The organism is Kribbia dieselivorans NBRC 106261, from assembly GCF_001552435.1.
GTDB classification, from domain to species: domain Bacteria; phylum Actinomycetota; class Actinomycetes; order Actinomycetales; family Dermatophilaceae; genus Kribbia; species Kribbia dieselivorans.
The window spans coordinates 1-55,624 of record NZ_BCRE01000051.1; the positions used below are offsets into that span (position 1 = coordinate 1).

The 55,624-nt window shown below is 69.6% G+C and carries 51 protein-coding genes, 4 tRNA genes and 1 other RNA gene; 24 read left to right on the forward strand and 32 right to left on the reverse strand.

Annotated elements, in window-relative coordinates; genetic code table 11:
* The first annotated feature begins 127 nt into the window (after positions 1-127).
* The 3 genes from KD1_RS05050 to KD1_RS05060 are packed head-to-tail and all read left to right on the forward strand — an operon-like array spanning position 128 to position 5,246.
* Positions 128-2,260 carry a RecQ family ATP-dependent DNA helicase gene (locus KD1_RS05050; RefSeq protein WP_068398434.1) on the forward strand — a complete coding sequence of 711 codons (2,133 nt, stop codon included), beginning with the start codon at positions 128-130 and terminating at the stop codon, positions 2,258-2,260.
* A gap of 59 nt (positions 2,261-2,319) precedes the next feature.
* The gene (locus KD1_RS05055) at positions 2,320-3,303 is read left to right on the forward strand and encodes an acyl-CoA thioesterase (RefSeq protein ID WP_068398546.1); all 984 of its coding nucleotides are present in this window, start codon (positions 2,320-2,322) and stop codon (positions 3,301-3,303) included.
* Positions 3,300-5,246, forward strand: a complete 1,947-nt coding sequence (locus KD1_RS05060; protein WP_157073183.1) for an MFS transporter — start codon at positions 3,300-3,302, stop codon at positions 5,244-5,246. Before KD1_RS05055 ends, KD1_RS05060 begins: the two co-directional genes overlap by 4 nt.
* Positions 5,247-5,270: 24 nt before the next feature.
* On the opposite strand, the gene treZ is transcribed toward KD1_RS05060, so the two are convergent.
* The 3 genes from treZ to glgX are packed head-to-tail and all read right to left on the reverse strand — an operon-like array spanning position 5,271 to position 11,840.
* On the reverse strand, positions 5,271-7,094 hold the full coding sequence (gene treZ, locus KD1_RS05065; RefSeq protein ID WP_068398437.1) for a malto-oligosyltrehalose trehalohydrolase: 1,824 nt from the start codon (positions 7,092-7,094) through the stop codon (positions 5,271-5,273).
* A gap of 1 nt (position 7,095) precedes the next feature.
* Positions 7,096-9,543, reverse strand: coding sequence for a malto-oligosyltrehalose synthase (gene treY / locus KD1_RS05070; protein WP_068398440.1), 2,448 nt, complete (start codon positions 9,541-9,543; stop codon positions 7,096-7,098).
* Positions 9,540-11,840 (reverse strand): glycogen debranching protein GlgX, encoded by a 2,301-nt coding sequence (gene glgX, locus KD1_RS05075; RefSeq protein WP_217995800.1) that lies wholly within the window; start codon positions 11,838-11,840, stop codon positions 9,540-9,542. Before glgX ends, treY begins: the two co-directional genes overlap by 4 nt.
* Positions 11,841-12,057: 217 nt before the next feature.
* Here glgX and mobA point away from each other — a divergent pair, with 217 nt between their 5' ends.
* Entirely contained in the window at positions 12,058-12,705 is a 648-nt protein-coding gene (gene mobA / locus KD1_RS05080) for a molybdenum cofactor guanylyltransferase (RefSeq protein ID WP_068398443.1), read from the forward strand.
* Positions 12,706-12,775: 70 nt separating this feature from the next.
* A complete protein-coding gene (locus tag KD1_RS05085; RefSeq protein WP_083542116.1) occupies positions 12,776-13,420 on the forward strand; it encodes a TetR/AcrR family transcriptional regulator in 645 nt (214 codons plus the stop codon).
* Here the strand turns inward: KD1_RS05085 and ettA are convergent.
* The 4 genes from ettA to KD1_RS05105 form a co-directional block, all read right to left on the reverse strand.
* A complete protein-coding gene (gene ettA / locus KD1_RS05090; RefSeq protein WP_068398447.1) occupies positions 13,407-15,089 on the reverse strand; it encodes an energy-dependent translational throttle protein EttA in 1,683 nt (560 codons plus the stop codon). The two genes, KD1_RS05085 and ettA, sit on opposite strands and share 14 nt — an antisense overlap.
* 54 nt (positions 15,090-15,143) lie before the next feature.
* Entirely contained in the window at positions 15,144-15,665 is a 522-nt protein-coding gene (locus tag KD1_RS05095; protein WP_068398450.1) for a single-stranded DNA-binding protein, read from the reverse strand.
* Between the two features lie 133 nt (positions 15,666-15,798).
* On the reverse strand, positions 15,799-17,490 hold the full coding sequence (locus KD1_RS05100) for a GTPase (RefSeq protein WP_083542118.1): 1,692 nt from the start codon (positions 17,488-17,490) through the stop codon (positions 15,799-15,801).
* Entirely contained in the window at positions 17,487-19,196 is a 1,710-nt protein-coding gene (locus KD1_RS05105; protein ID WP_068398453.1) for a dynamin family protein, read from the reverse strand. Before KD1_RS05105 ends, KD1_RS05100 begins: the two co-directional genes overlap by 4 nt.
* 135 nt (positions 19,197-19,331) lie before the next feature.
* Here KD1_RS05105 and KD1_RS05110 point away from each other — a divergent pair.
* Positions 19,332-19,405 (forward strand) — tRNA-Arg (locus KD1_RS05110).
* A gap of 22 nt (positions 19,406-19,427) precedes the next feature.
* On the opposite strand, the gene KD1_RS05115 is transcribed toward KD1_RS05110, so the two are convergent.
* Positions 19,428-20,555: a PrsW family intramembrane metalloprotease gene (locus KD1_RS05115; protein ID WP_068398456.1), complete on the reverse strand. Its 1,128-nt coding sequence runs from the start codon at positions 20,553-20,555 to the stop codon at positions 19,428-19,430.
* A 52-nt stretch (positions 20,556-20,607) separates the two neighbouring features.
* Here KD1_RS05115 and orn point away from each other — a divergent pair, with 52 nt between their 5' ends.
* Entirely contained in the window at positions 20,608-21,240 is a 633-nt protein-coding gene (orn, locus tag KD1_RS05120) for an oligoribonuclease (RefSeq protein WP_068398460.1), read from the forward strand.
* Positions 21,241-21,291: 51 nt separating this feature from the next.
* Positions 21,292-21,367 (forward strand) — tRNA-Lys (locus KD1_RS05125).
* 75 nt (positions 21,368-21,442) lie between these two features.
* Here KD1_RS05125 and KD1_RS05130 read toward each other — a convergent pair.
* On the reverse strand, positions 21,443-22,303 hold the full coding sequence (locus KD1_RS05130) for a copper resistance CopC family protein (protein ID WP_068398463.1): 861 nt from the start codon (positions 22,301-22,303) through the stop codon (positions 21,443-21,445).
* Positions 22,304-22,483: 180 nt separating this feature from the next.
* On the opposite strand from KD1_RS05130, the gene KD1_RS05135 reads away from it, so the two are divergent.
* Both KD1_RS05135 and KD1_RS05140 read left to right on the forward strand, forming a co-directional pair.
* Positions 22,484-22,559 (forward strand) — tRNA-His (locus tag KD1_RS05135).
* 69 nt (positions 22,560-22,628) lie between these two features.
* Positions 22,629-23,042 carry a VOC family protein gene (locus tag KD1_RS05140; protein ID WP_068398466.1) on the forward strand — a complete coding sequence of 138 codons (414 nt, stop codon included), beginning with the start codon at positions 22,629-22,631 and terminating at the stop codon, positions 23,040-23,042.
* An 89-nt stretch (positions 23,043-23,131) separates the two neighbouring features.
* On the opposite strand, the gene KD1_RS05145 is transcribed toward KD1_RS05140, so the two are convergent.
* Entirely contained in the window at positions 23,132-23,425 is a 294-nt protein-coding gene (locus tag KD1_RS05145) for a DUF3618 domain-containing protein (RefSeq protein WP_068398469.1), read from the reverse strand.
* A gap of 22 nt (positions 23,426-23,447) precedes the next feature.
* Positions 23,448-23,918 (reverse strand): thioredoxin-dependent thiol peroxidase, encoded by a 471-nt coding sequence (gene bcp, locus KD1_RS05150; protein WP_068398473.1) that lies wholly within the window; start codon positions 23,916-23,918, stop codon positions 23,448-23,450.
* A gap of 141 nt (positions 23,919-24,059) precedes the next feature.
* Here bcp and KD1_RS05155 point away from each other — a divergent pair, with 141 nt between their 5' ends.
* The 6 genes from KD1_RS05155 to KD1_RS05180 all read left to right on the forward strand — a co-directional run bounded on the left by KD1_RS05155 (position 24,060) and on the right by KD1_RS05180 (position 27,321).
* Positions 24,060-24,755 (forward strand): energy-coupling factor ABC transporter permease, encoded by a 696-nt coding sequence (locus tag KD1_RS05155; RefSeq protein WP_068398476.1) that lies wholly within the window; start codon positions 24,060-24,062, stop codon positions 24,753-24,755.
* Entirely contained in the window at positions 24,752-25,120 is a 369-nt protein-coding gene (locus KD1_RS16510; protein WP_157073184.1) for a PDGLE domain-containing protein, read from the forward strand. The genes KD1_RS05155 and KD1_RS16510 overlap by 4 nt, the downstream gene beginning before the upstream one ends.
* Positions 25,121-25,123: 3 nt before the next feature.
* On the forward strand, positions 25,124-25,888 hold the full coding sequence (gene cbiQ, locus KD1_RS05165) for a cobalt ECF transporter T component CbiQ (RefSeq protein WP_068398480.1): 765 nt from the start codon (positions 25,124-25,126) through the stop codon (positions 25,886-25,888).
* On the forward strand, positions 25,885-26,622 hold the full coding sequence (locus tag KD1_RS05170) for an energy-coupling factor ABC transporter ATP-binding protein (RefSeq protein ID WP_068398482.1): 738 nt from the start codon (positions 25,885-25,887) through the stop codon (positions 26,620-26,622). Before cbiQ ends, KD1_RS05170 begins: the two co-directional genes overlap by 4 nt.
* A gap of 119 nt (positions 26,623-26,741) precedes the next feature.
* Positions 26,742-27,161 (forward strand): SRPBCC family protein, encoded by a 420-nt coding sequence (locus KD1_RS05175; protein ID WP_068398483.1) that lies wholly within the window; start codon positions 26,742-26,744, stop codon positions 27,159-27,161.
* A 75-nt stretch (positions 27,162-27,236) separates the two neighbouring features.
* Positions 27,237-27,321 (forward strand) — tRNA-Leu (locus KD1_RS05180).
* Positions 27,322-27,351: 30 nt separating this feature from the next.
* On the opposite strand, the gene rdgB is transcribed toward KD1_RS05180, so the two are convergent.
* Entirely contained in the window at positions 27,352-27,990 is a 639-nt protein-coding gene (gene rdgB, locus KD1_RS05185) for an RdgB/HAM1 family non-canonical purine NTP pyrophosphatase (protein ID WP_068398486.1), read from the reverse strand.
* On the reverse strand, positions 27,987-28,739 hold the full coding sequence (gene rph, locus KD1_RS05190; protein ID WP_068398489.1) for a ribonuclease PH: 753 nt from the start codon (positions 28,737-28,739) through the stop codon (positions 27,987-27,989). The genes rdgB and rph overlap by 4 nt, the downstream gene beginning before the upstream one ends.
* A 91-nt stretch (positions 28,740-28,830) precedes the next feature.
* Between rph and KD1_RS05195 the strand changes: the two genes are divergently transcribed.
* The gene (locus KD1_RS05195; RefSeq protein ID WP_068398492.1) at positions 28,831-29,715 is read left to right on the forward strand and encodes a DUF559 domain-containing protein; all 885 of its coding nucleotides are present in this window, start codon (positions 28,831-28,833) and stop codon (positions 29,713-29,715) included.
* An 80-nt stretch (positions 29,716-29,795) separates the two neighbouring features.
* Here KD1_RS05195 and KD1_RS05200 read toward each other — a convergent pair whose 3' ends face one another.
* From KD1_RS05200 to clpS, 4 genes are all read right to left on the reverse strand, one after another.
* Positions 29,796-30,563, reverse strand: a complete 768-nt coding sequence (locus KD1_RS05200; RefSeq protein WP_068398495.1) for an MBL fold metallo-hydrolase — start codon at positions 30,561-30,563, stop codon at positions 29,796-29,798.
* The gene (murI, locus tag KD1_RS05205; protein WP_370670749.1) at positions 30,560-31,393 is read right to left on the reverse strand and encodes a glutamate racemase; all 834 of its coding nucleotides are present in this window, start codon (positions 31,391-31,393) and stop codon (positions 30,560-30,562) included. Before murI ends, KD1_RS05200 begins: the two co-directional genes overlap by 4 nt.
* A 74-nt stretch (positions 31,394-31,467) precedes the next feature.
* Positions 31,468-32,115 carry a DUF2017 domain-containing protein gene (locus KD1_RS05210; protein ID WP_068398498.1) on the reverse strand — a complete coding sequence of 216 codons (648 nt, stop codon included), beginning with the start codon at positions 32,113-32,115 and terminating at the stop codon, positions 31,468-31,470.
* Entirely contained in the window at positions 32,115-32,405 is a 291-nt protein-coding gene (gene clpS, locus KD1_RS05215; protein ID WP_068398501.1) for an ATP-dependent Clp protease adapter ClpS, read from the reverse strand. The genes KD1_RS05210 and clpS overlap by 1 nt, the downstream gene beginning before the upstream one ends.
* Before the next feature lie 42 nt (positions 32,406-32,447).
* Here clpS and KD1_RS05220 point away from each other — a divergent pair, with 42 nt between their 5' ends.
* From KD1_RS05220 to KD1_RS05230, 3 genes are read left to right on the forward strand one after another with little or no spacing between them, the layout of a single operon-like run.
* A complete protein-coding gene (locus tag KD1_RS05220) occupies positions 32,448-33,752 on the forward strand; it encodes a nicotinate phosphoribosyltransferase (RefSeq protein ID WP_068398504.1) in 1,305 nt (434 codons plus the stop codon).
* Between the two features lie 30 nt (positions 33,753-33,782).
* Complete coding sequence (locus tag KD1_RS05225; RefSeq protein WP_068398507.1) at positions 33,783-34,811, forward strand: TIGR03560 family F420-dependent LLM class oxidoreductase; 1,029 nt, start codon at positions 33,783-33,785, stop codon at positions 34,809-34,811.
* Positions 34,812-34,839: 28 nt separating this feature from the next.
* Complete coding sequence (locus tag KD1_RS05230) at positions 34,840-35,724, forward strand: hypothetical protein (protein WP_157073186.1); 885 nt, start codon at positions 34,840-34,842, stop codon at positions 35,722-35,724.
* 60 nt (positions 35,725-35,784) lie between these two features.
* Here the strand turns inward: KD1_RS05230 and KD1_RS05235 are convergent, their stop codons facing one another.
* From KD1_RS05235 to KD1_RS05255, 5 genes are read right to left on the reverse strand one after another with little or no spacing between them, the layout of a single operon-like run.
* Complete coding sequence (locus KD1_RS05235; RefSeq protein ID WP_068398510.1) at positions 35,785-36,765, reverse strand: RDD family protein; 981 nt, start codon at positions 36,763-36,765, stop codon at positions 35,785-35,787.
* A gap of 34 nt (positions 36,766-36,799) precedes the next feature.
* Positions 36,800-38,563: a DEAD/DEAH box helicase gene (locus KD1_RS05240; protein ID WP_068398513.1), complete on the reverse strand. Its 1,764-nt coding sequence runs from the start codon at positions 38,561-38,563 to the stop codon at positions 36,800-36,802.
* A gap of 43 nt (positions 38,564-38,606) precedes the next feature.
* Positions 38,607-38,927 carry a DUF3039 domain-containing protein gene (locus tag KD1_RS05245; protein ID WP_083542121.1) on the reverse strand — a complete coding sequence of 107 codons (321 nt, stop codon included), beginning with the start codon at positions 38,925-38,927 and terminating at the stop codon, positions 38,607-38,609.
* A gap of 41 nt (positions 38,928-38,968) precedes the next feature.
* Entirely contained in the window at positions 38,969-39,556 is a 588-nt protein-coding gene (locus tag KD1_RS05250; RefSeq protein ID WP_068398514.1) for a YqgE/AlgH family protein, read from the reverse strand.
* 4 nt (positions 39,557-39,560) lie between these two features.
* Positions 39,561-41,003, reverse strand: a complete 1,443-nt coding sequence (locus KD1_RS05255) for a DEAD/DEAH box helicase (protein ID WP_306307009.1) — start codon at positions 41,001-41,003, stop codon at positions 39,561-39,563.
* 18 nt (positions 41,004-41,021) lie between these two features.
* On the opposite strand from KD1_RS05255, the gene KD1_RS17570 reads away from it, so the two are divergent.
* Positions 41,022-41,648 carry a hypothetical protein gene (locus tag KD1_RS17570; RefSeq protein WP_306307010.1) on the forward strand — a complete coding sequence of 209 codons (627 nt, stop codon included), beginning with the start codon at positions 41,022-41,024 and terminating at the stop codon, positions 41,646-41,648.
* Between the two features lie 161 nt (positions 41,649-41,809).
* Here KD1_RS17570 and ssrA read toward each other — a convergent pair.
* Positions 41,810-42,175: a transfer-messenger RNA gene (gene ssrA / locus KD1_RS05260) on the reverse strand.
* 149 nt (positions 42,176-42,324) lie between these two features.
* On the opposite strand from ssrA, the gene KD1_RS05265 reads away from it, so the two are divergent.
* The 3 genes from KD1_RS05265 to KD1_RS16155 all read left to right on the forward strand — a co-directional run bounded on the left by KD1_RS05265 (position 42,325) and on the right by KD1_RS16155 (position 47,150).
* Positions 42,325-43,347 (forward strand): NADP-dependent oxidoreductase, encoded by a 1,023-nt coding sequence (locus KD1_RS05265; RefSeq protein ID WP_068398525.1) that lies wholly within the window; start codon positions 42,325-42,327, stop codon positions 43,345-43,347.
* A gap of 120 nt (positions 43,348-43,467) precedes the next feature.
* Positions 43,468-46,845 carry a pyruvate carboxylase gene (locus KD1_RS05270; protein WP_068398568.1) on the forward strand — a complete coding sequence of 1,126 codons (3,378 nt, stop codon included), beginning with the start codon at positions 43,468-43,470 and terminating at the stop codon, positions 46,843-46,845.
* 134 nt (positions 46,846-46,979) lie between these two features.
* Positions 46,980-47,150, forward strand: coding sequence for a CsbD family protein (locus KD1_RS16155; RefSeq protein ID WP_083542123.1), 171 nt, complete (start codon positions 46,980-46,982; stop codon positions 47,148-47,150).
* Positions 47,151-47,231: 81 nt separating this feature from the next.
* Here the strand turns inward: KD1_RS16155 and smpB are convergent, their stop codons facing one another.
* From smpB to KD1_RS05315, 9 genes are all read right to left on the reverse strand, one after another.
* Positions 47,232-47,705: an SsrA-binding protein SmpB gene (gene smpB, locus KD1_RS05275; RefSeq protein ID WP_068398571.1), complete on the reverse strand. Its 474-nt coding sequence runs from the start codon at positions 47,703-47,705 to the stop codon at positions 47,232-47,234.
* A gap of 120 nt (positions 47,706-47,825) precedes the next feature.
* Positions 47,826-49,310, reverse strand: a complete 1,485-nt coding sequence (locus KD1_RS05280; RefSeq protein ID WP_068398528.1) for a M23 family metallopeptidase — start codon at positions 49,308-49,310, stop codon at positions 47,826-47,828.
* 150 nt (positions 49,311-49,460) lie between these two features.
* The gene (ftsX, locus tag KD1_RS05285) at positions 49,461-50,369 is read right to left on the reverse strand and encodes a permease-like cell division protein FtsX (protein ID WP_068398531.1); all 909 of its coding nucleotides are present in this window, start codon (positions 50,367-50,369) and stop codon (positions 49,461-49,463) included.
* Positions 50,369-51,229, reverse strand: a complete 861-nt coding sequence (gene ftsE, locus KD1_RS05290; RefSeq protein WP_083542124.1) for a cell division ATP-binding protein FtsE — start codon at positions 51,227-51,229, stop codon at positions 50,369-50,371. The genes ftsX and ftsE overlap by 1 nt, the downstream gene beginning before the upstream one ends.
* A 159-nt stretch (positions 51,230-51,388) precedes the next feature.
* A complete protein-coding gene (locus KD1_RS05295; protein ID WP_281177591.1) occupies positions 51,389-51,940 on the reverse strand; it encodes a DUF1349 domain-containing protein in 552 nt (183 codons plus the stop codon).
* Between the two features lie 42 nt (positions 51,941-51,982).
* Positions 51,983-53,101 (reverse strand): peptide chain release factor 2, encoded by a 1,119-nt coding sequence (prfB, locus tag KD1_RS05300; RefSeq protein ID WP_068398537.1) that lies wholly within the window; start codon positions 53,099-53,101, stop codon positions 51,983-51,985.
* An 11-nt stretch (positions 53,102-53,112) separates the two neighbouring features.
* Positions 53,113-54,315: an AI-2E family transporter gene (locus tag KD1_RS05305; RefSeq protein WP_068398540.1), complete on the reverse strand. Its 1,203-nt coding sequence runs from the start codon at positions 54,313-54,315 to the stop codon at positions 53,113-53,115.
* A 123-nt stretch (positions 54,316-54,438) separates the two neighbouring features.
* Positions 54,439-55,011 carry a GtrA family protein gene (locus KD1_RS05310; protein ID WP_083542125.1) on the reverse strand — a complete coding sequence of 191 codons (573 nt, stop codon included), beginning with the start codon at positions 55,009-55,011 and terminating at the stop codon, positions 54,439-54,441.
* Positions 55,012-55,079: 68 nt separating this feature from the next.
* Positions 55,080-55,493 (reverse strand): helix-turn-helix transcriptional regulator, encoded by a 414-nt coding sequence (locus KD1_RS05315; RefSeq protein ID WP_169795343.1) that lies wholly within the window; start codon positions 55,491-55,493, stop codon positions 55,080-55,082.
* Between the last annotated feature and the right edge of the window lie 131 nt (positions 55,494-55,624).

The following is a 55,624-nucleotide window of genomic DNA, read 5'->3' on the forward strand; positions in this document are numbered from 1 at the left end:
CGGTGGGGCCGACGGGGTCGGTGCCGGGGTCCTCGGTGCTGGTCGTCACCCGGACACGATAGTCCGGGGCGTTTCCCTGTGGATGACCGCACTGCGGTGTCGGGGCTGTCGCCTAGCGTGGAGGACCATGACGACACCCCACGCCGACGCCGGGCCCTCCGCCGACCTCGAGCAGGCCGCGGTCGCGACCCTGCGGCAGCTCGTCGGCCGTGACGACGCGCAGTTCCGCGACGGTCAGCTCGAGGCCATCACCGCGCTCGTGCAGCACCACCGTCGGGTGTTGGTCGTGCAGCGCACCGGGTGGGGCAAGTCGGCCGTCTACTTCGTCGCGGCGGCGCTGCAGCGGGCGGCCGGTTACGGTCCGGCGCTGATCGTCTCGCCATTGCTCGCCCTGATGCGTGACCAGATCGCCGCCGCGCAGCGCGCCGGGGTGCGGGCGGTGTCGATCAACTCGGCGAATGCCACCGAATGGGGCGAGGTGCGCGATCGTCTGGCCGCCGACGATGTCGATGTCCTGCTCGTCTCCCCCGAACGCCTGTCCAATCCGGTCTTCCGCGCCGAGCAATTGCCCGACCTCGCCGCGCGCGCCGGCCTGGTGGTCGTCGATGAGGCCCACTGCATCAGCGATTGGGGGCATGACTTCCGGCCCGACTACCGGCGGATCCGCGAATTGCTCTCCGACCTGTCCTCCGACACGCCGGTCCTGGCGACGACCGCGACGGCCAACCAACGCGTCGTCGACGACGTGGTCGAGCAGTTGGGCGTCGGTGGACGTGAGGTCCTGACCATTCGCGGCCCCCTGGCTCGCGCGTCGCTGCGGTTGGGGGTGCTGCCCCCGACCAACGCCGAGCGCCGCCTGGCCTGGCTGCTGGCCCACCTGAACGACCTGCCCGGCAGCGGCATCATCTACGCCCTGACCGTGTCGGCGGCGGAGGACGTCGCGACCGCGCTGCGCTCCGCCGGCCATGAGGTGCGCAGTTACACCGGCCGCACCGACACCGAGGATCGCGCGCGGCTCGAGGAGGACCTTCGACACAACCGGGTCAAGGCCCTCGTGGCCACCTCCGCGCTCGGTATGGGCTTCGACAAGCCGGATCTCGGTTTCGTCGTCCACCTGGGTGCGCCCGCCTCGCCCGTGGCGTACTACCAGCAGGTCGGCCGCGCCGGTCGAGCGACCGACAACGCCGATGTCCTGCTCCTGCCCGGCACCGACGACCGCGAGATCTGGGCCTACTTCGCCTCCGCCGCCATGCCGGACCCGGCCCAGGCCGCCGCCGTGATCGACACGCTGGCGACGGCGTCCGGCCCGCTCTCGGTGCCGGCCCTCGAGTCGCGCGTCGACATCCGCCGCACCCGTCTCGACCTGCTGCTCAAGGTGCTCGACGTCGAGGGGGCGGTGACCCGGGTCAAGGGCGGCTGGATCGCGACGGGGCAGCCCTGGCACTACGACGCTCCGCGCTACGAGCGGGTCGCGCAGGCGCGGCGCGCCGAGCAGGAGCACATGCTCGACTACGAGCGCTCCACTGAATGCCGCATGGCGATGCTCCAACGCTTTCTCGACGATCCCTCGGCCACGCCGTGCGGCCGGTGTGACACCTGCGCCGGAGCGTGGTTCCCCACCGATCTGCCTGACGCCGCTCTGCGCACCGCCACCGCCGGCCTGGCCCGCGTCGGCACGCCGATCGAACCGCGTTCGCAGTGGCCCTCCGGCATGGCTGCGCTCGGCGTCGAGGTCAAGGGGCGCCTCGCCCCCGGCGAGCTCCTCGCCGAAGGTCAAGCCCTCTCCCGGCTCACCGACCTCGGTTGGGGCCCGCGCCTGCGTGCCCTGCTCAGCGAGCCGGACGCCCCGGTGCCCCCGGACGTCGTCAGGGCCTGCGTGCAGGTGCTCGCCCAGTGGGGGTGGTCGACCCGACCGACCGGGGTCGTGGCCATGCCCAGCCGCGGCCGGCCCGTCCTCGTCGGGAGCCTGGCGGCCCAGTTGGCACAGATCGGGCGGCTGCCCCTGCTCGGCACGCTCGATCTCGTCGACGGTGGCCCCACCGCGGGCCCGGGCGGGAACAGCGCCTTCCGGCTCGCCTCGACGTGGCAGCGTTTTGCGGTCGGCGCCGACCTCGGCGCTGCCCTAGCCGCCCATCCCGGCCCGGTCCTGCTCGTCGACGACCTCGTCTCCTCCAGGTGGTCGCTCACCGTGGCGGGGCGGGAGCTGCGTCGGGCCAGCGCCGAAGCGGTATTGCCCTTCGCCCTTGCCATCGACGGGTAGCGGCCGTCAAGGGAGGGGTGCCCGCCACCGCGAAACTGCGCGTCGCTATCGTCAGCACCATGACCGGGGACAACACCGACACCTCGCTCGAGCCGACCGACCTCGACCTCCAGGAGGCACTGGCCGACCTGCTGGCCGTGCTCGATCTGACCCGAGTGGGTGAGACCCGCAGCAAGGTGGCGATGCACGAGGGCGGTGACGCCCTCGCCGACATCGGCGCCGAGGTCTTCATCGCCCGCAGCCTGCGCACGAGCCACCACCGGGTGTTCGGCGGACAGGTGCTGGCGCAGTCGATCATGGCCGCCGGCCAGACCGTTCGCAGCATCCACCCCGACCGGCCGATCCACTCGCTGCACGCCTACTTCCTGCGCACCGGTGACGATTCGCAGCCGATTCGCTTCGCGGTCGAGCACCTGCGTGACGGCCACTCGTTCTCCGCGCGGCGGGTCTACGCCCTGCAGGACGGCGAGACGATTCTGACGATGACCGCCTCGTTCCAGGACCCGGCTCCGGGTATCGAGCACCAGCGGCCGATGCCGGTGGTCCCCCGGCCCGAGGAGCTCGATTCGCTGGGCGAGTACTACACGGGCATGGACCTGCCGGGGACGAAGCAGATCATTCCCCGGCCGATCGAGCACCGTCACGTCCAGGGCAACCTCTACAACGCCCAGGCCACGCACCGCTCCTACAAGCAGAGCGTGTGGTTGCGCGCCGTCGGTGCCCTGCCCGACGACCCACTGCTGCATGCCGCGGTGCTCGCGTTCGCCTCCGACTACACGATCCTCGAGACGATCATCCGCGAGCACCAGCTCGTGTGGTCCGAACCACGTCTGCGCGCGGCCAGCCTTGACCACTCGATGTGGTTCCATCGACCCGTGAAGTTCGACGACTGGGTGCTTTACGACCAGCACTCGCCGTCCGCACAGGGTGGTCGCGGTCTGGGCATCGGACACATCTACTCCCCCGACGGGCTCCTGCTCGCCTCCGTGGCGCAGGAGGGGATGCTCCGGATCAAGGAGTCACTTCGCGCCGAGGCCGAATGACCTCGACCGGGCGCCGCGACACGATCCTGCTCGCGGTCCTGGCCATCACCGGCGCCATCGTCTCGCTCCAGCAGACGCTGGTCATCCCCCTGCTTCTCGAGATCCAGGTCTCCCTGGGCACGAGCACCGAGGACACCTCTTGGTTGGTGACCGCCACGCTGCTCAGCGGGGCGGTCTCGACGCCGATCGTCTCGCGCGCGGCGGACATGTACGGCAAACGGCGCATGATTCTGCTGTCGCTGGCCGTCCTCACCGTCGGATCGGTGATCGGGGCCCTGGGCACAACGCTGCCGGTCATCGTTCTCGGGCGCGTGCTGCAGGGATTCGCCGCGGCCCTCATCCCGGTCGGGATCAGCGTGTTGCGCGACGAGCTGCCCCGCGAGCGGGTCACCGGCGCCGTGGCACTCATGAGTTCGTCGATGGGTGTCGGAGCCGCGATCGGCCCGGTCGTCGCCGGCCTGATCGCCGGCAACTTCAGCTGGCACTGGGTGTTCTGGTTCTCGGCCATCTTCGGGCTGATCATGTTCGTGGCCGTCTTCATCGTCGTGCCGGAGTCGACGGTGCGAACCCCCGGCCGATTCGACATCGTCGGAGCCCTGCTGCTCAGCCTCGCCCTCGTCGCCCTGCTGCTCGTCATCACCAAGGGCGGACACTGGGGGTGGACGCATGAACGCACGCTGCTGCTGGCCCTGCTCGCGGTGGTCCTGATCGCCGCGTGGGTGCCCTGGGAACTGCGCGCCACCCACCCGATGGTCGACCTGCGCACCGCCGCACGCCGCCCCATCCTGCTGACCAACATCGCCGCGCTGCTCGCCGGGTTTGCCCTGCTGGGCAACAACCTCTCGACCAGCCAGCTGCTGCAGTTGCCGTCGGGCACCGGGTACGGCTTCGGCCTCACCGCCCTGATCGCCGGCCTGTGGATGCTCCCCGGCGGCCTGGCGATGATCGCCGCCGCGCCGCTGGCCGCCCGTTGGATCCGCCGCTTCGGCGGCCGAGTCACGCTGATGATCGGTCTCCTCACCCTCGCCGTCGGGTACGTCTCGCGCGTCTTCCTCAGTCACGAGGCGTGGATGGTCGCCGTCGGGGCGATGGTCGTGGCCGGCGGCGCGGGCATCGCCTACGCCGCCATGCCGAACCTCATCATGACCGCGACGCCGATCACCGAGACCGCCGCCGCGAACGGCCTCAACGTCCTGTTCCGCTCGGTCGGCACGTCCGTGGCGAGCGCGGTCGTCGCGTCCCTGCTGTCGACGACCACGGTGGTCGTCGACGGCGAGAGCCTGCCGGCGTTCGCGGCCTTCCAGCACGTGTTCTGGATCGCGGCCGGAGGAGCCCTGCTCGGTGCCGTCGTCACCGCGCTCATCCCGCGCCTCGAACCGGTTCCCGCGGCCGGCCCGGAGGTCGCCAAGTCGGCCGAGCTCGTGGTCACCGGCACGGTGCACAACGACGCCGGCCGGCCCCTGCGCACCGCCGTCGTGACGGTGTTCACCGAAGCCGGCTCGCAGGTCGACTGGTCACGGGTCGAGAGCGACGGCACGTGGTCGCTGGTCGTCCCCTCCCCCGGACGCTACCTGCGGGTCGTCGCCGCCGACGGCTACGACCCGGCCGGGGCGTTGCTCGACCTGGCGCCGGGCAGTCACGACGACATCGACCTGGGTCACCGCCTCGACCTGTCCGGGCGTGTGGTCAGCGGTGGTCGGCCCGTCGGCGGGGCGCTGGTCGCGGTGACCCAATTGACCGGTCAGTCCGCGGGCACGACCCGCACGGACGTGACCGGTCACTGGTCCTTGCCGCTCCCCCGCCACGGTCGCCACGTCGTCACGGTGGTCGACCCGGTCACGGGGGCGACGTCGACGACGACGCTGACGACCATCGGCGTGTCCCGCGAGGTCGACACCGACTTGGCGGCGCCGCCCCCGCCGTCCCCCGCCGGTTCGAGGTGATAGCGACCGCTCCAGCGGTCGCTATCACCTCGAACCGTGGAGGACGATCACGCCAGGACCGGAGAACCGTACGGTCGCCTCATCGATCGTTCCACCCTCGGGCTGCACGTCCCCGTCGGCATACGTACCGTCCATCGCGAACAGCACCTCCGCACCCGCCGGCGCCGGGACCGACACCGCGGTCTCACCGAACGCCGCGATGACGTGCACGTCACCGCGCCGCATCGACACCCATCGCCCACTCTCGTCGAAGTCCGTGGCGATCTCATCGATCCGGCCCGAAGCCAGATCCGGCACGGTCCGGCGCAGGGCGATCAGGGTCCGGTAGGCCTCCCAGACGCGCGCGTGATCGGCGCTCCCGCGTTCCTCCCAGCGCAGCACGCTGGCATCGCGAGTGGATTCGGCCTGCGGGTCGGGGATGTCGGCCTCGCGCCATCCGTGGGTGGCGAACTCACGGCGGCGGCCCTGCCGCACCGACTCGGCCAGCGCCACATCGTCGAACGACGTGAAGTATGCGAACGGGGTCGAGGCAGCCCACTCCTCGCCCATGAACACCATGGCCGTGTACGGCGAGAGCAGGTAGAGCGCCGCGGCGGCGACCTGCCGCGTCGGACCGGCCGTCACGCCGATCCGATCACCGGTGGCCCGGTTGCCGACCTGGTCGTGGGTCTGGAGGTAGGCGACGAATCGGTCGGCCCGGCCGGCCGGCTCCACCGGGTGACCCCAGACCTTGCCGCGGAACGTCGACATCCGCCCGTTGTGGAGGAACACCTCCTGCAGCACCGTCGCCAGCACCGCCACGGGCCCGCCGTCGGGGAACGCCGCAGTGCCCCCGCCGAAGTCGGCGTAGTACCCCTGGTTCTCCCCCGTCGCGGTGACGTGGAGGGCGTGGTGGATGTCGTCGTCCCACTGCGCGTCCATCCCGCGACCACCGCGATCGGTCGGGGTGACCATGATCTCGTCGTTGAGGTCGGATTCGGCGATGAGGTGCACCGGTCGGCCCAGGTCGGCGGCCAACGCGTGAACGGTGTCGGCCAACTCGGCGAGCAGGTGCCGAGGCGAGTCGTCCTGAAGGGCGTGGACCGCGTCGAGCCGGAAGGCGTCGACGTGGAAGTCGCGCACCCACTGCACGGCGTGGTCGAGCACCCACTGCCGCACCTCGGCGTTGTCGTGACCGTCGAGGTTGAGGCCCTTGCCCCAGGGAGTCTGGTGGTCGTCGGTGAAGTACGGACCGAAGGCCCACAGGTGGTTGCCGGAGGGACCGAGGTGGTTGTACACGAGGTCCAGACAGACCCCGAGTCCTCGCGCGTGGGCCGCGTCGACGAAGCGCTGCAGCGCCTCCGGCCCGCCGTACCCGTCGTGCACCGCGTACGTCGCCACGCCGTCGTAACCCCACCCCCACCGGCCCGGGAACGGCGCCAGCGGCATGAGTTCGACGACGTCGATGCCGAGGTCGACGAGATGGTCCAGTCGATCGATCGCCGCGTCGAGGGTGCCGGCCCGGGTGAACGTCCCGACGTGCAGTTCGTAGAGCACTCCCCCCAGGGCGCCGACGCCGTCGCGGGGCCCGCGCCAGGCGGCGTCGGTCCAGCCGAACCGGGACGGGTCGAACCACCGGCTGGGCCCGTCCACGCCGTGCGGCAACGCCAGACCGCGCGGGTCGGGGTGGGCCTGCCCGTCGATGACGAAGGCATAGTCGAACGGGATCTGGGCGCTCGGATCTCCGTCCCACCGCCACCACCCCCCGCCGACCGGGGTGAGGGGTTCGCGTCGCTGCGCCGGGTACCCGATCTCGATCTCGACGGCGGGCGCGGTCGGCGCCCAGACCCGGACGTCTCCAGACGCCATGTCAGGCCTCCATCCGCACGAGCAGCGCGACCGGCCCGGCCTCGAGCAGGTGGCCCACCGGTTGGGTGCCGCCGGCGGTTTCGCGCCCGGTCAGGGTGTCGCGCCACGCCCCCGGCGGCAGGGTGATCGTCGCGTCGCCCCACCCACCGGCAGCCGCGACCGACTCGGTCAGGCGAGCGGCGAGCGCGACGACGTGCACGCCGGAGTGGTCCCCGCGCCCCACGGCGAACACGTGCTCGGTGCTCGCCTCGAGCGGGACCCACGTCGCGGCCTCGCCGATGAACCACTCGGGGTGGTCTCGGCGGACCCGCAGCGCCTGGGCGGTCACGGCCAACTTCTCGTCGTCGAGGTCTCGCGGGGACGCGCCGGAGTCGAGTTCAGCCAGCCGAGCGGCGATCCGCGAGTGATCGACCGGTGCGCGGTTGTCGGGGTCCACGAGCACGAGCGAGGTGACTTGAGTGCCTTGGTAGATGTCCGGCACGCCCGGGTGGATGAGCTGAACGAGCTTCTGCCCGAGGATGTTCGCCCGCGTCGCGGCGGCCGTGCGAGCCAGCCACGCCGCGACGTGATCGGTGACCGCCGCGTCGCCGAGAACCGTGTCGACGAACGCGTGCACCTGCTCCTCGTAATCGGCGTCGACCTCGGTCCACGTCGTCTGTTCCTTCGCCTCGCGCATCGACTTCTCGACGTAGGTGTGCAGGCGATCGGCGGCCACGGTGCCGTCATCGGCGGCGATCCCGACGAGGGTCTGCCAGATGAGGTACTCGACGCGCCCGTCGACCCGGGCCCCACGGCGCTCCGCCACGCTGGCGCGCGCGGACTCGAGCCATCGGCCCCACTCATCGGGCAGTTCGCTCAGCACCGCCAGCCGGGCGCGCACGTCCTCGCTGCGCTTGGTGTCATGCGTCGAGAGGGTCGTCATCGTCGTCGGCCAGTCGGTCAGGCGCCGGGCGGCGAAGGCGTGCAGGTCGGTCGGCGACACCCCGAAGCGCGCGAGGTCACCGCCGACCTCGTTGAGCGCGGCCAGCCGCAGATGCCGGTAGAAGGCGGTGTCCTCGACGCCCTTGGCCATGACCGGTCCGCAGGTCTGCTGGAATCGGGTGACGAAATCTGCGGTCGCGCGCTCGTTCTGACCGCCGTCGCCGACCGCGAGCGCGGCGATCGCGTCCAGGGTGTCGTGGACCTGCGGCGGCAGCACGCCCCGCGATCCGGCGACGGCCTCGTCGAGGGCTTCCCGGGCACCGACGGTCATCTCACGCCCGGGGTGGGCGTAGGCGCGATACCGCGGCATCGCCACGAGCAGGGCCTCGAGAACATCGGTGACGGCCTGGCCCTCGAGGTCGGGGCGGGCCCGCGCCACGAGGCGTTCGAGACGCGCCACTTCGGCGGCCTGCCCGGTCCGCACGATGAGGGCCTTCGACTCGGCCACGACCTCATTGACGGAGCGCGGATCGGCCGAGATCTCGTGCCACAGCGCGGTGAGCGATGCCTCACCGGCCGGATCGACGAACAGCCCGCCGATACGCAGGAGTGCGTCGTAACCGGTCGTGCCGGCACAGCGCCACGCCTCCTCCACCTCCTCCTCGCCCTCAAGGATCTTCTCGACGACGACCCACGCGTCGCCGGTGGCCTCGGCGAGGCGGTCGAGGTAGCCCTGCGGGTCGGCCAGGCCGTCGGGGTGGTCGATCCGCAGTCCATCGACCGTCCCGGTGTGGATCAAGTCGCGGAAGAGGGCGTGTGTGGCCCGGAAGACGGACGGATCCTCGACCCGCACGGCCACGAGCGAGGAGACGTCGAAGAATCGCCGGTAGTTCAGCCGGCCGGCGCCGGCGCGCCAGAAGGCCAGCCGATAGTGCTGGGCCTCGAGAAGTTCGGGCAGCGGGAGGCCGGCCGTCCCGCGGCGCACCGGGAACTCGTGGTCGAAGTACCGCACGACGGTTTCGTTGCCGTGTTCGCCGCCGTCGGGGGCGAGGACCAGGTCACCGGCGGCCAACACGGACTCGAGTCGGTCGCCGAGCACCGGAACCAGGATGTCGCCCTGCTCGGAGACCCAGTCGACGTCGAACCACGACGCGTACGGGGAATCCGGTCCCTCACGCAACAGGGACCACCACTGGGTGTTGAGCCACGCCGGGGTGGGCGTGGTCATGTGGTTGGGCACCACGTCGACGATCAGCCCCAGACCGTGGGCCTTCGCCTCGCGGGCGAGTTCCTCGAGACCGTCACGCCCACCGATCTCCTGGTTGACCTCGCCGTGTTCGACGACGTCATAGCCGTGCGTCGAACCGGGCGAGGCCTGGAGGATCGGGCTCAGGTATAGGTGGCTGACGCCGAGCGCGGCCAGGTGGGGCAGGACCTGCTGCGCGTCACGAAAGGTGAACTCCGGCTGCAACTGCACCCGGTACGTGCTCAGCGGGGTCGTGCGGCCCTGGCCGGCTCGGTGCGTCATGGTGCCGGGTCCTCCTGCGCGTGCTCGCCCTCGGCGGGTGCCTCCTGGGGGGCCTCCGACGTCGACTCGCCGTTCGTGGCACCGTCCTCACGAGCCTGCGGGATCGCCTGCTTGGTGCCGGCGGCGCTCTCGGAGGCGGCGGCCGGCGCCGCGGCACCCGGCGGCGGACCGCTCGGGGCCACCAGTGGGCTGCGCAACACGACGACGCTCCGGCCCTGGACGTTGATCGTGCTCGAGGCCGACACCGGGTCGGTGCCGACCGTCTCGGCGGCGGTGTCGATCTCGATGAACCACTGCTCGCCGTAGTCCGCGTCGGGCAGGGTGAACTCGATCGGCTCGTAGTGCGCGTTGAGCATGAGGAGGAAGTGGTCGTCGACGATCGGCTGGCCGCGCGGGTCCGGCTCCTGAATGGCCTGACCGTTGAGGAAGACCATGATGGAACGGGCCAGCCCGTTGGACCAGTCCTCGCTGCTCATGTGCCCGAACTCGGGCTTGAACCACTCGATGTCGTGCAGATCCGATTCACCGCCGTGCTCCGCCTCTCCGGCGAAGAACCGGCGACGCCGGAAGACCGGGTGGGTCTGGCGCAACTGGATCAGGCGGCGGGTTAAGTCCAGGAGGTCCCGCTGCGAATCCGCCAGGTCCCAATGCACCCAAGAGATCTCATTGTCCTGGCAGTAGCCGTTGTTGTTGCCCTTCTGGGTGCGACCCAGTTCGTCGCCGTGCAGAAGCATCGGCACGCCCTGGGACAGCAACAGCGTGGTGAGGATGTTGCGCTGCTGCTGGGCGCGCAGCGCCAGCACGCCCGCGTCGTCGGTGTCACCCTCCACCCCACAGTTCCAGGAGCGGTTGTGTGACTCACCGTCACGGTTCTCCTCGCCATTGGCCTCGTTGTGCTTGTCGTTGTACGACACGAGATCGCGCAGGGTGAACCCGTCGTGCGCGGTGACGAAGTTGATGGAGGCGACCGGTCGACGACCCGAGTGGGCATACAGATCCGACGATCCGGAGATCCGGGAGGCGAACTCACCCAGGGTCGAGGGTTCCCCGCGCCAGAAGTCGCGGATCGTGTCGCGGTACTTGCCGTTCCACTCCGTCCACAGCGGCGGGAAGTTGCCGACCTGATAGCCGCCGTCGCCGATGTCCCACGGTTCGGCGATGAGCTTGACCTGGCTGACCACCGGGTCCTGCTGGATCAGGTCGAAGAACGCGGACAGCTTGTCGACCTCGTGGAACTGGCGGGCCAGCGTGGCGGCCAGGTCGAAGCGGAACCCGTCGACGTGCATCTCGAGGACCCAGTACCGCAGCGAGTCCATGATCATCTGCAGCACGTGGGGGCTGCGCATGAGCAGGGAGTTCCCGGTACCGGTCGTGTCGTAGTAGTGGGCCTGGTTGTCCCCGACGAGACGGTAGTACGAGTTGTTGTCGATACCGCGGAAACACAGGGTCGGGCCCATGTGATTGCCCTCGGCGGTGTGGTTGTAGACCACGTCGAGGATGACCTCGATGTTCGCCGCGTGCAGCGCCTTGACCATGGTCTTGAACTCGAGCACCTGCTGGCCACGCGTGCCGTAGGCGGCGTACTCGTTGTGCGGGGCGAAGAAGCCGATGGTGTTGTAGCCCCAGTAGTTGCGCAGCCCCTGCTCCTGCAGGTGGAAGTCCTGCACGAACTGGTGGACGGGCATGAGTTCGATGGCGGTGACGCCCAGGGCCTTGAGGTGGTCGATGATCGCCGGGTGGGCCACGGCGGCGTAGGTGCCCCGGATCTCCTCGGGGACCTCCGGGTGGGTCATCGTCAGACCGCGCACGTGCGCCTCGTAGATCACCGACTCGTGATACTCGTGGGCGGGGTGGCGGTCCTGGCCCCACTCGAAGAAGGGGTTGGTCACCACCGACAGCATCGTGTGACCGAGGCTGTCCTTGGGCTCGGGCGCCAACTGCGCCGGGTCGCCGGCCGGGTCATAGGAGAAGAGCGAGGCGTCGTACTGCATGGTTCCGTCGATCGCCTTGGCGTACGGGTCGAGCAACAGCTTGGACGGGTCGCAGCGGGCACCCGTGGCCGGGTCGAAGTCGCCGTGGACCCGGAACCCGTAGCGCTGGCCGGGCTGGATGCCGACGATGTAGCCGTGCCAGACGAAGGCGTCAACCTCTGGAAGCGTGTGCCGGACCTCGGTGCCGTCGTCGTCGATCAGGCAGAGCTCCACCTTTGTCGCGATGTCGGAAAACAGCGCGAAGTTGACGCCGGTGCCGTCGTAGGTCGCACCCAGCGGGTACGGTTTTCCTGGCCACATGTCCACGTTTCCATCCGATCTGCGCCGACTGTCGGAGTCCCGGACGGACCCCTGCGGACCCGGAGGTCGGTGAACAGTCCAGCCCGTTCATCCTTATGGATCGCTGCGCGCGTCGCAAACAGACCCGGAGTCACGGCGTGTCCGCCAGAAGTGCCCCAGACTCGGTTGGGTCTGCAATGATCCGGGCTATGCGTACCGTGTCTCGACTGCTCGTGGGCGGCTGATGTCGACGACGCCGCGGGGGCCGGTGACCCACGACGCGCTCGTCCTGGCAGGCGGGCGCGGTCATCGCCTGGGCAGCGTCGACAAGGCCGCCCTGGTCGTCGGCGGGGTCCGCTTGCTCGACCGGGCGATGTCCGCCACCCTGGCCGCGCGGGCCACCGTCGTCGTCGGCCCACCCCGGCAATTGCCCCCGCGCGTGCTCCAGACCTGCGAGGAGCCACCCCACTCGGGGACCGTGGCCGCGGTGAGCGCCGGGCTGCGCCGTCTGGCGCTGGGTCGCACCCCCAGCCCGTGGACCCTGGTGCTGGCCTGCGACCTACCCCGGGCCGATCAGGCGGTGGTGCGACTGCTCAAGAAGTCACGCACACCGGAGCCGAGTGTGGACGCCTTCGCGTTGATCGGCACCGACGGTCGCCCCATGCCCCTTTTCGCCCTGTACCGGACCCCCTCGCTCGCGGCGGCCATGGGTGCACTCGACGCCACGACCGCGACGTCCGCGGGCGACGCTCCGACGATGGAACAGGTGCTCGCCCACCTCGAGGTGACCTCGATCAGGATCGACCCTGCCCTGGTCGAGGGCGTGGACACGTGGGAGCAGGCCCGGGACTGGGATCGACAACTCACGGCGCCGCAACCCGAGACCGACTGACGGGCTCCTCGCCCACGACCGCGAGGTAAGCGATTGCTTACCTCGCGGTGATTGAGGCATCCTGACGGACATGACTCCCGACTCCGTGGGCGCGCCCGTCCGTCCGACCGCCTCGACCCACGCACAGGCGTTGGCCGAGGAGACGGTGCCTCCGGGGATCCTCCGGCTGTTCACCGCCGCCGCAGATGCCTTCTCACAGAAGGGGTTCCACGCGACGACGACGCGGGACATCGCCTCACGCGCCGGTCTGAGCCCGGCCGGCGTGTACGTCCACTTCTCCTCGAAGGAGGACCTGCTCTATCGCCTGTCGCGCGAAGGTCACGTGGTCGCCCGCGACGCCCTGCGCGAGGCCGCCGCGGCCGCGTCGGATCCCGAGGACGCCCTGCGCGCCCTCGTCACGTCCTTCGCCCAGTGGCACGCCGAGAACTACCAACTGGCCCACATCGTGCAGTACGAGTTCCGCCACCTCTCCGACGAGCACCGCACCGAGGTGCTGCGGCTGCGCAAGGAGATCGACTCGACGTTCGCCACCGTGTTGCGCGACGGCGTCGAGCAGGGCGTCTTCGAGGTGACCGACCTGCGGCTGACGACGCTGGCGATCACGTCGATGATCGTCGACGTCGCCCGGTGGTACCACACGGGCGTCAGCGAGACGCCCGACCACATCGCGACGACGTACGCGGACCTCGCGCTGCGGCTGGTCAGTCGCGGGTGAGCTTGCGGTAGGTGACCCGGTGGGGGCGGGCGGCCTCCTCGCCGAGCCGGTCGACCTTGTTCTTCTCGTAGGCCTCGAAGTTGCCCTCGAACCAGTACCACCGTGCCGGGTTCTCCTCGGTGCCCTCGTACGCGAGGATGTGCGTGGCCACCCGGTCGAGGAACCACCGGTCGTGGCTGATGACCACGGCACAGCCGGGGAACTCCAGCAACGCGTTCTCCAGCGAGCCGAGGGTCTCGACGTCGAGGTCGTTGGTCGGCTCGTCGAGGAGCAGCAGGTTGCCGCCCTGTTTGAGGGTCAGCGCCAGGTTGAGGCGGTTGCGCTCACCACCGGAGAGCACGCCGGCCTTCTTCTGCTGGTCCGGACCCTTGAACCCGAACTGGCTGACGTAGGCGCGCGAGGGGATCTCGACCTGACCGACCTGGATGTGGTCGAGCCCTTCGGAGACGACCTCCCAGAGCGTCTTCTCCGGGTCGATGCCGGCACGAGACTGGTCGACGTAGGAGATCTTCACCGTCTCACCGATGTCGACGGTGCCGGCGTCGGCCGGCTCGAGCCCGACGATGGTCTTGAACAGCGTCGTCTTGCCGACGCCGTTGGGGCCGATGACGCCGACGATGCCGTTGCGTGGGAGCGAGAACGACAGGCCGTCGATGAGCACGCGGTCGCCGAAGCCCTTGGTGAGGTTGGTGACCTCGATGACCTTCGATCCCAGGCGCGGGCCCGGCGGGATCTGGATCTCCTCGAAGTCGAGCTTGCGGGTGCGCTCGGCCTCGGCCGCCATCTCCTCGTAGCGGGCCAGGCGGGCCTTGGACTTGGTCTGGCGAGCCTTGGCGTTGGACCGGACCCACTCCAGCTCGGAGGCCAGCCGCTTGGCCAGCTTGGCGTCCTTCTTGCCCTGGATCTGCAGACGCTCCTGCTTCTTCTCCAGGTAGGTCGAGTAGTTGCCCTCGTAGGGGTAGAGGCGGCCGCGGTCGACCTCGGCGATCCACTGCGCGACGTTGTCCATGAAGTACCGGTCGTGCGTGACGGCGACGACGGCGCCGGGGTACTCGGCCAGGTGCTGCTCGAGCCAGAGGACCGACTCGGCGTCGAGGTGGTTGGTCGGCTCGTCGAGGAGCAGCAGGTCGGGCTTCTGGAGCAGCAGCTTGCACAGCGCGACACGGCGACGCTCACCACCGGAGAGGACGGTGACGTCGGCGTCCGGCGGCGGGCACCGCAGCGCGTCCATGGCCTGCTCGAGCTGGTTGTCGAGATCCCACGCGTCGGCGTGGTCGATCTCCTCCTGAAGCTTGCCCATCTCTTCCATGAGGGCGTCGAAGTCGGCGTCCGGGTCGGCCATCTGCTCGGAGATCTCGTTGTACCGGTCGAGCTTGGCCTTGATCTCGCCGGCACCCTCCTGCACGTTCTCCAGGACGGTCTTGTCCTCGGTCAGCGGGGGCTCCTGCAGCAGGATGCCCACGGTGGCTCCCTTCGCCAACTGGGCCTCGCCGTTGGACGGCTTGTCCAGGCCGGCCATGATCTTGAGGATCGTCGACTTGCCGGCGCCGTTGGGACCGACCATGCCGATCTTGGCGCCCGGGTAGAACGACATCGTCACGTCGTCGAGGATGACCTTCTCGTTGTGCGCCTTGCGCGCCTTGACCATGGTGTAGATGAACTCGGGCATGAGGGAAGGTTAGCCAGTCCGCTCCCCCAGCCCGAATCCACCGCTCGATCCGGGTCAGGGCACCGGGACCAACTCACCGTCGGGCACGACGTCGAAGTCACGTTCGGCGTGCTCCCGCTCCGCCTGCTCGCGCTCCGCCTGCTCCCGGGCCTCGTCGTCCATCGACTGGTGGGCGGCCGCGACGACCGGGTCGCGCTCGGCCTCCGGGCCGCGCCCCCGCACGCCCTTGGTGAACTCGGTGGTGCCGCGGCTGAGGTCGTGCCCGACCGCGGAGGCGTCGATCTCCAACCCGTACCAGGTGGTGCCGTCACCGCGCTCGTAGCTCGTGGTCTTGAGTCGACCGCGCACCATCACCGCCTCCCCCTTCTTGATCGATCGGGCGCAGTTGCTCGCCAGTGAGCGCCAGGTCTTGACGTCGAACCAGTTCGTGTAGGCGTCCTCCCACAACCCATCCTTGTTCTGCCGCCGGACCGTCACGGCGAGACGGAAGAAGGTGAAGGCATCACCGGCCTGGCTGATGCCGGTCACCGGCTCCGTGCTGACATTGCCGCAGACGTTGACGTAGGTCTCGTTCACACCGCACTCCTTGAAGTGTGCGCCCCGCGGGGCGCTCGATCGCTCCGGCGGGTCCGCCGGGCACGACCACTCTCAGGGCTGCGACTCGCCCCCGTCATGGGGCGAATCCGCGGCTGTGGATGACGAAGGCCGGTCAGGCCGACCTGTGGACAACTGGACGCGACGGTTGTCCCGCCGCCGCCTGCAGGTGCTCGCGGGTCTCCCGGTGACGGGCCAGCACGTCCGCCACCGGCGCGACGAGCTCGTTCTGGGCCACCCCGGAGATTCGTTCCCGCAGGTCCGCGGCAACCTGGGCGGTGCGACGACGCGCACCGGCCGAGGCGAGCGGCTTGGCGAGGAGGGCGAGGAGCCCGCCCAAAAGCAAACCGCCGGCCAGGAGCACGAACGGCGTGCCGAAGGGGCCGGTCTGCGGGGTCGGGATGTCGACCTGCAGCCACGCGGCCACCCCGAGGACCGCCAGCCAGACGAACCCGACGATGGCGGTCAGGGCGAAGAGCACCTGCAGCGCACCCAAGATGCTCCACCACAGCGGCGCCCGGCCCCGCAGCGGAGCCGCGATCACGGCCTGATCGAGGGCATCGGCCAGATTGTCGTCGCCCGGGCTCGCCGCGTCGGTCACGGCCTCGCCCCACCGCACCGGCAAACCGGTCGCGGCGCGATCGGCCATGCCCGCCGTGGCCAAATCGACCGCGGCTCGTGCGGCCGGGGTCGGCGGCGGGATCGACGAGCGGCCCAGCACCTGACGGACATCCGCCTCGGTGATCTTGCCGCTGCGACCGGAGCCGTTGACCCGCAACCGCTTGAGCGGATCCGGGCGCAGGGCCTGCACCCACCGGGTGAACGGCCACCCGGTGCGCGCCAGGGACTCCTGCCGGAAGTCCCGGCCCACCGCGTCGAGCACCGTCGGCACACCTGCGGCGCGCGAGAGCGCATCGACCAACCCCGGCGTGGCGAGGGTGGTGGGGTCGGTTTCCGAGTCGGCGACATCGGAGCGCAGCGCGCGGGCGTTGGTCGTCAGGTCGGTCGCCAACCGGACGCGAGCCGCGGTCGAACCGCTGACCGCCTGCTCCAACTCGGCGCGCAACTGGGGCAGACCATCACCGGTAGTGGCGGAGGTGGCGAAGACGTGCGGGGCGGTGATCCCGTCCCGCACGAGGATCTGGCGCAGGTCATCGAGGCACTGTTGCACCTGCGGCGGCGTCAGCCGGTCGGACTGGTTGAGCACGACGAGCATGAGCGTGTCGTAATCGGCCAAGGCCGCGACGAAGTCGTCGTGGAGCCTCGCATCGGCGTACTTCTGGGGGTCGGTGACCCACACGAAGACGTCGACGAGGGCCAGCAGTCGCTCGGTCTCGTCCCGGTGTGCGGTCTCGAACGAGTCGACGTCCGGCAGGTCGAGCAGCACCAGGCCGTCGAGCGAGGTGTCGTCGCCGCTGACGGTGTGCCGGGCTCCGACCTTGAGCCAGTCGAGCAGGTCCCCGGCCGGTTCGTCACCGAAGATGGCCGCGGTGGCCTTCGACGTCGTGGGGCGCAGCACCCCGACACGGGAGACGTCCTCGCCGACGAGCGCGTTGAACAGGCTGGACTTGCCCGACCCCGTGGCCCCGGCGAGCGCGACGACGGTCCGGCCCCCGGTCAGCCGGATGCGTTCGTGCACCTTCGCGGTGACCTGCTCGGCCGCATCGACCTTGACCGGGTCGAGTTGGGAACCACCGCTGATGAGCGCCGATTCCAGGGACTGCAGACGGTCGGCGAGGGTGTCGGCGGAAATCTGCGGCGCGGCCTCCGCGCTCCGACGTCGTGTGGTGTTGAACACGGGCGTCACGATGCTGCCTCCACTTCGGCTGCGGCCAGTTCGAGTCGGGCCACCTGGCGATCGGTCACCGAGACCGCACCGACGGCGGTCTCGAAGCGGGCACGTTCGGTGTCGAGCAGGGCGGAGACGCGTGCCGACAGCAGGTCACGTGCCTTGGCGGCCATGGTGCGCACGGCCTGGTCGCCGAAGATCGCCTCGAGGATCTTCTGCGCGAGCACCGTGGTCCCGCCGGCGATGCCGATCTCGGCGCCGACGAGTCCGCCGGTGTGGGAGAAGGCCACGAGCATGAGGAGCAGGCCCACGCCGTTGACGCCGTAGGCGGCGATCCGGGCGCTGGTCCGCCGGTCGGCACCCTCGGCGCGCACGAGGTCGAGCACTTCGCCCTGCCAGTCGCGCACCATCCGGTCGACGGTGTCGTGAAAGCCGCGGCTACCGCGCTCCAGTTCGGGGTGGTCGGCCAGAAGCGCCCGGCCTGCCTCGGTGCCGCGCCAGGTGCGCACCACCCGTTGCGCGGCCGTGTTCGACTGGGCGACCACGAGATCGGCCACGCCGGTGTGCAGTGCCTCGCCGAGGTTCTGCTGCGGCGAGGGCTGGCCGCGCAGGGCGGCGGTCAGACGATCGCGCCAACGCCCCACGGTGGACTCGACCTTCTTGAAGAACTCACCCGTCCCGACGAACTCCTGCCACCTGGCGAGGACCTCGCCGCGCAGCAACTGGCCGTCACTGACCCACTGGGCCACACCGTGCTCCGCCTCGGCGTAGGCGAGGTCGACCTCGGTCATCAGTGCCGCTGTCTGCGACTGCTGGGCCCGCGCGGCCTCGATCAGCGTGCCGGTGCGCGCGTCGATCGAGTGCAGCGCCCCCTCCAACGTCTGACGGATGACGACGCGCCGCGCATGCGGGTCGCCGCCGAGGGCCGTCAGCCAGGCCAGCAGACGCTCGGTCGTGGCCTGGGGCAGCAGCCCAGCGTCGTCGAGAGTCGACTCGGGGATGACGAAGACCGGCGAGGTGCCCAGACCGTGCTCCCGCAGGCGGCCGATGAGGTGGTCACGCACCTTCACCGCGTCTTCCTGACCGACCCGGTTGAGGACGATGGCCACCGCCGTGCCGCGTTGGGCGGCCTGCTCCAGCAACTCCCAGGGCACCGCGTCGGCGTACCGGGCGGCGGTCGTGACGAACAGCCACAGGTCCGCGGCGGCGAGCAATTGCCACGACAGAGCGCGGTTGGCCTGCACGACCGAGTCGATGTCGGGGGTGTCGAGCAGCGCGATCCCGGCCGGCAACAGCTCCGCGCCGACGAGGTGGACGCTGTTCGACTGACCGGTACCGGGGCGGTCACCGGTCACGCGGGAGAGGCTGGGCAGGATGCGGTGCCCGTGGAACCAGCGAGCGTCTTCGGGGTGGTGGACGAGGACCGGTGAGGTCGTCGTCGGGCGGATCACGCCAGTGGCGCTGACCTTGCGGCCGAGGAGGGAGTTGACCAAGGTCGACTTGCCGGCGCCGGTCGACCCGCCGATGACCGCGAGCAACGGAGCGTCGATCGACTGCAGACGCGGGATGACGTAGTCGTCGAGTTGGTGCAGCAGCGCGGCGCGCTCCTCCTCGGCGGCAGTGGTGCTCGGCAGATCCAAGGGCAAGCGGGTGCGTTCCACCTCGTCGCGGAGGGTCTGTACCGCGCCGAGCAGTCGGTCGGACTCATCGACGGCGGTGCTCATGTGGCCAACCTTATCCAGTGGGGGCAGATCACGCGGGCCACCGCCACGGGCCGTGGTTCGCTCACCCCAAGGACGCTCTGGGTGCGCCGAACCGCTGCCCCTACACTGGTCGAGGTCCGCTGCGGCGGACCGCATGCCCCCGTAGCTCAGCTGGATAGAGCAAGGGCCTTCTAATCCCGAGGTCGCAGGTTCGAGTCCTGCCGGGGGCGCATCGTGTCGCCGGCGCTGCGCTCAGCGGGCCGGCGCGAGCATCTGGGCCCGTGACCGCGACAGCGCGTCGAGGAGACGACGCTCCGTCTGTGGCGCCGTGCTGGTGGCGTGCCCGTTGGCCATGCGGGCGCGCAGCAGCGCCAGTTCGGAAGCGTTGTCCTGGAAGGCCCGCATCGCCGTGAACCGTTGACTGCCACCGGAGTGTCGTGCCCAGCCCAGCGCCTGACGTCGCCCACGCATGCTGGAGAGCATCTCGACCTCCCCGGGGCTCAGCCAGCCGTACGCGGCGTAGTCGGAGAGGTATCGGCCGATGAGACGGCCCTCGCGACGGCGCACCCAGATGACGAACACGGTGTAGGCGACAAACACCGGCACGCCGATGAACAGGTAGCCCGCGAGAATCCCCGAGCCGGAGAAGGCGAGCAGGTTCCACCCACCGTGCGCGATCACGGCCAGGACCCACCCGATGACCGGCGCGACGACCCGCACGAGCGAGGAACGAGACTCCGCTGCAATGCCGATGCCCAGGCCGGTCAACGACGTGAACATCGGGTGCGCGAACGGGCTGAGCAGACCGCGGCCGAAGAAGACACCGGTGAGCATCTGGGCTCCCCCATCGGTCCAGGCGACGGCCATGTACTGGATGTTCTCGGTGAACGCGAAACCCGCGGCGACGATGCCGGCGTACACCAGTCCGTCGACGATGCCGTCGAACTCCTGACGCCGGAACCACCACATGAGCAGGACGATGGAGCCCTTGAGCGACTCCTCCACGATCGGAGCGACGAAGATCGCCGTCGTCGCCTGCGCCGAGTTCTCGTCCGTGACGGCCAGGAACACCGCCATCGCCCCGGTGTTGGCCACCATCGCCAGCGCGGTCGCGACCAGGGCTCCGGCGAGGAACGCGAAGATGAGATACCGGGCGGGCTCGGCCTCGAACCGGTCCAGCCACAGGAACGAGGGCACGACGATCCCCACGGGGATCAGGGCTGCGAGGATGCCCACGACGATGGCCACGGTGCTGAAGGTCGCCCCGAAGTAGATGGTCAGGGCGGCCAGGCAGAGCAGCAGCCCGGCGCCGATCAGGCCGGCGACGAGCCACCGGCGTAGCGTCGGCCGCGAGGTGGGGTTCATGACCGAACTCGACATGGGCGAAACCCTAGTGCAGTGGGATGTCGCGGCCCCCGGCTAGAGTCGATGCGTGACAACGGAGCCCAACGACCGCGCACACACCGACCGAATCATCTGGATCGACTGTGAGATGACCGGTCTTTCGCTGACCTCCGACGCCCTGATCGAGGTGGCCGCGCTGGTCACGGATTATGAGTTGACGGTGCTCGGCGAGGGTGTCGACGTCGTCATCCGCCCGCCCGAGGCAGCGCTGGCCCAGATGGGCGACTTCGTGCGGCAGATGCACACCGACTCCGGGCTGCTCGACGAACTGGCCGAGGGAGTCTCGGTGCGGGAGGCCGAGGAGATGGTCCTGGCGTACGTGCGGTCCCAGGCACCCGAGCCGGGGAAATCGCCGCTGGGTGGCAACACGGTCTCGACCGACCGGGCGTTCCTGGCCCGCGACATGGCCGAGCTCGACGCGCACATGCACTACCGGATCATCGACGTGTCCTCGATCAAGGAGCTCAGCCGCCGCTGGTACCCCCGGGCCTACTTCCAGGCTCCGGCCAAGAACGGTGGGCACCGGGCGCTGGCCGACATCCAGGAGTCGATCGCGGAGCTGCGCTACTACCGGGAGGCGGTCTTCCTGCCCGCGCCCGGCCTCGACACGACCACGTTGAAGGCACTGTCGGCCAAGTACACGCTGGCGCCGAACGCCTGATCTGGGGCCGATTTGGTCCTGGGCGTGGAGTCCAGTAATGTTCTTCCTCGCGCGCCATTAGCTCAATTGGCAGAGCAGCTGACTCTTAATCAGCGGGTTCGGGGTTCGAGTCCCTGATGGCGCACCAGTGTGAATGGGTATGACGAAGGCCGGCGGACCATGTGGTCCGCCGGCCTTCGTCATGGCCGGATCGCCGTGAGGCTCAGTTGCGGTAGCGCCCGCCCTGACCGTCGTCGCCGGGTTCGTCGGGCTGGCCGTAGCCGTCGGGGTCCTGGAACGACGAGTCGAACTCCGCGTCCGCCTGACGGTTGCGCAATGCGACGATGACACCGCCGATCAGCGCGAGGACGAGCACCCCGAGACCGGCCAGGAGCCACGGGTTCGGGCCGCCCGAGTCACCGGAACTCGGTTCGACGACGGCCGTGGTCGGCGACGTCGTGCTCGTCGTGGTGCTGGGCGTGGTGGTGCTGGTGGTCGTGGACGGGGTTGTCGTCGTGCTCGTGCTGCTCGACGTCGTCGTGGACGGAGTGGTCGAGGTCGTCGAGGTCGTCGTCGTGCTCGTCGTGGTCGTGGACGTCGAGGTCGACGACGATCCGCCCGTCGACGACGATCCGCCCGTCGACGACGAGGAGCGCGGTGAGGTCGAGGAGGAGGACCGCGCTCCGCCCGTGCTGCCGGGAGCCTTGTAGGTGAAGCCCAGGGTCCCGCTGATCGGGTGCCCGTCGGCGGAGATCACGCGGTAGTTGACGCGGTAGGTGCCCTCTTCGATGTTCGAGTCGATCTTCTGGATGACCCGGTCCCCGGACACCTCGGGCGCGCCGGATGTGGCGCTCGAGCCGTCCTCCCCGACGACGGTCACCGTGACGAACTGCGCGCCGATCTTCTCGCTGAACCGCAGCATGACCTCCGGCGGCACCGCGGAGAGGGTCGCGCCGTCACTCGGGCTCGACCCGATGAACTGCGCGTGCGCCGAGGCCGCCGGCGCACCGACCACCCCGCCGACGAACAGGGCGGACATCAGCCCGAGCACAGCCCACAGACGCGGCATGGACGAGGCGGACACGGACCGGGAGCGCAGTAGGGACAGCACCCCACCATGGTGCCCCACCTGGCCTGAACGCCGGCTGGGACCCGCCGCGGCCCGTACTGCGGCCACCCTGGTCACGGCCGCTCCAAAGTCGTTGTACTATTGACGACGCGCGTTCACGCGGCCGGCTTCGCCCGGTCGCGTTCGTACGCCATGGTGGGTGTAGCTCAGCTGGTAGAGCACCGCGTTGTGGTCGCGGTGGTCGCGGGTTCAAGTCCCGTCACTCACCCCACTGGTCAAGGGGGCTCACTGCGGTGGGCCCCCTTGACGTGACCCCGGTCACTCCCCTTTGCTGGATGGCATGACTTCTGTCGCGACGTACATCGCCTTCCCCGGCAACGCCAAGGAGGCCTTCGAGCACTACAAGGACGTCCTGGGTGGAGAACTCCACCTGATGACCTACGGCACGACCCAGATGGAGGGCATGCCCTTCACCCCGCCCGCTGACGCCGTCGCCCATGCCGAACTGCACACCCCCGGCGGCATCATCGCCGGGGCCGACGCCATGGAGGAGGTGCCCGTCAAGGACACCGCCTATTCGATGCTCCTCACCGTCGACACGGTCGAGGAGGGCCGCGCGCTGATCGAGAAGTTCCTCGCCGGCGGCGGCTCGATGAACCTGCCGTTCGAGCTGGCCCCGTGGGGTCAGTACTACGGCCAGGTCTTCGACCGCTTCGGCGTCATGTGGTCGCTGTCGGTGCCGCCGACCGCCTGAGCGGCCCCACCGCGCTCCGAGGGGCAGCGCAGAGCCCCACTGCCGAACCGTTCGGCAGTGGGGCTCTGTGCTGTGCAGCCGCGGACCGGTCAGCGCCGGCGCCGCACCGCCAGCCCAATGACGAGCAGACCCACGCCGGCGGCCGCCAGTTGGATGATGCGGTCCTGGCGGTACTCACCGCGCTCGTCGGTCAGGAAGGCGTTGACCTGAGCCTTGGTGGAGGTCGCGCGCTCGACGAACGCGGCCTTGGCCGAGGCCTTCTGCCGATCCATGATCGCCTTCGGCGTCGCCCGCTGCGACAGTTCGTCGATCGTGCCGGCCAATCGGGTGCGACTGGCCTCGATCTCGGCCTGCAACTGGTCGATGGATGGGGTGCCGCTCATGTCGGTCCTCTCAGGTCTGGGGTCAGTCGATGCCGAGATCGCGCCGGAGCTTGGCCACGTGGCCGCTCGCCCGCACGTTGTACCACGCGTGGGTGACCACACCGGACTCATCGAGCACGATGGTGGATCGAATCACGCCGGTGACCGTCTTGCCGTAGAGCTTCTTCTCTCCGAAGGCACCCCACTGGCTCAAGGTCTCCTTCTCCGGGTCGGACAGGAGCGTGATGGTCAGGTTCTCCTTGGCCCGGAAGCGGGCGAGCTTCTCCGGTTTGTCCGGGGAGATGCCGACAACCTCGTAGCCCAGGCCCTGCAGATCCTCGAGGTTGTCGGAGAAGTCGCAGGCCTGCTTGGTGCACCCCGGCGTCATCGCGGCCGGGTAGAAGTAGACGATCACCTTGCGGCCCCGTAGGTCACTGAGGGAGCGCGGTGTGCCCGCGTCGTCGGGGAGGGCGAACTCGGGCGCCACGTCACCCGGCTGCAACCTGCCGGTCATCGGTTCGTCACCTTGCGTTTCCTCCTACTGCACTCAAGTAGCAATATGCTCCGGAGGGTTGTCCACTGGACAACGGACCGAAGGCGTCTTGCAGCAACCTATCCCGAAGGCGGCCCGGTCCACAGGTCAGGAGAGCAGAACATGCACGTTCCAGATGGTTTTCTCGACGCCCCAACCTCTGTGGGTACCGCTGTGGTGGCGGCCGCGGGCGTGGCGATCGCCCTGCGTGGTTCGCGCCGCGAGCTCGACGACCGGACGGCGCCACTGGCCGGCCTCGTCGCGATGTTCGTCTTCGCGGCCCAGATGCTCAACTTCCCCGTCGGGCTGGGCACCTCGGGGCATCTGCTCGGCGGTGCCCTCGCGGCCATCCTCGTCGGCCCGTACACGGCGACCCTGATCCTGACGGTCGTGCTGCTGGTGCAGGCCCTCCTGTTCGCCGACGGCGGCATCACCGCGCTGGGCACCAACATCACGCTCATGGGCCTGGTGGGCGTGTGGGTGGCCTGGGCCGTCTTCGTCGGGGTGCGGGCGATCCTCCCGAAGCGACTGTCGTCGCTCACCCCGGCCTCCTTCGTCGCCGGTCTGGTCTCCGTACCGGCCGCGGCCCTGGCGTTCGTCGCGTTCTACGCCATCGGTGGCCAGGCCCCGATCGACCTGACCGCCCTCACCGGCGCGATGCTGGCATGGCACACCGTCATCGGAGTGGGTGAAGGTCTGATCACCGCGCTCGTCGTGGCCAGCGTGGTCGCCACGCGGCCCGACCTCGTGCACGGCGCCCAGCCGTTGCTCAAACAGCGCTCCCTCACCGTCCGCTCCCCCGAAGGGATCTCCGCATGAGCACCGAGACCGCCACCGAGCCGAAGACTCGGCGTATCTCGACCCGAACCCTGATCATCAGCGGCGTCATCGTCGCGATCGTGCTCGCGGGGCTGATCTCCGGCTTCGCCTCGTCGCACCCGGACGGACTGGAGTACGTCGCCGAGCAACTCGGCTTCCACTCGACCGCTCAGGACAGTGCCGCGGCCACCGGCCCCCTGGCCGACTACGGCGTCAGCGGAGTCGAGAATGCCCGCCTTTCCGGTGGCCTCGCCGGGATCATCGGTGTGGCCGTCGTGGCCGTCGTCATGGGTGGGTTGGTTTGGCTGCTGCGTCGCTCGGGATCGCGTCAGACCGCCACCCGCGCCACCGACCCGGAGGCCTGAGCTGTGGGCGGAGCCCACGGCCACAGCCTGCACTTCCACGGCCACTCGGTCGTCCATCGTCTCCCGGCCCACCTCAAGCTCGTCGCGCTGGTGGTCTACGTCATTGCCGTGGTGGCCACGCCGGCGGGCCAGTGGTGGGCCTTCGGACTGCACGCGGTGGTGCTCGTCGGCGTCATGGCGGCCACCCGGATCCCGGCCGGCTACATCGGCCGGCGGATGCTCATCGAGGTGCCGTTCGTCGTGTTCGCGCTGATCATGCCCTTTGTGGCGCAGGGTCCACGCGTCCAGGTGGGCCCGTTCTCCCTGTCCGAGGCCGGGCTGCTGGCCGCGGCCACGCTCCTGCTCAAGGGCACTCTGGGTGTCGGCGCGTCGGTGGTGTTCGCCGCCACGACGGAGGCGGCCGACATCGTCACGGGGTTGCGACGGGTCGGTCTCCCCCGCCAACTCGTGGAGATCATCGCATTCATGGTCCGCTACCTGGACGTCGTCACCGGACAGCTCATCCGGATGAAGGTGGCGCGGGCGTCACGCGGGTTCAGCGCCCGCTCGGTGCGGCAGTGGCCGGTCCTCGGGTCGACGGCCGGCGCACTCTTCATCCGCTCCTACGAGCGCGGTGAACGGGTGCATCTGGCGATGCTCTCGCGGGGCTACTCTGGCGCCATGCCGGATCTCGCTCCCGTCTCCACCAGCACGGGCCCGTGGGTCGCTGCGTTGGTGGCCCCGGCCGTCTCGGTCGTCATCGCCGTCACCGCGCTGGTCCTGCGATGACCCCGGTTCTCGAACTCAAGGGCGTCGCGCACGCGTATCCGGACGGCCACCAGGCCCTGTTCGGCGTCGACCTGCACGTCCACCGGGGCGAGCGCGTCGCGCTGCTCGGCCCGAACGGTGCCGGCAAGACGACGTTGGTCCTGCACCTCAACGGCATCCTCACCGCCGGGGCGGGCACGGTCACCGTCTCGGGTCTGCCGGTCGCTCCGGAGAATCTCCTGGAGATCCGCCGCCGGGTGGGCATCGTCTTCCAAGACCCGGACGACCAGTTGTTCATGCCGACGGTGCGTCAGGACGTCGCCTTCGGCCCGGCCAACATGGGTGTGCGCGGAGCGGAGCTCGACGCCGTGGTGGATTCGGCGCTGGCCCGCGTCGGCATGTCGGCGTTCGCGGACCGTCCTCCGCATCACCTCAGTTTCGGTCAGAAGCGGCGAGTGGCCGTGGCGACCGTGCTCGCGATGGAGCCGGAGATCCTCGTCCTGGACGAACCGAGCTCCAACCTCGACCCGGCCTCGCGGCGGGAGTTGGCCGACATCCTGCGTTCGCTGGACGTCACGTTGCTCATGGTCACCCACGACCTCCCCTACGCCCTCGAACTCTGTGAGCGATCGGTGCTCCTCTCGGACGGCGTCGTCGTCGGGGATGGCCCGACGGTGAGCATCCTGGGCGACGACGACCTCATGCGCGCCCACCGGCTGGAACTGCCCGCCGGCTTCGATCCCCACCGGGTCTGAGATCGATCTGGCGACTTTCTCCATAACCCCCCATCCGGGCCCAGATGGTGATGGGCTTGTGGGCACCGGTTACAGCCCTCGGGCGGCCGAGCCCAGGGCGGCAGGTGAAGGAGAGTCGAATGACGATTTCAGGAGACACCCAGCTCGACCCACACGCCAACGCGGCGCCGGATGAGCACGCCATCGAAGTGGTGCAGCACGTCCCGCGGCCGCTGAGCGAAGTGTGGGTGCGGCTGACCCAACCCGAGGGCATCCAGGCGTGGCTCGGCGAGGGCGCGACGCTCGGCGGCAAGGGCGATCCGTGGAAGGCCAGCGACGGCACGTGCGGCGTGACGCGCAGCTACCACCCCGAGGAGCAGGTCCGGGTCTCGTGGCATGCCGAGGAGACCGCGCCCCCGACCGTCGTCGACCTGCAGATGACCACCGAGGGCGAGGGCACGCTGCTGACCCTGCGCCACGAGCACCTCCCCCAGGATGCCGACCGCGACGCGCTCAGCGCCCGGTGGGACGCGGCGATGCATCGCCTGACCCAGGTCTGAGACCGGACTCCCCCGCGGCGGGGGCGGTGGGCCCAACGGGGATCCGCCCCCGCCCGCGTACACTGGCGGTCGCTCGCCAGAGTGGTGGAATTGGCAGACACGCGAGATTTAGGTTCTCGTGCCTTCGGGTGTGCGGGTTCAAGTCCCGCCTCTGGCACCAGAGGTCAACCTCGCCATGTGGTCAACAGCGCTACGGGGCCAGCAGGTCGCGCAGCTGTGGAGCCAGCGTGCGGAACGCCCGGCCACGGTGGCTGATGGCGTTCTTCTCCTCATCGGTCAGTTGCGCCGTGGTGACCTCGAGTCCGTCCGGGCGGAAGATCGGGTCGTAGCCGAAACCGTTCTCCCCCACCGGTTCTCGTGTGATGACACCATCGAGGCTGCCGTGGGCAGCCACCACGCGGCCGTCGGGGAGCGCCAGCACGGCAGCGCACTGGAACGCGGCGCGGCGGTGCCGATCGGGCACGTCGGCGATCTGGTCGAGCACCAGTTGCAGATTGCGACGGTCGATCTCGTGGCGGGTCAGGTCGGCGCCGTCGTGGCGGCCGGACCAGCGGGCGGAGAACACCCCGGGGCACCCGCCGAGCACGTCGATCGCGAGCCCGGAGTCGTCGGCGAGGGCCGGCAGACCGGTGGCGTACGCGAGCGCGACAGCCTTGAGGCGGGCGTTGCCCTCGAACGTCACCTCGGTCTCGGCGACGTCGGGCACGTCGGGGTACTCGCGGGCGGAGACCAGTTCGAGGTCGAGGTCGGCCACGACGTCGGCGAGGATCTGGCGCAGTTCGTGGACCTTGTGCTCGTTGCGCGTGGCGAGCACCACCCGGCGGGTCATCCGCGCACCCGCTCACGGGCGGGATCTGCGAGCGCCGCCTGCTGCAGTTCGGTCAGGGTGGCGCAGCCGGTCTCGGCCAGGTCGAGGAGGGTGCTCAGTTCGGCCCGGTCGAACGGGACTCCCTCGGCCGTGCCCTGCACCTCGACGAACTCGCCGGTGCCGGTCATAACGACGTTCATGTCGGTGCCGGCCGTCGAATCCTCGACATAGTCGAGGTCGCAGACGGGGCGGCCATCGACGATGCCCACGGAGACCGCCGCCACGGAGCCGGTCAGGGGCTGCGCGTCGCGCGCGATCAGGCCGCGGTCGCGGGCGTCGTCGATGGCGTCCTGAAGCGCAACCCAAGCACCGGTGATCGCGGCCGTGCGAGTGCCCCCGTCGGCCTGCAGGACGTCACAGTCGAGGACGATCGTGTTCTCCCCCAACGCCTGGGTGTCGATGACCGCGCGCAGGGCGCGGCCGATCAGGCGGGAGATCTCGTGGGTGCGACCACCGACGCGGCCCTTGCGCGCTTCGCGGTCCGATCGGGTGTTGGTCGAACGCGGAAGCATCTCGTACTCGGCGGTGACCCAACCGGTGCCCTGACCCTTGAGCCAGCGCGGCACCCCTTCGGTGAACGAGGCGGCGCACAGCACGCGGGTGCGGCCGAACTCGACGAGCACCGAACCCTCGGCGTGGTCGAGCCAGTTGCGGGTGATCTTCACATCGCGCAGTTGGTCAGGGGCGCGTCCGTCGTGGCGAGCAGTCATGGCGGCAAGGCTAGTCGGCCACGAGCCTGTGGATGACGGAGCACGGGGTACGGGGGAGCTTTGCCACAGTGTGAGCTGTGGGGCGGGAACGGTGAAGGGCAGCGCGAGCGGCGAGGTCGACGTCGCTGCGCTGGTCGCGCAACTTGGCGGTACCGCTGCGTACTCCGACCTGTCTGGGGTGACCCAACGCCAGGTACGCAAAGCGGTCGAAAACGGCACGCTCTGCCGGGTCGGCCGTGGCGCGTACGCCTTGCCTGGTCTGACGACCGCGGAGTTGGCCGCTGCGGGGCTAACCGGCACCGTCTCGGGCTTGAGCGCCGCTCTCTCCTACGGCTGGCCGGTGCTCCATGAACCGCGACTGCCGGAGGTCACTGTTCCGCGTGGGCGCAACCTTCCGGCGGGGACAGCGCGCGCGGTCAGGGTGCACTACAGCGCGTTGGGAAATGACCGCGACGGGAACCGAACCTCGCCCCTGCGCACGGTCATCGACTGTGCTCGTTGGCACCCGTTCGAAGAGGCGTTGGCCGTCGCCGACTCGGCCCTACGCTCCGGTCTCCTCTCCATCGGGGAGTTTCGGGGTGCGCACCTGCGCGGGGCTGGTGCCGGGCGGGTGCGAATGGTGTTGGAAGCGGCCGATGGGCTTGCCGCGAACCCGTTCGAGTCAGGTCTACGGGCGATGGCGCTCAACGCCCACCCCGGATTCCTCGCCCAGCCAGAAGCGCGGCTCGGGTCGGGGCGCGTGCTGCACCCCGACGTGGGCCTCCCCCAGCAACGGCTGGCTCTCGAGGCCGACAGCTTCGAGTTCCACGGGAACCGCAAGCAACTCGTCGCCGACTGCTGGCGCTACAACGAACTGGTCGTGGCGGGGTGGACGGTACTGCGCTTCAGTTGGGAGCACGTGATGAAGCACCAGAAGTGGGTGGTGGCCACCATCAGTTCCGCGGTCACGCGTATAGACCAGGTACCACAACTCTGAGTTGCGAGCCCGGACCCGCACTCTGGCGCGGTTGCCAAGGGAACCCCATCAACTTGTGGCACCTCGTGTATACGCTGCGCTCACACCTGATAGGTCGCGTCGGGCTGGGCCAGCTCCACCTCGCCCGGCCAAACCGCTGCTGCCTGCGCGCGGCACACCTCGGGGTCGTTCCACGCCGGGATGTGCGTCAGCATCAGCCGCCTGACCCCGCCGGCGTCCACGGCTGCCTGCGCCGCCCGCGACCCAGACATGTGGATCCCGGCGGTCTCGTCGCGCCCGTCGACGAACGCCGAATCTGCCAGCACGAGATCAGCTCCCTGAAACAGTGGTGCGAGGGCGGCGCACGCATCGGTGTCGCCGCTGTAGGCGATGACCCGATCACCGCACTCCACCCGGAAGCCGTAGGCCTCCACCGGGTGCCACACGAGCAGGGGCGTCACGCGGAACGGACCGGCTTCGAAGCTGACCCGGTCCTCGATGGTCCGGAAGTCGAACTCGTTGGTCATCCCCTCCGGTCCGATCCCCTCGTACGCCGCCGCCATCCGCTCCGCGGTGCCTGCCGGGCCGTACACCGGCAGCTTCTCGCTCTGCGCCCCGGACGGGTCATATTTCCTCGTGACGTAGAGCCCGGTGACGTCCAGACAGTGATCCGGGTGCAGGTGGCTCAGCGCCACCGCATCCAGCTCACCCAACTCGAGGTGTCGCTGCAGCGCGCCCAACGAGCCGTTGCCGAGATCGAGCACGAGGCTGAACTCACGCCCCTGCCACGGCGCACGCAGCAGGTAGCACGACGCCGGTGATGCGGGTCCGGCAAAACTGCCCGAACATCCCACGATGGTCAGCCTCATCGGTGTGTCTCCTGTGCAGGCAGTCCGCTCGCGCGGAAGGTCATGTTGCCGAACACCGGCCCGGTGAGGGGGCCGAGGAATCGCGTGGCCAGGCGCCGGAACTCGTCCGCGTCGCCGGTGGTGGTGAAGGAATGCGACGGTGGCCCCTCGCTGTCGGGCCGCAGCGTCGCATCATCGGCCAGCACCCGGTAGATGTCCTTGGCGGTCTCCTCCGCCGAGGACACCAGCGTGACCATGCTGCCCATGACGTACGAGATGACGCCGGTCAGCAGCGGGTAGTGCGTGCACCCGAGGATGAGGGTGTCGACGTCCGCCTCCTGCAGCGGCGCCAGGTACTCCCGTGCCGTCCCCAGCAGTTCCGGCCCCGACGTGATCCCGGCCTCGACGAACTCGACGAACCGCGGGCACGGTTGACTGACCACCGACATCCCCGGCGCCGCGGCGAACGCGTCCGGGTAGGCCTTCGAGTTGTGGGTACCGACCGTCGAGATGACCCCGATCCGGTGGTTGCGCGTCGCCGCGGCAGCCCGCCGCACCGCCGGCCGAATCACCTCGACCACCGGCACGTCGTAGCGCTCCCGCGCATCGTGCAGCACCGCGGCCGAGGCAGTGTTGCAGGCGATCACGAGGACCTTGACCCCGTGGTCATAGAGCCGGTCGAGGCACTGGAGTGCGAACTCGCGGGTCTGCGCAATGGGCCGCGGCCCGTACGGCGCGCGAGCAGTGTCCCCGAGGTAGGCGATCGACTCATGCGGCAACTGGTCGAGCACGGCGCGCGCGACGGTCAGACCTCCGTAGCCGGAGTCGAAGATCCCGATGGGCGCGTCCACCCCGGTCACGATAGGCGCGCGGACGCCGCCGGGCGAGAACCCCGCGACGTCGCCTCCGTCACAACCTGCCGGGTTCACCGCGGCAACAGGGCCTCAGCCAGGCCTTCCTGCAGCCACGTGAGGAAGTCGTACACGGTGAGCGCGAACGTCGCCGGATGGGTCTGTGGCAGCACGTCGGCGAGGGCATGCACCTGCTCGGCATCCTCGTCGGTGCGCATCCCCAGGCGTTCGCCGATGACGAGGCGCACATCGGTCAGGGCGACCATGAACGCCACGGCCTGCCCGTGGTCGAGACGCAACTCCCCCGAGCCCGTCGCCAGCACGCTGAGTGCCGTCTCGATGTTGGCGGCCTTGCGCGCCCGCAGCCCCGGCTCGGTCAGCCGGCGAAACTCCGACGCCGCCTGCTCGTCCTCGCGGTGCCCGGCCGGGAACAGTCGATCGATGGCCGGATCGCGGTTCTCCTCGTCGGCATCTCGACCGAACCCCCGCTCCCCCGCGGCCTCCGAGCGCTGCTCCGCACCGGCCACCGGATGTCCGAAGCCGGGACCCAGACCAGCCACGATCGCGGAGAACTCGTCCCCCGGTCCGTGCGTCGGGCCGCCGGCATCGTCCGGCCGCACCAACTCGAGCACCTGCTCCAACAACTCCGACACCAGCGCCCGCTCATCGGCGTCAAGCTCGCCGCGCACGCCATCCCCGTCGCGCTGGAACGCCCGCGCCATCAGATGTCCTTCTGGAAGGTCGCCCACAGCCCGTACCCCTGCAGGGCCTCAGTGTCGATCTCCATCTTCTCGCGTGGCCCGGTCGACACCACGGCACGTCCCTTGTGGTGCACGTCGAGCATGAGCGACTCCGCCTTCTCGCGGTCGTAGCCGAAGTACGTCTGGAACACGTACGTCACGTACGACATGAGGTTCACCGGGTCGTTCCACACCAGCGTGATCCACGGGACGTCGGGGTCGAGGGTCTCGTCGGGGGCCTCCACGGCCTCCAAGGTGGGGGCAAGCGACACCCGACAACCATACGGCCCACGAGTCTGTGCGAAGGTGCCTGTGTGACCGTCGCGCTCCTGACCGACCACTACGAACTGACCATGCTGCAGGCTGCCCTGGCCTCCGGAGCGGCCCACCGCCGCTGCGTCTTCGAGGTCTTCACCCGCCGCCTCGGCAACGGCCGGCGCTACGGCGTGGTCGCCGGGACCGGGCGGGTCCTGGACGCGTTGGAGGACTTCCGGTTCGGGGAGGCCGACCTCGAGTTCCTGCGCTCCGCCAAGGTCGTCGACGAACGCACGCTGGAGTTTCTCGCCAGCTACCGGTTCGACGGAGACATCCACGGATACGCCGAGGGCGACTGCTACTTCCCCGGCTCGCCGGTGATGGTCGTCGAGGCCGATTTCGCGCACGGGGTGCTGCTCGAGACGGTGATCCTGTCGATCCTCAACCACGACAGCGCGGTGGCCAGCGCCGCGAGCCGGATGACCGGCGCGGCCGGCTCCCGCCCGTGCATCGAGATGGGCTCCCGCCGGGCGCATGAGGAGGCCGCCGTCGCCGCGGCTCGCGCCGCCTACATCGCCGGGTTCGCCTCCACCTCGAACCTCGAGGCCGGCCGGCGCCACGGTGTGCCCACGGCCGGCACCGCGGCCCACGCGTTCACCCTGCTGCACGACTCCGAGCAGGCGGCCTTCGAGGCCCAGGTCGCCTCGCTCGGGCCGGACACGACGCTGCTCGTCGACACCTACGACGTGGCCGAGGGCGTGAACACCGCCATCTCGGTCGCCGGAGCCCAGCTCGGGGCCGTACGACTCGACTCCGGCGATCTCGTGGTCCAGGCCCGCGAGGTGCGCGAGCAACTTGACTCCCTCGGCGCCACCGACACCCGGATCATCGTCACCAGCGACCTCGACGAATATGCGATCGCCGCTCTGGCCGCAGCCCCCGTCGACGGCTACGGCGTCGGTACCAAGGTCGTCACCGGTTCGGGCACACCGACCTCGAGCATGGTCTACAAACTCGTCGCCCGCGAGGATGGCAACGGTGCCATGGTGTCGGTGGCCAAGGCCTCGAAGGACAAGGCCAGCGTCGGCGGGCGCAAGTACGCGCTGCGCCGCCGCAACGCCAACGGCACCGCCGAGGCCGAGATCATCGGCATCGGGCAGGTGCCGAGCGATGACGGTGACGACCGGCCGTTGCTGGTCCCCCTGGTCCGTGACGGAGAGGTCGTCGGGCGTGACCTGTGCACCCTGGCCGCAGCTCGCGCTCGGCACGAGGCGTCGGTCGCCGAGCTACCGCGCTCCGCCCACCAGCTCTCGGCCGGTGAGGTCGCGATTCCGACAGTGTTCGTCGGTGATTCCCACCCCTGAGTCGCCACGGGGCCTGCCACCATGGGCCCCATGAGACTCGGATTGTTCGTCCCGCAGGGCTGGCGTCTGGACCTGGTCGGCATCGACCCGGAGCAGCACTGGCAGGTCATGCACGAGGTTGCCGCGCACGCCGACCGAGGCGAGGTCTGGGAGTCGGTCTGGGTCTACGACCACTTCCACACCGTGCCGCGCCCCACCGACGAGGCCACCCATGAGGCGTGGGCGCTCATGGCCGCGCTGGCCGCCACGACGCAGCGCGTGCGGCTCGGTCAGATGTGCACCTGCGTCGCCTACCGCAACCCTGCGTACCTGGCGAAGGTCGCCGCCACCGTCGACGTCATCTCCGGAGGTCGTCTCGAGATGGGGATCGGTGCCGGCTGGTACGAGAAGGAGTGGCGCGCCTACGGCTATGGGTTCCCCGACGCGCCGGCGCGGCTGCGCCACCTGAAGGAGGCCCTGCCGGTGCTGCAATCGCTGTGGACGACCGGACGCTCGGGCACGTTCGACGGCGAGTTCGTCCAGGTCGACGACGCGATCTGCGCGCCACGCCCGCTGCAGGGCACCTCGCGACCCGGATCGCCGCGCAACGGGATCCCCACGTGGGTCGCCGGCGGCGGCGAGAAGGTGACGCTCAAACTGGTCGCGCAGTACGCCGACTACGCCAACTTCGATGGCACGCGCGCGACCTTCGAGCACAAGAGCGAGGTCCTACGCGGTCACTGCGAGCGCCTCGGTCGCGACTTCGACGACATCACCCGAACGGCCGATTACAACGTCGTCATCGGGCGCGATGCCGCCGAGGTCGAGGAGCGACTGGCCGCGTTCAAGGCTCGCCTGATCGCCGGCGGAATCTGGGAGGAACGGGCCGAGCGCGAGACCGAGTCCCTGCGCCGCCAACCGGTCACCGGTACGCCGGAGCAGGTGCTGGAGTACCTGACCGGGATGGGCGAGGTCGGCCTGAGGTACGCGATCCTCTACTTCCCCGAGGCAGCGTTCGATCGCTCCGGCATCGAACTCTTCGAACGACACGTCGCGCCGGAACTGGCGCGTCTGCGCTGAGCTCCACCGACTCGTTAGGCTGGGATTCATGGCCCCCTTCACCACGGAATCCGCTGCCGATCGAGCACGTCGGGTGTTGTTCACCGGACTGATCGACGATGCGTCGGCCTACCCACCGCGGGCGTTGCCGCTCCGCGATTCCGTTGCCGCACACCGGGAGTTGACGTCGGGTCGGTGGGCGACGCTCATCGGGCCGCTGTACGTCCCGGCGTTGCAGACCGCGGACCTCAAGGATCTGCTCCGCCCCGACGAGGAACTCGACATCTCGGTCGTCGTCCGCCCCGACGCCGACCTCGAGTTGGTGCACAACGCGATCGCGAGCACGCTGGACACCCCCGGTGTGCACGTGGAGCGGATCGAAGCCTGGTGGAACCCGACCTGGAGCACGATGGAGCTGCGCGGGCTCACCCTCGTGCTTCAGGTCCCCCGAACCCCGCATGCCGCCCTCGCCGACATTGCCGCCGGGCGCGTGGCCCTGCAACGCGAGGTCGTCGCGCGATTCCACACCGGCGTCACCCGGATCTGGCACTGGCCGAACGAGGCCGAACTGGCCCACTTCATCGCCGAGGCCGTCGCGGCCGGAGTCCCGTTCATCCTGACCGGCGGGTTGAAGCCCGCCGTGCGGTCCACGCGGGCCGATGCCGCAGACGGCCAGTCCGAGCAGCATGGCCTGCTCAATGTCCTCCTCGCGGTCGACACGGCGGTGCGCGGTGGCGCGCCCGGCGCGGTCGAGGCGGTGCTGGCGGACCGCGATGGTGAGGACCTGGCTGCCCGTGTCGCGGGAATGGGTGAGCAGCGTGCCTGGGCGACGCGGGCCTTCCTCCGGTCGATCGGGAGCACCGATCCGGCGAGTCTGATCGACAACCTGCTCGCGTACGGGCTCGCGTCAGAGCCGCTTGACCCCGTTGAGTGATGGTTTCGGGTCGCCTCCCGGCGTGGGAGGCGACCCGAAACCATCACTCGGCGGGGACGGTCACTTGCGCTTGACGACCACCACGGTCTTGGCGACCTTGTCGTGCCACGCCTGGCGCTGCCGGTCCCACAGGGGCCAGAGCACGTTGGCCAGCCCAGCCAGGGACGCGAGGTTGCCCAGATAGGGCACGAACCCGAGCAGGTTGAGCCCCAACGGGACTCCCTCGCGGACGGCGGCGACGCCGTAGCCGGGAGCGCCCGGGGCATCGGAGCGTCGAACCATGATCCCCAATGCCATCTTGCCCGGCGTCTGCCCCCGTGATCCGTGGAAGTAGATGTTGTAGGCGAGGAAGACGACGAAGTAGATACCCAGGCCGAGGACGTAGTACGGCCAGTCGATGTACTGGTAGATGTTGGCGGCCACGGCGTCGAGACGCGCCGACATCTCCTCAGGCGTCGACTGCTCGAAGGCGATCCGGAACTCGTCGGCCAACGGCTGGACGGCCCGGAACATGGCCCAGCCGGCGAGGATGCCGGTCACCACGGCCAGGATCAGCGAGTCGATGATGACCGCAACCACGCGCGACCACCACGACGCGAGCTGTTCGCCGTCCGCGGTCGTCGGGCCCACCGGTCGGGTCTGCCACGCGGGAGGGGCCGGGGCGTAACCGTAGGGGTACTGGGGCTGCTGGCCCGTGTACTGCCCGGGCTGGCCCTGCTGGCCGTACGGCTGCTGGCCGGGCTGGCCCTGCTGGCCCTGCTGGCCGTACTGCTGACCCGGGTACTGGCCCTGCTGGCCGGGGTACGCCCCCTGCTGTCCCTGTCCCTGTCCCTGTCCCTGTCCCTGTCCCTGTCCCTGGCCCGGTTGACCGGGCTGCGCTCCGGGCTGCTGACCGGCCTCGGCCCCCGGCCACGCGGCCGGAGCCGGGCGCGGTGGAGTGCGCGGGTTCACGTGGTCGGTCCACACGATGCCGTCGAAGTAGCGGAGTTGTTCGGGGTTCTGCGGATCGTCGTACCAACCGGGCCGTTGCGGGTTCGCCATGATTTCACCCTCTCATGGCGCCCTGAGACGCATCTCAGCGGCGCCCGACGAACCACTTCCGGATCTTCTCGATCCGGTCCTTGACCTGCTCCGATGACGCCGCGGCCACCTCCGGACCGCCGCACGAACGCCGCAGGTCCATGTGGATGTTGGCATGCGGCAGGCCGGTCTTCTTCGCGTATGCCGCGACGAGCGAGTTGAGCTCCTTGCGCTGGGCGGCCAGGGCGCGGTGCGCCGCCTGCGGCACCTCTTCGGCGTCCTTCTTCGCCCGGCTCGAACTCTTGCGCGTCTGCTCGGCCTGCCGCTCGCGCAGCAGCGTCGAGACCTGCTCCGGCTCGAGCAGGCCGGGCAGCCCGAGGTAGTCCTGCTCCTCCTCGCTGCCCACCTCGGCGTGCAGACCGAACGATTGGGCATCGAAGAGCACGTGGTCGAAGTGCGCCTCGGACTCGAGCGCCTCGAACGACCCGGTCAGCTCCCCCGACGCGCTTTCCTCACGGTTCGCCTGCGCGATCAGCCCCTCCTCGGGCGACCACATGTCCGCCGGGTCGTCCGACGGCGAGCGGTCCAGGGCGTGGTCGCGCTGCAGTTCCATCGATGCGGCCAGATCGAGGATGAACGGCACCGACGGCAGGAACACCGACGCCGTCTCACCCCGCCGCCGAGCGCGCACGAATCGGCCGACGGCCTGCGCAAAGTACAGCGGCGTCGAGGTCGAGGTTGCGTACACGCCGACGCACAGCCGAGGTACGTCCACGCCCTCGGAGACCATCCGCACGGCGACCATCCACCGAGACGTCCGGGCGGCGAAATCCTCGATCCGGCCGGAGGCACCGGCGTCGTCGGAGAGCACGACCGTCGGCTTCTCGCCCGTGATCTCGCCCAGGATCCGCGCGTAACTGCGCGCCTGCGTCTGGTTCGAGGCGATGACCAGGCCGCCGGCGTCCTCGACGTGCCGGCGTACCTCGCTCAGGCGGGTGTCCGCGGCGGCCAGCACCGACGGGATCCACTCCCCCTTCGGGTCGAGCGCCGTGCGCCAGGCCTGGGCCGCGAGGTCCTTGGTCATCGGTTCGCCGAGGGCGGCCGCGATCTCGTCGCCGGCCCGGGTGCGCCACCGCATCGCCCCGCCGTAGGCCATGAACAGCACCGGCCGCACGACCCCGTCACGCAACGCGTCGGCGTACCCGTACTCGTAGTCACTGGCCGATCGCAGGATCCCCGTCTCGTCGAGCTCGTAGCGCACGAACGGGATGGGGTTGGTGTCCGACCGGAACGGCGTACCGGTCAGCGAGAGCCGCCGCACCGCCGCCGTGAACGCCTGCCGGATCCCATCTCCCCACGACCGGGAATCACCGCCGTGGTGGATCTCGTCGAGGATGACCAGCGTCGGCACGGACTCGGTGCGGCGCTGATGCAGCTCGGGGTTGGCCGAGACCTGGGCGTACGTCACGGCGACGCCGTGGTACTCCTTCGAGGTCACCCCGACGGTGTTGGAGAAGCGCGGGTCGAGTTGGATCCCGACGCGGCCCGCGGCGTCGGCCCACTGGGTCTTGAGATGCTCGGTGGGCGCGACGACCGTGACGGCCCGCACGATCCCCGCTCCGAGAAGTTCGGCGGCGACCCGCAGCGCATACGTGGTCTTGCCGGCCCCGGGCGTCGCGACCGTGAGGAAGTCGGTGGCCCCGCTGGCCAGGTATTTCTCGAGCGCCTCCGCCTGCCACGCCCGCAACTTCGGGGCGGTTCCCCACGCGGCCCGCTCGGGGAAGGCGGGTGAAAGGTGGGAGGCCGCAGACATGCTCATGAGGCCTCCCACGATAACGCCTGTGCGGAGCTTCGCCGACCGTTCAGTTGTCGTCGTCGCCGTCGTCGCCCTTGGGCATCTCCTCGTAGATGCGCTTGCAGTCCGGGCAGACCGGGAACCGATCCGGAGTGCGCCCGGGCACCCAGACCTTGCCGCACAACGCCGTCACGGGCGCGCCGGTGACCGCCGATTCGACGATCTTCTCCTTGCGCACGTAGTGGGAGAAGCGCTCGTGGTCACCGGGCTCGTGGATCTGCTCCTCGACCTCGGGGCGCTCGATGACCCCGATGGCCGTCGTCGTGGACGGTTCGCTCAGCGGCTCCAGGCCGGTGCGGTTCGGGTCGTCGGGAAACTGCGTGCTCATGCCCGTCAGTCTAGACGCGCGCCGGCCGAGGGCCCTCGGCCTCAGTTCTCGCTGGGGTCGGCCGGGTACGTCGAGAGCCACCCGATGCGCCCGTGTTGCCGACGGAGCACCGTTCGCCAGAGGTGATCGGGTTCCGTCGCCGTGATGTCACCGGCCTCGGCTCCGACGACGACCCACCCGCCCTTGGCGAGCTCGTCCTCCAACTGACCCGGACTCCACCCGGAGTACCCGGCGAAGATGCGCAGGCCCGAGATCTCGGTGGCGATGACCGGCGGGGGCGCGTCGAGGTCGACCAGTCCGACGGCCCCGTTGAGCCGCTGCAGCCCCAGGCGTTCATGGTGGTCACCGGGGATGATGACCAGCCCGATCGCCGTGTCCAACCCGACCGGCCCGCCCTGATACACCCGGGCCGGCGCGGAGGCATAGTCCTGCCAGCCCGGGAGGATGTCATCGATGGCGGCGTCGACCGGCTTGTTGAGGACAACGCCTTGAGCCCCGTCCTCCCCATGGTGCAGCAGGTAGACGACGCTGCGTTCGAAGACGCCGCCAACCATGTCGGGCAGGGCCACGAGCAGCTTGCCCGACAGGCTCTCCTCCCGCCCCGAGTGACCGGCCGACGACGCGCTCATACGATCATTCTGCCCCGAAGGAGCGCCGTGGGCGGTATCCACCGTCGCGCGAGCCCGACTCTCGGTGCCCGCCGTCGCGGTAACCGCCACGACCACCCTCGCGTCGAGCGCCCTCACGTCCCTGGCCACCACGGCCGTAACCGCCGCGGCCTGCGCCGGGCCGACCACCGCGGCGCGGCGGGTCGACCAACCGGCGGAACGACTCCTCCGAAATGGGCTCACCGCTGGTCGGGGTGGCACCGGCCGCCTCGAGCACCGGGTCGCCGGGGGCAACCTTGACGGGCTCGACCTCCACGCCGGCCTCGCGCGCGATGCGCTGCATCTGGCGCTTCTGGTGCGGCAGGGCGAGGGTGAACACCGCGCCCTCCTCACCGGCGCGCGCCGTACGACCCGCGCGGTGCAGGTAATCCTTGTGGTCGGCCGGCGGGTCCGCCTGCAGCACGACGGAGACATCGTCGACGTGGATGCCGCGCGCGGCGACATCCGTGGCGACGAGCACCGGCAGGGTGCCGTCGCGGAAGGCGCCCAGCACGCGGTTGCGCGCCCCCTGGGTCAGTCCGCCGTGCAGGGCCGCGGCCATGACGCCTTCCTCGCGCAACTGCCGCGCGACCCGGTCGGCGCCGAGCTTGGTGCGGCAGAAGACGACGGTGCGGCCGGACCGGTTGGCGACGTGGGCGGTGATGACCTTCTTGTCCTGCGGGTCGATGAGCAGGATGTGGTGCTCCATCGTCTCCACGGATGCGGTGGCGTCGTCGGTCGAGTGGACCACCGGGTCGACGAGGTAGCGCGTGACGAGCTCGTCGATGCCGCTGTCGAGGGTGGCGGAGAAGAGGAGCTTCTGGGCCGTCTCGGGGATCGCGTCAAGGATGTCGGTCACGGTCGGCAGGAAGCCCATGTCGGCCATGTGGTCGGCCTCGTCCAGGACGACGACCTCGACCTCGTCGAGTTCGACGACACCGCGTTCACGCAGATCCTGAAGGCGCCCCGGCGTGGCGATGAGCACCTCGACGCCACGCTCGAGGGCGTTGATCTGGTTGGTGTAGCTCAGACCGCCGGCCACGAGGCGGTGTCGCAGCCCGAGCACGTGCACGAGCGGCTCGAGCGCATCGGAGATCTGCATGGCCAGTTCGCGGGTCGGGCTCAGGATGAGGGCACGCGGGCGATGCCGATGGGCGCGCTGCCCGTCGTCGAGGCGGGTCAGCAGCGGCAGGCCGAAGGCGAGGGTCTTGCCCGAGCCGGTCTGGCCGCGGCCCAGGACGTCCTTGCCGTTCAGCGCGTCGGGGACGGTCGCAGCCTGGATCGGGAAGGGGCTGGTGATGCCGTCGCGGGCCAGTCGCTCGACGAGCTTGGGCGGCAGGCCGAGGGCGGCGAAGCCGTTGTCCTCGCTGACCTCGACCGGGCCGGTGGCGGAGGTGCGGGTCGCCTTGGTCCAGGTGTCCGCCTCCATCCGCTCGGACTCGGCATCGTGCTCGTCGTGGCGTGCCGGTGCGCGGTCGTCGAAGCGGCGGCGCTGTCGGTCGTCACGGTCACCGAAGGTGCGACGCGGACGGTCATCCCGATCCTCGAAACGACGGGGACGGTCATCGCGGTCACCGAAGTTACGACGCGGACGGTCATCCCGATCCTCGAAACGACGGGGACGGTCATCGCGGTCACCGAAGGTGCGACGCGGACGGTCATCGCGGTCACCGAAGGTGCGACGCGGACGGTCATCGCGGTCCCAGCGGTTGGCCTGGGTCGGACGCCCCTGGCGGTCCACACGCTTGGGCCGGTCGTCGCGGTTCTCGAAACGACGGGGACGGTCGTCACGCTCGCCGAAGGTGCGGCGAGGCCGGTCGTCCCGGTCCTCGAACCGACGCGGACGCTCGTCGTCGAACCGGCGTGGCCGCTCACCGCGCTCCTCGAACCGACGCGGACGGCGAGGCTCCACCTCACCGTGGCCACGGCGCTCCTCGCGGGCCTGGCGGAAGGGCTGGTTCGCGCCCGGCCCACCGGTGGGCTTACGGCGCTCCGCCTTTTTCGCGGTCGACCAACGGGCCTTCTTGTTGGGGTTGCTCGATTGTTTGGGCATGCCTCATCACTGCTTTCGTGACTCGAGTCAGGATCGTCTCGAGCCACGCCGCGCGTGACCTGTTCAGACGAGCCTCAGGCGCGCAGAGCGCCAGCGGGCCGGGACGACGGTCGTCGATCCGGCATGGTTTCGGGGCGGCCCAGGTCATGGGCCGCCCCGATCAACATGTGCGACGTGTGCGCTGGTGGAGGTGGCGGGAATTGAACCCGCGTCCACTGACAGCCGAACAGGGCTTCTCCGGGCGCAGTGCGCTATGGATTTTCTCGGCTCCGGGGCTCGCACGCACACGTTCCCCGACAAGCCCAGTCGAGTAGGAGTCCCGCGCCGTCCCTCGACATGACGACGCAGCAAGATCTCTAGCTGACGCTGGTTACTGAGACGAGATCAGGCTCAGGCCAACGGACTTCGGGCTCGCTCAGGCGGCGAGGGCGAAGTCGGTGCGCTTGGAATTGGCACCTATTGGTTTGCAGAGAGCGTTTACGAGATAACTCTGCATCCTCGACCCGCTTCCCCTGGAGGACCGACCAATGTCGAAACCGATCACCCCCAAGGTGGGGCACACGTCACACTGTTGAGTTGTCACCCGGCACGAGGAGTGTCGCACCGAGAAGAATCAGTATCTCAGCCAACGCACTCCCACGCAAAGTCATTCCCGCCACCTCTCCCCGTGGGCGACGCGCTGTGGTGGGGTGGGTCCATGACGACTTCACTGGAATGGCACCTGGTCCGCCGGCCCCACGGCGAACCGACCGATGACGACTTCGCCCTGGTCGAGACGCCGCTGCCGCCGCTGGCCGCCGGGCAGGTCCGGGTGCGCAACACGGCCTTCTCCGTCGACCCCTACATGCGCGGTCGGATGAACGATGCGAAGTCGTACGCCACACCCTACGAGCTCAACGCACCCATGCATGGCGGCGCCGTCGGCATCGTCGAGGAGATCTCCGACGCGGTGACCGACTCCGCCGGCCGCGAGGTCCACGTCGGGGACACCGTGCTTCACGGGTTCGGCTGGCGCACGACGGTGCAGCTGTCGAGCACGTGGGTACGCGTCATCGACACCGACCTCGCGCCGGCCAGCGCCTACCTCGGGGTGCTCGGCATGCCCGGCTACACCGCCTACCGTGGCCTGCTGCAGGTCGCCGAGTTCGCTCCCGGCGACACGGTGTTCGTCTCGGCGGCGGCCGGGGCGGTCGGCTCTCTCGTGGGTCAGATTGCCCGGCTCAAGGGCGCGAAACGGGTCATCGGCTCGGCCGGCGACCCGGAGAAGTGCGCGTGGCTGACCGACGAGCTCGGCTTCGACGCGGCCGTCGACTACCGGGCGCAGCCGATCCGCAAGGGATTGCGCGAAGCCGCTCCCGACGGCATCGACGTGTACTTCGACAACGTCGGCGGCGACCATCTCGAAGCGGCCATCCACGCAATGAACGACTTCGGTCGCGCCGCCCTGTGCGGCAGCATCTCCGGCTACAACGCCACGGCCCCGACGCCCGGGCCGGGCAACCTGTTCATGATCACGACCAAGCGCCTGACGCTGCGCGGCTTCATCGTCGGCGACGACGAGTCCCTGCGCGGGCAGTTCGAGCAGGAGGTCGGGGGCTGGTTGCGTGACGGGAGCATCGTCGCGCGTGAGACGTCGGTGGCCGGGATCGAGCAGGGGATCGCTGCCTTCCGTGAGCTCATGGGCGGCGGCAACGTCGGGAAGATGATCGTCACGTTGTGACCGATGGGTGGTCGGTGGGTTCCCACGCCGCGCCGACCACCCTAGGGTTCGCGGAAAACCGCACTGGCCCACCGGCTGGGGCGGCGGCAGGCAGACCTCCACCCACCGTCGGGAGTCATGATGTTCCAGAAGATCCTTGTTGCCAACCGCGGCGAGATCGCCGTCCGCGCGTTCCGCGCGGCCACCGAGCTAGGGGCCCACACCGTCGCTGTGTTCCCCGCCGAGGATCGGCGCTCCGAGCACCGGGTCAAGGCCGATGAGGCCTACGAGATCGGCGAGCCCGGCCACCCCGTGCGGGCCTACCTCGACCCCGAGGGCATTGTCGCGGTCGCCGTCGAGTCCCGCGCCGACGCGATCTACCCGGGGTACGGCTTCCTCTCCGAGAACCCCGACCTTGCCGAGGCCTGCGACCGAGCCGGAGTCACGTTCATCGGCCCCTCGTCGGACGTGCTCCACCTCACCGGGAACAAGGCCCACGCCATCGCCGCCGCCCGTGCGGCGGGCCTGCCCACACTGCGCTCCGCCGAGCCGACCACCGACGTCGAGGCCCTGATCGGCGAGGCCGAGGAGATCGGCTTCCCGGTTTTCGTCAAGGCCGTCGCGGGCGGTGGTGGCCGAGGGATGCGTCGGGTCGAGCGTCGCGAGGACCTGCGTGAGGCCATCACGGCGGCGATGCGCGAGGCGGAGTCGGCGTTCGGCGATGCGACCGTCTTCCTCGAGGAGGCCGTCGTCGAGCCGCGGCACATCGAGGTCCAGATCCTCGCCGACGGCCACGGCAATGTCGTGCACCTCTTCGAGCGCGACTGTTCCGTGCAGCGCCGCCACCAGAAGGTCGTCGAGATCGCCCCGGCCCCGAATCTCGACCCGCAGCTGCGTGACCAGATCTGCGCCCACGCCGTCGCCTTCGCGAAGCACATCGGGTACGTCAACGCCGGCACGGTCGAGTTCCTCCTCGCCCCGAACGGGCGCTACGTCTTCATCGAGATGAACCCGCGCATCCAGGTCGAGCACACGGTGACCGAGGAGGTCACCGACGTCGACCTCGTCCAGGCCCAGATGCGGATCGCCGCCGGCGAGAGCCTGAACGACCTCGGGCTGGTGCAGGAGAACATCACCCTGCGCGGTGCGGCGCTGCAGTGCCGCATCACCACCGAGGACCCGACGAACGGGTTCCGCCCCGACACCGGTGAGATCACCGCCTACCGCTCCGCCGGTGGCGCGGGCGTGCGTCTGGATGGCGGCACGATCTTCGTCGGCGCGCAGATCGGCGCCCATTTCGACTCGATGCTCGTCAAGCTGACCTGCCGCGGCGCCGACTTCCCCTCGGCCGTGCGCCGGGCGCGGCGCGCGTTGGCGGAGTTCCGGATCCGTGGCGTCGCGACGAACATGCCGTTCCTGCAGGCGTTGCTCGACGAGCCGGACTTCCTCGCCGGGCGGCTGAACACGGCGTTCATCGAGCAGCACCCCTCGCTGATGACCGCCCGCGTGCCGGCCGACCGGGCCACCAAGGTGATCTCCTACCTCGCGCACATGACGGTCAACCAGCCGCACGGCCCCAGCCGCGGCCGATTCGCGCCGCGCACCAAACTGCCGGCGCTGGACACCTCGACCCCGGTGCCCCCGGGCTCGCGCGACCTGCTGCTGCGCGAAGGCCCGCAGAAGTGGGCTCAGGCGCTGCGCGAGCAGACCCACGTCGGAGTCACCGAGACGACGTTCCGAGACGCGCACCAGTCACTCCTCGCCACCCGCGTGCGCACCCGTGACCTGCTGCACGTCGCTCCGCATGTGGCTCGCCGCACCCCACAACTGCTCTCGGTCGAATGCTGGGGCGGAGCGACGTACGACGTGGCCCTGCGCTTCCTCTCGGAGGACCCGTGGGAGCGGCTGGCCGCGCTGCGCGAGGCCATGCCGAACCTGCCGTTGCAGATGCTGCTGCGCGGGCGCAACACGGTGGGCTACACCGCCTACCCGACCGCCGTCACCGACGCGTTCGTCCACGAGGCGGCGCGCACCGGAGTCGACGTGTTCCGGATCTTCGACGCGCTCAACGACGTCGACCAGATGCGCCCGGCCATCGAGGCGGTGCGCGACACCGGCACCGCCGTCGCGGAGGTGGCCCTGTGCTACACCTCCGACCTCACCGACCCGGGCGAGAGGCTCTACACCCTCGACTACTACCTCCGCCTGGCCGAGCAGATCGTGCAGTCCGGCGCGCACGTGCTGGCGATCAAGGACATGGCCGGGCTGCTGAGGGTGCCGGCCGCGACAACGCTCGTCACGGCGCTCCGCGAACGATTCGACCTGCCGGTGCACCTGCACACGCACGACACCGCCGGCGGCCAGTTGGCCACGCTCATCGCCGCGATCAACGCCGGCGTCGACGCCGTCGACGTCGCGTCGGGGCCGATGGCCGGCGGCACCTCGCAGGTCTCCATGGCCGCCTTGGTGGCCGCAACGCAGGGCACCGCCCGCGAGACCGGGCTCGACCTCGCCGCAGTCTGCGACCTCGAGCCGTACTGGGAGTCGGCGCGCGAGATGTACTTCCCCTTCGAGTCGGGTCTCAGGGCCCCGACCGGGCGCGTGTACACCCACGAGATCCCCGGTGGTCAGCTGTCGAACCTGCGCCAGCAGGCCATCGCCCTGGGGCTCGGCGAGCGTTTCGAGGCGATCGAGGACATGTACGCCGCGGCCAACGACATCCTCGGCAACATCGTCAAGGTCACGCCCAGTTCGAAGGTCGTCGGTGACCTCGCCCTGGCCCTTGTCGGCGCCAACGCGGATCCGAAGGACTTCGAGGCCAACCCCACGGCCTACGACATTCCCGGATCGGTGATCGGCTTCCTCGCCGGTGACCTTGGCGACCCACCCGGTGGCTGGCCCGAGCCGTTCCGGACCAAGGCCCTCGCGGGACGCGAGGTCACCCCGCCGCAGGTCACGCTCGCCGACGAGGATGCGCAGTCGCTGGCCGTCGAGCCGCGGGGCACGCTCAACCGGCTGCTGTTCCCCGGCCCGACCCGGGACTTCCTGGAGTCACGGGCGGCGTACTCGGACCTGTCGGTGCTCGGGACCCGCGAGTTTCTGCACGGCATGGACCTCGGCGTCGAACATGAGGTCGACTTGGAGAAGGGCAAGAAGCTCTTCCTGACGCTCGAGTCGATCAGCGCACCGGACGAGCGTGGCATGCGGACGGTGATGTGCACCGTCAACGGCCAGATGCGCCCGGTGCAGGTGCGCGATGAGTCGGTCACGGTCGACGTCCACGTCGCCGAACGGGCCGACCCGGGCGACAAGGGGCAGGTGCCCGCGCCGTTCGCCGGGGTCGTCAGCCTCAAGGTCGACCAGGGCCAGCAGGTCGAGGCCGGCGCGGTGGTGGCGACCATCGAGGCGATGAAGATGGAGGCCAACATCACCACGCCGGTGGCCGGTACGGTGCAGCGGTTGGCGATCGGCTCACCACAGGCCGTCGAGGGCGGTGACCTGCTCGTCGTCATCGCCTGAGCGGGTCGCTCGCCGCGGCCGGGGCGACCGGCCGATCCGGATTGGTCGACCGCCAGACCCTCACCACGGCGATCCGATGTGCTTATGGTGGGTGCGCAACTGACCGACACATCGATCAACCCCAGGAGGGCCACATGGGTATTTCGGACAAGTTCGAGGACGCCAAGGACCAGGCCGTCGGCGAGGCCAAGCAGAAGATCGGCGAAGCGACCGACGACAACCAGCTCCAGGCCGAGGGCCACGTGCAGGAGGCCAAGGGCAAGCTCGGCGAGACCGTCGAGAACATCAAGGACAAGTTGAGCTGACGCTCTCCACCACGGTCACAGGCCCGGTCGTCACCCCCGACGACCGGGCCTGACCGCATCTACGGCCGGGATCGACACCCGTCAGCGGCGGCGGAAGATCGCGCGCTCCGCTTCTCGCTGGTCCTGACGTTCGCGCAGGGCATGGCGTTTGTCGTACATCTTCTTACCGGTGGCCAAGGCGATCTCGACCTTGACCCGCCCCTCCTTGAAGTACAGCTTGAGCGGCACGATCGTGCGGCCCGACTCCTTGGTCTTGGCGGCCAACTTGTCCAGTTCGGCGCGGTGCAACAACAGTTTGCGGCGTCGGCGCGGGGTGTGGTTGGTCCAGGTGCCCTGCACGTACTCGGGGATGTGCACGCCCTCGAGGTACAGCTCATCGCCGTAGAACACGCAGAAACCGTCGACCAGCGAGGCGCGCCCCTCGCGCAGGGACTTGACCTCGGTGCCCATCAAGGCGACACCGGCCTCGAAGGTGTCCTCGATGTGGTAGTCGTGCCGCGCCTTGCGGTTGGAGGCGATGACCTTGTTGCGCGGGTCATCCTTCGCCTTCGCCACCCGGTTCACCCTCTCGTCGTCGTCATGCCGGCACCGTGCCAGACGGTCTAGATTACCGGAGCGTCGTGCCGTGGCCGAACGGGTTTGCGCCCGTTGACGTTCGGCCGGGTCGGGGACGGGTCAGAGCCACTTGCGCGGGTCGACGGGCACACCGTTCTCGCGCGTCTCGAAGTGCAGGTGACAGCCCGTGGACATGCCGGTGGTGCCCTCGCGGGCGATGAGCTCACCGCGCTGGACCCGCCCGCTCGTGCGGACGAACGAGGACAGGTGGTTGTACGTCGTCGCCAGCCCCACGCCCCGCTTGACGCCATGGTCGATGACGAGTTGGTTGCCGTAACCGCCGGCCACCCCGGCCGAGACGATCGTGCCGCTGGCCGCCGCGTAGACCGGCGCACCACAACCGGCGGAGTAGTCGCGGCCGCTGTGCAGGCGCCAGAAGTTCAGGATCGGGTGCAGCCGCGGCCCGAACTCGCTCGTCACGACGCCGTTGGACGGGGCGGAGATGACGCCGTTGCCCGAGGGCGCCGATTGGGTGGCTCCCCCGCCGCCACTGGAGCCCGAGTTGCTGCTGGCACCGGCCTTCGCCGCCGCCAACGCCGCCGCCTGCTCGGCGCGGCGTGCTGCCTTCTCCGACGCGATCCGCTCGGCCCGCAGCCGGGCTCGAAGTGCGCGCGCCTCAAGGATGCCCTGCAACCGGTTCGACCATGCCTCGGTCTTGGCCAGGGACGCCTCCTCAGCCTTCTTCTGCCGGTCGAACCGAGCCGCCTGGTTGCGCTGCGAGTTCTCGATCCCCCGCAGCACCGCCTGCGCCGACTCCGCGTCGCGACGGGCCACACCGGCCTGCGCCAACGCGTCCTGCGCCGCCACCTGAGCGTCCTCGGCAGCGCGCTCGGCGGTGTCGGCGTTGGTCTTGGCGACCTCGCTCTCGCCGCGGAGGGCCTTGAGGTTGTCCTGCTTGGCAACGAGGTTCGCGCGAGTGGTGGCCAGGTCACCGATGGCGCTGTTCTGCACCTCCATGACGGTGTCGGCCATGGCCAGACGCGTGGCGAGGTCATCGGGCGACTCGGCGCTCATGGCCACGGACAGCTGGCCGAGCCCCTGCTCCTGGTACATCTGCGCGGCGAAGCCGGCCACCCGGTCGCGGGTGTCGCTGATCTTGGTGTTCGTCGAGGCGATGTCGTCACGGGCCCGCTGTTCGTTGGCCTGGGCGACCTTGAGGGCGGCTGCCGCCTCGGCGGCCTTCTCGGCGGCGGCGGCTTCCCGGGCCATGGCCTCGGTGTGCCGCTTGGCCGCGGCCGTCTCGGCGGAGCGGGCGCTGGTGACCTTCGCGCGGGCCGCGGGCAACTTCGCGCGGGTGCGGTTCAACGCCGCCTGGCTGCGCTGGAGCGCGGCGGAGGTCTCGTGGATGTCACCGCGCAGCGACTCGGCGCGCTGGTCGGCGCGTTTCTTCTGCTGGCTCGGGTCGTCCGCCGCCACCGCCGGAGCCGACGAGAGCGTGTCGGTGGCGACCAGCGTGCCACCGGTGAGCACAGCAACGGCCGCCAGCGCGGCAACGGCGGCGCGGGCGGTCGAGTGAGTCTTCTGGGGCTCGTGTGACGACGGCATCGCGATCGAGGATAGCCCGATGACCCCCGATCGGGCCAAGGACGCGCCCAACCCTTGTGATGCACCCTCCCCGGTTCGAGGTATTACGCGGCGGGTTCCCGCCGCGTAATACCTCGAACCGCGAGGGGGCGGACCGTGAGGGGGCGTCGGTCAGACGCGCAGGTACCGCCACAGGGTCGTTGCCCCGGTGACAACCGCCAGCACGACGACTCCGCCGAGCAGCCACGGTGCGATGACCCACACGTCGGCGGCCCCGATCATCGCCTGGTCGAGCAGGATCGTGTTCAGGTACCGGTTGAAGATGAAGTGCACCGTGGCCCACAGCAGCCCGATGGCGCCGAGGGTGCCGATGACGCCGGCGATGATGACCTCGAGAAGGAACGGAGTACGAATCGTCCAGTTCGACGCTCCGACCAATTTCATGATGGAGATCTCGCGGCGTCGGGTGAACGCGGCCTGCCGGATCGTCGTGCCCATGAGCAGCACGGCACACAGCGCCATCAGCGCCGCCAGCAGGACCGAGAACCCGGTGATGTAGTTGATCACCTTGAAGAAGCGGTTGAGGACCTTTTCCTGGTCCTGCACGCTGGCCACGCCCGGGGCGCCCTGGAATGACGAGACGACGACGTCGTACCGGCTGGGGTCGGACAACTGGACGCGGTAGGACTGCGGGATGTCACCGACGCGGACGTTCTCCGAGATCGGGCTGTTCTTGAACTGCTCCCGGAACCGGTCGAACGCCTCCTGCTCGGACTCGTAGTAGACGTTCTCGACCAGCGGGCGCAACTCGTCGAGTTGAGACTCGATCGTGCTCTTCTGCGCGTCGGTGACCGCACCGCCGTCACAGTTCGGTTGGGCCGAGGTGTCGGTGCACAGGTAGATCGACACCTGGACCCGGTCGTACCAGTACCCCTTCATCTGGTCGGCCTGGCGCTGCGCCAACAGCCCGAGACCGAGCAGGTAGACCGAGACCAGCGTGACCAGGACGACGGCCAGGGCCGTGGACAGGTTGCGGCGAATGCCGTTCCACGCATCCGCCATGATCGTGCCCAGCCCCATCAGAAGTCCTCCTCCTGGTCGCGCAGGGCATCCGCGCTCCAGTCGTCGTCGTCCATGGCCCACCCCGCCTTGGTGAGGCGTTGCGGTGGCTCAGCCGGGTCCTCGGCCGGATCGTCGTTGGGCTCGGTCTGATCCGGCTCGTCACCTTCGCGGGTGGCGGAGCGCAGCGACTCCCCGCGCACGACGTACCGGCCGTCCTCCTCGTCGCGTACGACCCGCCCGTCGGAGAGTTCGACGACGCGCTTGCGCAGCGCGTCGACGATGGCGTCGTCGTGGGTGGCCATCATCACCGTCGTGCCGGTCTCGTGAATGCGTTCGAGCAACCGCACGATCTCGAGCGAGGTGACCGGATCGAGGTTGCCCGTGGGCTCGTCGGCCAGCAGGATCGGCGGGCGGTTGACCAGCGCGCGGGCCAGGGCCACGCGCTGCTGTTCACCACCGGAAAGTTCGTGGGGGTAACGAGACTCCTTGCCGCCCAGACCGACGAGGTCCAGGGTCTCGGGCACGAGTTCGCGGACCTCGCGACGCGACCGGCCGGTCACCTGCAGGGCGAACGCGACGTTGCCGGCGACGGTCTTGTTGGGCAGAAGGCGGAAGTCCTGGAAGACCGTGCCCATGTTGCGGCGCAGCCGCGGGACCTTGCGGTGCGGGAGTTTGCGGAGGTTGTGGCCCGCGACGAGAAGTTCGCCGCCGCTCACCTGTTCCTCGCGCAGCACCAGCCGCAGCAGGGTCGACTTGCCCGACCCGGAGGGGCCGACGATGAAGGCGAACTCCCCCCGCTTGATCTCCAGGGTGATGTCCTCGACGGCGGGCTTGGTGCCCCGAGGGTACGTCTTGGTGACGTGGTCGAAGCGAATCATGCGGAGGTGGGGTCCTTGCCGGTCGGGAGCGTGTGACCACCGTCCACCTTAGGGCGCTGAGCCCGACACGCACGTCGGGGCCACATCGTGGCGTGTCGCGCGGGGACGACGCTCCGTCAGGTGTGGTGGCCGGCGGATGAGCGATGGCCCCGACTCGCCCTAGGCCAGGTGCAACTCGGCGTCGCCCGGTCCGAGGGCCATTCGGGTGAACGTCACGACCAGGCCGGCGCGCTCCGGGGCAGCGGCGTAGAGGCCGGCGAAGGCAGTCGCGTCGGGCGGGAACGGGGCGAGCCGGACCAATTGCCACGACTGGCCCGCGCTTCTGGCGCGAAAGATGAGCGCGTCGCCGATGCGGGACACGCGCAACGTGACCACACGGCCGGCCCACTGGGGAACGGGCGCGCACGACCAGTCCGAGCGGGGCAGCGTGGCGACCGCCCCGATCTGGGGCAGACCGTCGCTGATCTCGACGCCGGCCTTGACCCACGTCTCCTCATCGGCCCGTACCAGCACGCCCGCCTGATCGTAAAGATCGTCGTAGTCGACGAGGAAGTCCACTTCCATCGACTCGCCCGCTTGAAACGGGACCAGCAGAGCGTGGCCGGAGTGACGCCGAAATCCGTAGTGCGTATCGGCCCAGAAGTCGCTGCCCTCGGCGCACTCCACCAGGAGGTGTCCGTTCTCCTCACATGACCGCGGGGGCGGGTTCAACCATGTTCCCGACCACGGCGCCGGCGACGTCAGGACGCTCCGTCAGGCGTTGGCATTTTCCTTGGCCTGCTCGATGCGCCAGCGGATGCCGGCCTCGATGAACTCGTCGATGTCGCCGTCGAAGACCGCGGTCGGGTTTCCGGTCTCGTGGTTGGTGCGCAGGTCCTTGACCATCTGGTACGGGTTGAGCACGTAGGAGCGCATCTGGTCACCCCACGAGGCCTTGATGTCGCCGGCGAGTTCCTTCTTCGCGGCGGCCTCCTCGGCCTTCTTCTGCAGCAGCAGGCGCGACTGCAGCACGCGCAGCGCGGCGGCGCGGTTCTGGATCTGCGACTTCTCGTTCTGCATCGAGACGACGATGCCCGTGGGGATGTGCGTCATGCGCACCGCCGAGTCGGTGGTGTTGACGCTTTGACCGCCGGGGCCGGACGAGCGGAAGACGTCGACCTTGATCTCGTTCTCGGGGATGTCCACGTGGTCGGTGCTCTCGATGAGCGGGATGACCTCGACGGCGGCGAACGACGTCTGGCGGCGGCCCTGGTTGTCGAACGGGCTGATGCGCACGAGACGGTGGGTGCCCCCCTCGACCGAGAGGTTGCCGTAGGCGTAGGGCACGTTGACCTCGAAGGTCACCGACTTCAGGCCGGCCTCCTCGGCGTAGGAGGTGTCCATGACCTTGACCGGGTAGTGGTGGCGCTCGGCCCAGCGCAGGTACATGCGCAGGAGCATCTCGGCGAAGTCGGCGGCGTCGACCCCGCCGGCGCCGGCGCGGATCGTCACGACTGCGGCTCGCTCGTCGTACTCCCCCGACAGCAGGGTGCGTACCTCGAGTTCACCGACGGCCTTGGTGATCTTGCCCAGTTCGGCCTCGGCCTCGGCGAGGGTGTCGGCGTCGTTCTCCTCACGGCCCATCTCGACGAGGACCTCGAGGTCCTCGATGCGCTGGTCCATGTCGGTGACACGGGTGAACTCGGCCTTGGCCCGGCTCAGCGCGGAGGTGACCTGCTGGGCCTTCTCCTGGTCGTCCCACAGGTCGGGCGCGGCGGACTGCTGCTCAAGGTCGTGGATCTGCGCCTCCAACGCGGCGAGGTCCGTCACCTCCCGCACGGAACTCATCGTCGTGCGGAGGTCCTGGATCTCTTGGTCGAAGTCAACAGCCACGAGGAGCGAGTCTACCGCCCCGGTTCGGGCTCGACGTTTCGCTCGAACTTGTCGTCCTTGTCGCCGGCCTTGAGGAACTGGTTGACCCACTGGGCCGACGGGTCGCGATCGAGGAGCAGGGACTTGACGAGCAGGGTCAGCGGGATGGCCAGCAGCGCGCCGAGCGGGCCGAAGATGAACGACCAGAACACCAACGACAGGAACGCGGTGGTCGGGTTGATGCCGACGGCGTCACCGGTGAACTTCGGCTGCAGGATGGACTGGATCGAGAAGTTGAGCACCGAGTACGCGATGATGACGATCACCGCGTCGACCCAGCCGCCGTGGAGCAGCGCCATCAGCGCCGGCGGGATCAGCCCGAGCACGAACCCGATGTTGGGGATGTAGTTGGTCACGAACGCCCAGAGCCCGAAGGTGACCGCCAGCGGGACTCCGATGATCCACAGGGCGACGACGTCGAGTGCGGCGACGATGAGACCGAAGACGGTCGAGACGACCCAGTAGGTGCGCACGCGGGAGCCGAAGTCGACGAGGGCGTCGGCGACGTCGGGCTTGTCCTTGTGCACGTTCTTGAGCCGGTCGCTGAACCCGACGGTGTCCATCGTCAGGAAGACCATGACGGTGAGCAGGAAGAGGACCTGACTGGTCGTGCTGCTCAGGGTGTTCGCCAACGTCTGGACCAGACCGGTGAGCTGCTTGTAGTCGAAGTTCTTGACCTGCGACTCGATCTGGTCCTTGCTCAGACCCAGCCGCTCGGCCAGCGCGATGCCGTCCTGGAGGAGGGCGTTGAACTTGCCGGAGTACTGGGGCATCGTCTCGGCGAGTCGAGCCACGGCCAGACCCATGCTGCCGACGAACAGGACGAGGATGCCGTAGAGCAGGAAGAGCAGGAGCGTCGCGGCCGCCCACTTCGGCAGGAAGCGAGCGGTGCGCTTGTAGATCGGGTACACCGCGATGACGAGCGTGATTGCCAGGAACGTCGGCGCGAGGATGCTGCTGACGGTGCGCAGACCGGCCATCGCGACGACGGCGGCGGCCAGGCCGATGAGCAGCGTCAGGGTCGGGCTCAAGCGGGCGATGGTCGGCGACGCCTGGGGGTGCTCGTGCTGGTGGCTCGGATCCGGGGTGTCGTCGACGATCTGTCGGACGGTGACCGCGCTGGAGCCGGAGGGCGCGGGGGCGGGCGTGGAGGTGTCCTGCTCCGGGTCGGTCACCGGTGGCTCCTTGGGTGCGGCAGTCGGGTGGGCACAGTCTGTCACCGGTAGGGACAGAACGGCGGATCGACTCCCCGGAACTGCACGCGCGGGTGGCGCGTCGGCGGCCGGGCCGCGCGCCGGTCAGGCGATGCGACGCTCCGGCTGGTCCTGGCCCGGGTCGATCGATCCCGTTGTGGTGTCGAGATGAATGGGGGCGGTCTGCGGCTCCGGCTTGCCGTTGGCGAAAACGAACCACCGCATCGCGGTGTACATGAACACGGCCTCGCACGCACCGGCGAGGAGGCGCGCGCCCCAGTAGGGCACGCCGACGGTGGTCAGGCCCGAGCCGATGCCGAGGATGATGGCCGTGTAGTTGATCGCCACGGTGAGCACGTACCGGGCGGACTGCCGCCCGACATGGCCCTCTGCGCGGAAGTTGAGCCACTTGTTGAGCACGAACGCGGCGCACAGCGCGATGACGTAGCCGAGCGTCACGGCCACCGGGTTGGGCAGGTGCAGTTGCGTGTAGAAGAAGGAGAGCAGCGCCAAGTCAAGGGCGAAGGTCGTCGAGTTCACCATCGCGAACCCGATCGCGGTGTGCGGGATGTAACGCTGCAGCCACGCGGGCAGCAGGCTGCGCAGCCAGACCGTCAGGTCATGGAACCGATCGGCCGCGCTGCGGCGGGCCGGTGTGGCGTGTGCGCTCTCCCCCATGCGCCGACCCTTTCAGCGAAGTCTGAACACAGTCTGACTTTACTCTCGCCGGCCGGAGCGTCGTGTGGTCACCTCGCGCCTGAGCTGGCTACAGCCCGTTTCCCGCCAGCGCGGAGGGGTCGCTTCAACCGCGCGCGCCTGCTCTGCACGCGGCGATTGATCGTGCGCTTCGAGGCTGGGCTGGCCGTCGTGCCCTTCTCATTCACGACGATCGTCACGATGCCGTGACGGGCCAGTCGTTGCAGAGTTTCCAATGCCGGCACGTGGTCACCGCGTTCGAGGCGGGCCACGTGGGGCTGCTTCCACCCCAACAGGCGGCCGAGCTCAGACTGCGTGAGTCGATGCTTGGCCCTGAAATCCACCACGATCGCGCTCACGGCACTGGCCAGCGCCAGCCGATCCACCTCGGCGGCGTATTCAGGGTCGTGATCCCTTCGCTGGGCGCTGATCTCATCGTGGGTGGCAAGGTGCGAGAGCTTCATGGCCATTACTCCTGATCCAGTTCTGCAAGGCGCCGTTCTGCCGCCTCACAGGATTTCGCGAAGCCGCGCGGGTCAGACTCCGCTTCCGGCGCATAAGCACCGATGACGAATGTGTTGCCAAACTGTCGATA

Bases quoted from the DNA above. Each gene is read 5' to 3' on its own strand.
- KD1_RS05050 (WP_068398434.1), top strand. From the start codon at position 128: ATGACGACACCCCACGCCGACGCCGGGCCCTCCGCCGACCTCGAGCAG.
- KD1_RS05055 (WP_068398546.1), top strand. From the start codon at position 2,320: ATGACCGGGGACAACACCGACACCTCGCTCGAGCCGACCGACCTCGAC.
- KD1_RS05060 (WP_157073183.1), top strand. From the start codon at position 3,300: ATGACCTCGACCGGGCGCCGCGACACGATCCTGCTCGCGGTCCTGGCC.
- treZ (WP_068398437.1), bottom strand. From the start codon at position 7,094: ATGGCGTCTGGAGACGTCCGGGTCTGGGCGCCGACCGCGCCCGCCGTC.
- treY (WP_068398440.1), bottom strand. From the start codon at position 9,543: ATGACGCACCGAGCCGGCCAGGGCCGCACGACCCCGCTGAGCACGTAC.
- mobA (WP_068398443.1), top strand. From the start codon at position 12,058: ATGTCGACGACGCCGCGGGGGCCGGTGACCCACGACGCGCTCGTCCTG.
- KD1_RS05085 (WP_083542116.1), top strand. From the start codon at position 12,776: ATGACTCCCGACTCCGTGGGCGCGCCCGTCCGTCCGACCGCCTCGACC.
- ettA (WP_068398447.1), bottom strand. From the start codon at position 15,089: ATGCCCGAGTTCATCTACACCATGGTCAAGGCGCGCAAGGCGCACAAC.
- KD1_RS05105 (WP_068398453.1), bottom strand. From the start codon at position 19,196: ATGAGCACCGCCGTCGATGAGTCCGACCGACTGCTCGGCGCGGTACAG.
- KD1_RS05115 (WP_068398456.1), bottom strand. From the start codon at position 20,555: ATGTCGAGTTCGGTCATGAACCCCACCTCGCGGCCGACGCTACGCCGG.
- KD1_RS05140 (WP_068398466.1), top strand. From the start codon at position 22,629: ATGACTTCTGTCGCGACGTACATCGCCTTCCCCGGCAACGCCAAGGAG.
- KD1_RS05145 (WP_068398469.1), bottom strand. From the start codon at position 23,425: ATGAGCGGCACCCCATCCATCGACCAGTTGCAGGCCGAGATCGAGGCC.
- bcp (WP_068398473.1), bottom strand. From the start codon at position 23,918: ATGACCGGCAGGTTGCAGCCGGGTGACGTGGCGCCCGAGTTCGCCCTC.
- KD1_RS05155 (WP_068398476.1), top strand. From the start codon at position 24,060: ATGCACGTTCCAGATGGTTTTCTCGACGCCCCAACCTCTGTGGGTACC.
- KD1_RS16510 (WP_157073184.1), top strand. From the start codon at position 24,752: ATGAGCACCGAGACCGCCACCGAGCCGAAGACTCGGCGTATCTCGACC.
- KD1_RS05170 (WP_068398482.1), top strand. From the start codon at position 25,885: ATGACCCCGGTTCTCGAACTCAAGGGCGTCGCGCACGCGTATCCGGAC.
- KD1_RS05175 (WP_068398483.1), top strand. From the start codon at position 26,742: ATGACGATTTCAGGAGACACCCAGCTCGACCCACACGCCAACGCGGCG.
- rdgB (WP_068398486.1), bottom strand. From the start codon at position 27,990: ATGACCCGCCGGGTGGTGCTCGCCACGCGCAACGAGCACAAGGTCCAC.
- rph (WP_068398489.1), bottom strand. From the start codon at position 28,739: ATGACTGCTCGCCACGACGGACGCGCCCCTGACCAACTGCGCGATGTG.
- KD1_RS05200 (WP_068398495.1), bottom strand. From the start codon at position 30,563: ATGAGGCTGACCATCGTGGGATGTTCGGGCAGTTTTGCCGGACCCGCA.
- KD1_RS05210 (WP_068398498.1), bottom strand. From the start codon at position 32,115: ATGGCGCGGGCGTTCCAGCGCGACGGGGATGGCGTGCGCGGCGAGCTT.
- KD1_RS05225 (WP_068398507.1), top strand. From the start codon at position 33,783: ATGAGACTCGGATTGTTCGTCCCGCAGGGCTGGCGTCTGGACCTGGTC.
- KD1_RS05230 (WP_157073186.1), top strand. From the start codon at position 34,840: ATGGCCCCCTTCACCACGGAATCCGCTGCCGATCGAGCACGTCGGGTG.
- KD1_RS05235 (WP_068398510.1), bottom strand. From the start codon at position 36,765: ATGGCGAACCCGCAACGGCCCGGTTGGTACGACGATCCGCAGAACCCC.
- KD1_RS05240 (WP_068398513.1), bottom strand. From the start codon at position 38,563: ATGAGCATGTCTGCGGCCTCCCACCTTTCACCCGCCTTCCCCGAGCGG.
- KD1_RS05245 (WP_083542121.1), bottom strand. From the start codon at position 38,927: ATGAGCACGCAGTTTCCCGACGACCCGAACCGCACCGGCCTGGAGCCG.
- KD1_RS05250 (WP_068398514.1), bottom strand. From the start codon at position 39,556: ATGAGCGCGTCGTCGGCCGGTCACTCGGGGCGGGAGGAGAGCCTGTCG.
- KD1_RS05255 (WP_306307009.1), bottom strand. From the start codon at position 41,003: ATGGAGGCGGACACCTGGACCAAGGCGACCCGCACCTCCGCCACCGGC.
- KD1_RS05265 (WP_068398525.1), top strand. From the start codon at position 42,325: ATGACGACTTCACTGGAATGGCACCTGGTCCGCCGGCCCCACGGCGAA.
- KD1_RS05270 (WP_068398568.1), top strand. From the start codon at position 43,468: ATGTTCCAGAAGATCCTTGTTGCCAACCGCGGCGAGATCGCCGTCCGC.
- KD1_RS16155 (WP_083542123.1), top strand. From the start codon at position 46,980: ATGGGTATTTCGGACAAGTTCGAGGACGCCAAGGACCAGGCCGTCGGC.
- KD1_RS05280 (WP_068398528.1), bottom strand. From the start codon at position 49,310: ATGCCGTCGTCACACGAGCCCCAGAAGACTCACTCGACCGCCCGCGCC.
- ftsX (WP_068398531.1), bottom strand. From the start codon at position 50,369: ATGGGGCTGGGCACGATCATGGCGGATGCGTGGAACGGCATTCGCCGC.
- ftsE (WP_083542124.1), bottom strand. From the start codon at position 51,229: ATGATTCGCTTCGACCACGTCACCAAGACGTACCCTCGGGGCACCAAG.
- KD1_RS05310 (WP_083542125.1), bottom strand. From the start codon at position 55,011: ATGGGGGAGAGCGCACACGCCACACCGGCCCGCCGCAGCGCGGCCGAT.
- KD1_RS05315 (WP_169795343.1), bottom strand. From the start codon at position 55,493: ATGAAGCTCTCGCACCTTGCCACCCACGATGAGATCAGCGCCCAGCGA.